Below are 56,430 nucleotides of genomic sequence, written 5' to 3'. Positions count from 1 at the left end.
TTATACAGATTCTGTTGACTTTTGTTCACTTTTCCGCTGAGCAGTCGTGCGTAGCGCCGGGTGCGCGCCCGCTGGCTTTGTTCTTTACTGAGGCGGTCGTCGGCTCGAACTGTGGAGAAACTCATGTCGCATCCCCTCATTGCCGTTGTGGTCGCTGCCCTGTTTGCTTCGGCCCCGGTTATCGCCGCCGAGCCGCAACGGTACCGCAGCGAACTCGGTCAGCTGCGGCTGGAGGAGGTGGCGGCGGGGCTGGAAAACCCCTGGGCACTGGCGTTCCTGCCCGATGGTGAGCACCTGCTGGTGACCGAACGGCCCGGCCGGTTGCGCCTGGTGGGGCTGGACGGCTCGCGCTCGGCGCCGCTGGCTGGCGTGCCGGAGGTGTTCGCCAGTGGCCAGGGCGGATTGCTCGATGTGGCGCTGTCGCCGACGTTCCCGCGTGACCGGCTGGTGTATCTCAGCTATGCGGAGGCTGGCGAAAACGGCCGGGCCGGCACCGCGGTCGGGCGCGGGCGATTGAGTGAAGATCGCACGCGGCTGGAGGATTTCCAGGTGATCTTTCGTCAGCAGCCCAAGCTGTCGACGGGCGTGCACTTCGGTTCGCGGCTGGTGTTCGATCGCGACGGCTATCTGTTCATCGCGCTCGGCGAGAACAACCAGCGGCCCACCGCGCAGGAGCTGGACAAGCTGCAGGGCAAGCTGGTGCGCCTTTATCCCGATGGCCGCGTGCCAGAGGGCAACCCCTTCGTCGATCGCAAGGGCGCGCGGCCGGAGATCTGGTCCTACGGCCACCGCAACCAGCAGGGCGCAGCACTCAATCCCTGGACCGGGCAACTCTGGACCCACGAGCACGGCCCGCGCGGCGGCGACGAGATCAACATCCCCCGGCCGGGGAAAAACTACGGCTGGCCGCTGGCCACGCACGGCATCAACTACAGCCTGCTGCCGATTCCCGAAGCGAAGGGCACGACCGTGGAAGGCACCGAGCCGCCGCTGTACGTCTGGAAGAAATCCCCCGCTATCAGTGGCATGGCCTTCTACGATGCCGAGCGCTTCCCGGCCTGGAAACACAACCTGTTCATCGGCGCACTGTCGGCGCAGGCACTGATCCGCCTGCAGCTCGAGGGCGACCGTATCGTCCACGAGGAGCGCTTGCTGGAATCCATGGGCGAACGTATCCGCGACGTTCGTCTCGGGCCGGATGGCTATCTGTATCTGCTGACCGACGACAGCGATGGCCGGCTGCTGCGGCTGGGGCTGGAAGGGAAGTGAATTTCCTGCCGTCCAGGGAGCGATTGCGACACATGTCGGTCCACTGACCAGGGCCGCCATGGCGGCAGCGTGCGCAATCCACTGGACAGGAGGCAGCGGTGGCGGTCGTTATCAGCGGTGTATTCGGCATTCTTCTCGGGCTCGCACTCATCATCGGCGGGGTACGGCTGTTCGATCTCGGTGGCACCTGGTACTTCGCCGCAGTCGGCGCGGGATTTCTGCTGGTGGGCATTTTGCTGCTCAAGCGCCAGCGCGCGGCGCTCTGGCTGTATGCGCTGTTGATGCTTGCGGCACTCGGTTGGGCGCTTTACGAGGTCGGGCTGGACTGGTGGCAGCTGGCGCCACGCGGCAGCCTCATCGCGCCGTTCGGCCTGTGGTTGCTGATGCCCTGGATCGTTCAGCGCCTGAGCTGGCAGCACTTCGGCCTGCGCGCCTGGGGCGGCGCGGCGCTGCCGCTGCTGCTGGCCGTCGTGCTCTGGGGCGCGACGGCGGTACTGGCGCTCGGGCGCGACGCGAATGACGTCAAGGGCATGCTGCCGCCGCCGCTGGCCGAGGCGACGGCACCCGGAGAGGGTGAGGAACCTGACGGCGACTGGCACGCCTATGGCCGCACCCAGCTGGGGCAGCGTTATTCGCCGCTGGCGCAGATCACGCCGCAGAACGTCGAGCGGCTCGAGCCGGTCTGGCACTACCACACCGGTGACCTGCGCCGGCCCACTGACCCCGACGAGACCACCTACGAAGTCACGCCGCTGAAGATTGACGACGCGCTCTACCTCTGCACGCCGCACAACTTCGTCATCGCGCTCGACGCCGAAACCGGTGAGGAGCGCTGGCGTTTCGATCCGCAGGTGAGCGACTCCAGCAATCGCCAGCATCTGACGTGCCGGGGCCTGTCCTATCACGTCGAGCGGCAGGCGCCGGCCGGGCAGCAATGCCGCCAGCGGCTGTTCATGCCGACTGCCGATGCCCGCCTGCTGGCGCTGGATGCGAAGACCGGCAAGCTCTGTCCCGGGTTCGGTGAGGACGGACAGGTAAACCTCTGGGCCAACATGCCCAACGTCAAGGAAGGCTTCTATTACTCCACCTCGCCGCCGGTGGTGGCGCGTGGGCTGGTCATCATCGGCGGGGCGGTGAACGATAACGTGCGCCGCCACGAGCCGTCCGGGGTGATCCGCGCCTACGATGTGCGCAGCGGCGAGCTGCGCTGGAACTTCGACCCCGGCAACCCGGAACGAACCGAGCCCATCGCCCCGGGCCAGACGTACAGCCAGAGCACGCCGAACAGCTGGAGCATCTCCAGCGCGGACGAGACGCTGGGGCTGGTTTACGTGCCGTTCGGCAATCAGGTGCCCGATCAGTGGGGCGGGCGGCGCAGCGAGAACAGCGAGCGCTTTTCCTCCTCGGTGGTGGCGCTGGAGATCGAGACCGGGCGCCTGCGCTGGGTGTTCCAGACGGTACACCACGACCTCTGGGACATGGACGTACCGGCGCAGCCGAGCCTGGTCGACATCCAGACCGATGCAGGCCCGGTGCCGGCGCTGGTGGCCCCGACCAAGCAGGGCGATATCTATGTACTGGACCGTCGCAGCGGCGAGCCGATCCTGCCGGTGCGCGAGGAGCCAGCCCCGCAGGGCGCGGCCGAAGGCGACTGGACCGCACCGACGCAGCCGGTGTCGGCACTGTCCTACCAGCCGCCGAAGCTGACCGGCAAGGACCTCTGGGGCGCGACACTGATCGACCAGATGCTCTGCCACATCCAGTTCCATTCGCTGCGCTACGAGGGCCGCTACACGCCGCCTTCGACCCAGGGCACGCTGGTCTATCCGGGCAATTTCGGCGTGTTCAACTGGGGCGGGGTGGCGGTCGATCCGGTCCGCCAGATGATCTTCAGCGCGCCCGCCTACCTGGCGTTCACCTCGAAGCTGGTGCCGCGTGAAGACGACAGCAGCACGCTGGTGTCCGACAAGCCGCCTTACCTCAACGAGAATTTCGGCTCGCCCTTCGCCGTCGAGCTCAAGCCGTTCGTCTCGCCGCTCGGCCTGCCTTGCACCGCGCCGCCGTGGGGGTACGTCGCCGGCGCGGACCTGCGCACCGGCAAGACCCACTGGCTGCGCACCAATGGCACCGTACGCGACCGCGCGCCGCTGCCATTGCCGTTCAAGATGGGCGTGCCGAGCCTCGGCGGGCCGATGCTGACCGCCGGCGGTGTGGCCTTTCTCAGCGGCACGCTGGACTATTACCTGCGCGCCTACGACAGCACCTCCGGGCGCGAACTGTGGAAAGCCCGCCTACCGGCCGGTGGACAGGCGACGCCAATGACCTACCGCAGCCCCTCGGGACGGCAGATGGTGGTGGTGGTCGCCGGCGGCCACGGCTCACTGGGGACCGCTGCCGGGGATTCGGTGATCGCCTACGCATTGCCGCGTTAACCGCGCGGCGCTGCTAGAATCGCGCCTTTGTACACACAGGGCAGGATCATGGCCGCTATCGGGCGCTACAACAGCATGCAGGTCGTCAAGCACACCAGTTTCGGCCTCTATCTCGACGGCGGCGCGGACGGCGAAATCCTCCTGCCCAAGCGCTATATCCCGAAGAATGCGCCGACCGAGGTGGACGACTGGCTCAACGTCTTCGTCTACCTCGACAGCGAGGACAAACTGATCGCCACCACCGACAAGCCCAAGGTGCAGGTCGGTGAGTTCGCCAGCCTCAAGGTGGTGGAAATCAACCGCGTCGGCCTGTTCCTCGATTGGGGGCTGCCGAAGGACCTGCTGCTGCCGCACTCGGAGGAGAAGCGCCCGCTGCAGGTTGGCGACTACTGCGTGGTTTATGTCTACGTGGACAAACGCACGCGGCGCATCACCGCCACCGCGCGGCTCGACCGCTATCTGGACCGTACGCCGCCGCACTATGCCGCCGGCGAGGCGGTGGATCTGCTCGTGGTCGAGGCCACCGAGCTGGGCTTCAAGGCCATCATCAACGGCCAGCACTGGGGGCTGATCCACAAGAACGAAGCGTTCAAGTTCCTGCGCCCGGGGATGCGCGAGAGCGGCTTCATCAAGGAGCTGCGCGCCGACGGCAAGATCAGCCTGAGCCTGCAGCCGGTGGGCAGCGAAGCGCTCGACGCGCTGCAGGCGCTGATTCTGCAGAAGCTGGAAGAGGGGCAGGGCGTGCTGGCGCTGAGCGACAAGAGCCCGGCCGAAGAGATCGCGCGCCAGTTCGGCGTCAGCAAGGGCAACTTCAAGAAAGCCATCGGCGGTCTGTACAAGCACGGGCGCATCGTCATCCACCCGGATCGTATCGAGCGCGCCTGAGTGCGTCGCAGCGCGGCGCGCTAGATGTCCAGGCGCGCCTGCCGTCCGCCGTCGGCATCCTGGCGCAGGGGTTCTCCCGCGTCTTGCGCGTAACTCAGCTCGCCATCGACCAACCGCGCCGGTGCGGTGAACGGGTGTGCGATCAGATGCTGTTCGTCCTGAATGTGCAGCACCTCGATGCCGCGCACCTTCAGCACATCGGAAACCAGCGAGCGGTGGCAGCGCCACCACAACACCTCGGCGCACATCATCGCGGTGTGCCGCTTGCCGGCCAGCGCCAGCAGACGTTCCAGGCCGCGGGCAAACTCTGCGCTGGCCAGATGGTCGGCATAGCCGCGAAACGAAGCGTTGCGCCACGCCTGGTTGACCGAGCCGGCCGCGGCGCGACGACGGCCGCCCAGCTCCGGTAACCATTCATAGTTGATGCCGCGGTCAGCGAGCGCTTCGCGCAGGGCGTCCGAGCCGAACTGCGGCAGTCGGCGTGAACCTGGATGGCGGCGCACATCGGCGATCCCCTCGATGCGGTAGTGCTCGAGCAGGGCGATGAACTGTTCGAGCGAGCGTGTCGAGTGGCCGATGGTCCAGACCGTGTCCGGCATGCTCATGCCGGGTCAGTCCAGCTTCGTCAGTGCACCGGGTTTGTGCATGGCGATGTGATCGGTCTTGTCACTCTTGATCTCGTACTGCGGCTCCTGCGCGCTGGCGCGCCGGGTGTGCCCCTTGTACTGCGTATCGGCCGTATGGACCTTGATGATGGTGCCGCTGACCCGCCCCGCCTCGGAATTCCAGCTGACGTGATCGCCCACCTTGAATCGATTCATGGCCTTGCTCCGTGGTGACCTCAGTTCTGTTGGGACAGCGCCTGCCAACGGAAGATTCGCGGCCGGTCTCCCGCCCAGATGCATCGCCGTTTGTCGGAAAAGATTGGACTTTGAATTGAAACAAACTTCGCCTCCAATTCAAAAAAATGACGCCTTTAGACGGTCAAAGGTGTTCTAACAGGCCGGTAATTAATCCCTTAGATTGCTGGCAAGTTGCTATTTTGCAGTGGCGAACTAATAGCAACTATCAAAGCATGTCGATATTTTGGCGACTGCAAATGGTCGTTTGAATTTCCATTATTTTTTGGAACCTATTATAAAGCCGCCACGCAACGATTAATTCGGATTGTTCAGGGTTGGAACAGCGGGTTTTCCGATTGCTGACTGGTTCATTCAGTTGTGACAAAGCGGCTTCCCGACAAGCAGTGCCACCCACGACTCAATTGACCTCCCGCACTTTTTTAAAGGCCGCGAAAGCGCCTTTAGACGTATTAAGTTTCGGAGAGAAAGATGTCTATCAACGTTTTTGCCGGCTCCCGCAAGGCGCTCGTAGCTTCCATCGCCCTGGCCGCCGTACTGGGCAGCGTTACCGCTTCCTCTGCAGTGTTGGCCGCTGATGCGCTCAGCACTGCGTCGACGACTGTGACCCTCAGCGCGAAGATCAACGGCTTCACCAATACCGATTGGCTCAATGGCGTCTGGCGTGCCGCGCCGGCCCTGTCGATTCCGGCCTCCACTGCCAACAATGCCGCGTTCAAGGTCGGCGCCAGCGTGCGTCTGGCCGACGGGCAGGTGCGCAAGGTCACCAAGGTTTACGTAGTTGGCAGCAACCTCAGCGTGTTCCTCGATGGCGCGGTAGTGGATGGCAACAAGGTGGGGGCGCCGAATGTTCTGAGCGCAGTGACCATCGCCACCGCGACCACCAGTCCGACCACCAGCTCGCCTACAACCAGCAGCGGGTCCACGACTACCGTTTCGAGCGGTATCGCTTATGCGTCCGGTATCAACAACTTCACCAATACCGACTGGCTCAACGGTGTCTGGCGCAAGTCCGCCGGTTTTTCCATTCCGGCAACTAGCGCAAGCAAGAGCGCATTCATTGTTGGCGCGACGGTAAAACTGGCCGATGGCCAGCTGCGCAAGGTCAAAACTGTGCAGGTTGTCGGTTCCAACATGAGCGTCTTTCTCGATGGCGCGGCAGTAAACGGCAGCGTGGTTGGCTATCCGAACAAACTGACGGCTGTTTCCGGAAGTACCACCGAAACGGCAATTACCGCACCGACCCAAACCACACTCGCCACCAGCGGCCTCAATAACTTCACCAATACCGACTGGCTCAACGGGGTATGGCGCAAGTCGGCCGGTTTCTCCATTGCTGCCACGGGTGCCAACCAGGCTGCGTTCAAGTTGGGCAATTCGGTGAAACTGGCCGATGGTCAGGTGCGCAAGATCACTGCCGCCTATGTTTCCGGCAGCAACATGAGTGTCTATCTGGATGGCGCGGTTCTGGACGGCAACGCGGTGGGCTATCCGAAGACCATCACTGCCATCAGCGGCACCAGCACCTCCACCGGCACGGTCACCAGCCCCGCACCCTCGGCGCCGGTCGTGAGCGCACCGGCTGAATCCACTGCGCCGGCCGACACCACCAATGGCCAGCCGCGCCTGGTCGGCGTCAACCTGTCCGGCGCCGGCTTCGGCCCGTCGGTGGTGCCGGGTGTGCACGGCACCAACTACACCTATCCGGCAGAGTCGTACTACAAGAAGTACGCCGATCTGGGCATGAAGCTGGTGCGCCTCCCGTTCCTCTGGGAGCGCATCCAGCCCAAGCTTAACACCCCGCTCAACGCCACCGAGCTGGCGCGTCTGAAGCAGTCGCTGGACTTCGCGCACAAGCACGGCGTGAAGGTCATCCTCGATCTGCATAACTACTACCGCTACTTCGGCAAGCTGATCGGCTCCAGCGAAGTACCCATCAGTTCGTTCGCCGGCGTGTGGAAGCAGATTGTTCAAGAAGTCGTCAGCCATCCGGCCGTCGAGGGTTACGGCCTGATGAACGAGCCGTACTCCACCAACGGACTGTGGCCGCAGGCCGCACTGGCCGCTGCCAAGGCGATCCGCACCCTGGACAGCCAGCGCTGGATCTACGTGGCAGGTGATCGCTGGTCGAGCGCCTACCACTGGCCGCACTACAACACCCAGCTGATCAACGATCCGTGGATGCGCGATCGCAAGAACAACCTGGTGTTCGAAGCGCACATGTATGTGGACAAGGACTTCTCCGGCAACTACTTCGACAAGGCCGAAGTATTCGACCCGATGATCGGCGTGAATCGCGTCAAGCCCTTCGTCGAGTGGCTGAAGAGCAACAACCTGCGCGGCTACATCGGTGAGCACGGTGTACCGGACTTCTCGCCCTCGGCCATCGTCGCCACCGACAACCTGCTGGCTTACCTGCGGCAGAACTGCATCCCCAGCACCTACTGGGCGGCAGGTCCCTGGTGGGGTGAGTACGCGCTCTCGCTGGACGTGACCAGTGGCAAGGCCCGCCCGCAACTGCCGGTGCTGCAGAAGCACGCCAAGACCGCCAACAGCTGCAGCAGCATCGGCCCGCTGTAAGCCGACTCCGCAGCGCAAACAGGAACGGGCCTCAGGGCCCGTTTTTGCGTTTCTGGCGGACGCGCCGCATGCAGTTCGTCGGGGCGCGCTGCGCTGAAAATGACTGGGTGGTCAAGCAGAGAGCTGAAGTGTGCCGTTTCGCTTGTTTTCCCGCCCAAGCGCCGCAGGCCGCGGTTGGCGCCGCTTTCGCGTGCTGAGCGGGCGATCCGCGCCGGGAGCGTTGGGCGGACGGGCGCTTTGCCTCGCGCCAATCGCCATCGTCAGCCCGCGGACCGCTGGGCCAGAACCACGGAACTCGAAAAATGGGGTCCGGTCACCTTCTATGTGCACGCCGTGAACCGCGCGGCTCGTGGCGGGATAAGCCCGCAACGCTGTGTTTCAGCGGACACAGTCATTCGGCCAAACTCATAGAAGGTGGATCAACATGACGACACCCGATGAAGACATCACAGGTTATGGCGGCCTGCCGCAATCAGGCTCGACGCCGGACAGCGCCGCTCCCGGCAGCTCGCATGGCGCCGCGGATGCCGATCTGAAGGCCAAGGCGCGAGAAGTAGGCGACGAGGTGAAGCAGCAGGGCAAGGCGCAACTGGACAGCTACCGCGGCACGGCCGCCGACGAGCTGGAAAAGGTCGCACGCAGTGCCCAGGCCGCGGCGGACGAGCTGCAGCACCAGGACAACGGCCTTTCAACGTACGTCTCGGAGATGGCGCAGGGCATGGTCGAACTGGCCGACAACCTACGTGGCAAGAGCGTCGACGAGTTGGTCGGGGAGGTCAATCGCCTCGCCCGCAATAACCCGGCGCTGTTCATCGCCGGCAGCATCGCCGTCGGCTTTGGGCTGACCCGCTTCGCCCGTGCCTCCGGGCAGCGCGCGCAGGCGCATGAGCCAACCGTCGACTACGGCCATTCGGACGCCCTGCGGCCGCATCCAACCTCGCCGCTCGGGCGCGCCAATGCCACGCCGAGTACTCCCGATCTGCCGAGCCAGATGGAGCTCGACGAGCGACTGTCCAGCGGTCAGCCAGCCGCTCCGGTGGGCAGCATCAGCAACGCCGGTGCGACGACTACGCCCGCCGATGCACGCCGGCATGAATCCGGCGCGACCAGCTATCCCACCAATGGCAAAGGCACCGACGGAGGGCTGATTCGATGAACGAACAACGCAACCTCAATACGCCATACGAACCGCTGCACACCGAACAGGACAACTCTGTGGGCGGCCTGCTGCGCCAATTGACCCGTGAGGTGCCCTCGCTGTTCACCAAGGAACTGGCGCTGGCCAAGGCCGAACTCAGCGAATCGCTACGCGCCACCAAAGCCGGCGCCGCCAGTGTGGCGACCGGCGGCGCGGTGCTGCTGGCGGGGTTCATCATTCTGTTGCTGGCGGCGGTGTACTTCCTCGCCACGATGATGGAGCCCTATCTGGCCGCACTGATCGTCGGCGGGGTGGTGGTGGTCATCGGCCTGATCATGGTCTCGGCCGGCAAGAAGAAGTTCGAGGCCTCGTCGTTCAAGCCGGACCGCACCCTCCATTCCATCCAGAAGGATAAAGAAGCCGTCAGGGGGCATGCATGATGAGCACGCACAACCAGATCGACTTAGAAGCGCAGAAGGACCCGGACACCCTCGAACGGGAAATCGACCAGCAGCGCGCCGAGATCGGCAACATCGTCCATGCGCTGGAAAGCAAGCTGTCGCCCGGCCAGATGATCGACACCGCTCTCGGCTACGCCAAAGGTGGCGGCGGCGAATTCCTGCACAACCTCAGCGATACGCTGAAGGCCAATCCGGTACCGACGGTCTTGACCTCGGTCGGCCTGCTCTGGCTGATGGCGGGCCAGAATCGCCGCCCGGATTACCACGGCGCCAGCGGCCCGTCCGCTACCGACAAACTCGCTGCCAAGGCCTCGAACCTGAAGCAGCAGGGCGTCGGCATGAAGGACCGCGCCAGCCAGCTCGGACACAGCGTCTCGCACTCGCTGGGCGATGCACGCAGCCGCGTCGGCGAATCCGGCCGGCATGCCGCCGACAGCCTCAAGCACACGGCGGCGCGCGCTCGCGGCGGTTTTTCGCAACTGCTTGACGAGCAGCCGTTGGCCGTCGGCGCGATGGGCATCGCCCTTGGTGCGCTGCTCGCCGCCACGATGCCGCTGACCCGTCGCGAAGACGAGCTGATGGGCGAGACCAGCGACCGGTTGACCGGCAAACTGCGCGACAAGGCGCGGGCGGGCTACGCCCAGGCAAGCGAAATGGGCAGGGAGGTGGCAGATGAGGTGGTCGGCAAGGTCAAACAGAACATCCACCACGACCCGAGCCGTCCCGCCTCCGGCCCGCATTGAGGTGGCAAAGAAGTTATGCGGTCGGGCTTGAGTCCGACCGCATAACCCCCGATAATCCGCCGCCTGGCGCCGGTGTAGCTCAGTAGGTAGAGCAGCGCATTCGTAATGCGAAGGTCGCAGGTTCGACTCCTGTCTCCGGCACCAATGAAATCAAAGGCTCGCAGCGATGCGGGCCTTTTTCGTTTCTGGGGCGGCTGTGGGGCGGGCAGGCGAGGCAACAGTAGCGGGGGCTGCGTGGCGATGCTCGATGGTACGCGCGCCCGCCGGAACCTTCCTACTCGGGCAACCCTGCGATTCTCAGCCCCGCAACAATCGTCGCGTAGTTCTCCGGGCGGTGGATGGGGAGCCAATCCCTGAGTGTTGACACGCGCAAACCGGGGTCCAGTTGGCGCAGTTTCTCCATTGTCTGGCGCGCTTCGGCCAGCCGTCCGGCGAGCGCGTCGCTGGCGGCGAGTACGGCAACGGCCAGCAGCAGCGTTGGCAGATCCCGAAGCGCTGCCTCTGCCCAGGAAGCGGCCGTATCGAATTCTTCGGCGAAGAGGTGGGCCAGGCCCATGCCGGCTCGCATTCGGTACAGCTCGGGATCGAGCGGGCTTAACCGCATGGCATGTCCCAGATGCTCGATCGCGGCATCGGTTTCGCCGCACCAGATACGCAGGAATGCACCGAGAAACCAGGCCGCCGCGAGGTTGGGATTGAGCAAAAGGGCTCGATCCACCAGCGCAATGCCTTCGCGTAGCTCACCAGCCAGATGGCCCAGCGCATGTCCGCTGCGGGTCAGGGCAACCGCATCGTCCCGGCCAAACTCCACCGCCCGCCGCGCCAGCCGGATGCCTTCCGCTGTTTCGTTCGGGCGATCCTCCATCCAGCCATTCACTTTGCGCCAGCAGTGGCACCAGGCGGCCATCGCGTAGGCCGAGGAGAATTGCGCATCGACGTCGATGGCGCTGTGGAAGTTCGTTAGGGCTTCGCCGATGCTTCGGCGAGAGCCTTGATGCAGCTGCGCCATGCCGCGCAGGTAGTAGTCGTAGGCGTCGAGGCTGGCGGTTGGTGTGCGTCTGGCGCGCTCGATTTCCGCACGTTCGAGCTGAGGCGCTATCGCCCCGACGACGCTTTCGGTGATCTGGTCCTGCAGGTCGAAGATATCGTCCAGGACGCTTTCGAAACGCCCGGCCCAGTGGTGCGCACCGGATGACGCATCGACCAGCTGGCCCGTGAGTCGCACGCGGTTGGCAGCCTTTCGCCAGCTGCCTTCGAGAACGTAGCGGACACCCAGCTCGCGGCCGATCTGCTTCACGTCAACGACGCGCGTCTTGTAGGCGAAGCTCGAATTGCGCGCGACGACGAACAGCCAGCGGTAATGCGACAGCGCCGCGATGATGTCCTCGACCACGCCTTCGACCAGATAGTCCTGCGCGGGGTCGCCGCTCAGGTTCACGAACGGCAGCACGGCGATGGACGGCTTGGCTGGCAGCGCCGGTGAGTCGGCCGTGGCGTCGGCAGGACTGTCCGAGTGCGCGGGCGGTTGGAGATTGTCCGCGGGTTCGCTCCGCAGGGTTGCCACGAACCGAATTCCCTTGCGTGCCACCGTGCGAATCACCCGCTGTTGCCGGCCACTGTCGCCAACGGCATTGCGCACCGCGTTGATGTGACTGGCCAGGGTTGACTCCGAAACGATACGACCGGCCCATACCGCCTCGATCAGCTCATCGCGGCTGACCACCCGCTCACGGTTTTGCAGCAGATAGACGAGCAGATCGAATACCTTGGGCGCCGTGGCGACGATTCGCTCATCGCGCCAGAGTTCGCGTCGCGCCAAATCGAGCCGGCAGTCCTCGAACACCCATTGCATTTATCGCTCCTTGTCCGGTCTGTGCGTCGCGCTACTCCGGGCGTACAGACGCTGCTACCGGCTTTGGTGAGCTGGACGAATACCCCATGGAAAAACAAGGTTTCCGCAAGGTCATTCGCCAGCTCGGGCCGCATGCTGAACCTCAACCGGCGCACGAAAGATAAGCGCCGCAATCGAGGATCAGAACATGAAAATAGTCGTGATTGGCGGAAGCGGCCTTATCGGGGCGAACATTGTAGGCAGGCTGCGTCTCGACGGGCACGAGGTCGTTGCAGCTTCACCCCGTACCGGCGTCGACACGGTCACGGCGGCGGGCCTGGCGCAGGCGCTGGCGGGGGCGCAGGTGGTGGTGGATGTCGCTAATTCGCCGTCGTTTGAGGACCGCGCCGCCCTGGAGTTCTTCGAGACTTCCGGCCGTAACCTGCTCGCCGCCGAAGTCGACGCTGGTGTGGAGCACCACCTCGCGCTCTCCGTGGTCGGTACCGATCGGCTTCCTCAAAGTGGTTATTTCCGGGCAAAGGTCGCTCAGGAGACGCTGATCAAGGCGTCCCGGATTCCCTACACCATCGTGCGGGCCACGCAGTTCTTCGAGTTCATCGGCAGCATCATCGACGCAAATATCGATGGTGAGGTGGCGCGGCTGTCGCCGGCGCTGATGCAGCCTATCGCTGCCGATGATGTCTCGGCCCTGCTGGCCGACCTGGCCGTTGGTGCGCCACTGAACAGCACCCTGGAAATTGCCGGCCCCGACTGTTTTCCGATCGACGAGATCGCGCGCAAGTTCCTGGTGGCACAGGACGACCGCCGCCAGGTCATCGCCGACGTACATGCGCGCTATTTCGGCAGCCAGCTGTCTGACCGCTCGCTGCTGCCCGGCGCACATCCGCGCCTCGGGCCGACACGCTTCCACAACTGGCTTAGCCGCGCGCAGCGCGCCTGACTATCCCAAAAGACCCAACGCAACATCGCCTATCGAGGTTTCAGCCATGACTCAACGCATCGACTACCAGACGCAATCTCCGGAGCTGTTCAAGAAGTTCGTCGAGTTCAGCCTTCTACTCAAACAATCTGCCATCGAGCAATCGATCCGCGAGCTCGTGGACCTGCGCGTGTCGCAGCTCAATGCCTGCGCGTTCTGCGTCGACATGCACGTCAAGGAAGCCACCCAGCATGGCGAGCGGGCGCTGCGACTGCACCATGTCGCGACGTGGCGCGAATCGACGCTGTTCAGCCCGCGCGAGCGTGCGGCGCTGGCTTGGGCGGAAAGTCTCACCCAGCTTTCCGCCCAAGGGGTGCCCGACGACCTCTATGAGCGCGTACGTACGCAATTCTCGGAGAAGGAGCTGTCCGACCTGACCTTCCAGGTCATGGCGATCAATGCCTGGAATCGGGTCAACGTCGGTTTCCGGGTCGTGCCCGGCACCTATGACAAGGCATTTGGCGTGGACAAGTCCGGACTGTTCTGACCCGCCATCGACGCGCGTGTGGGTGCGTTCGGTGCCCACACATTTCCTCTTTTCCAGAACATGAGGCCCGCCATGCAGCATTCCACAATCTTTGCGTCATTGATGTTGGCCGCCTGCTCCGTCAGCGCGCAGCCGTCAGCGCCACCGGTGGAGGTTGACACCCTGATGAGCAAGGCCCTTGCAGAATATCCCGGCAAGGAAACGATGGTTATCGAGGTGACCTACCCGCCGGGTGGCGGCGACCCGGTGCACCGGCACGACGCCCACGGGTTCATCTACGTGCTGGAGGGCTCGATCGTGATGGGCGTGCGCGGTGGCGAGCCGGTCACGCTGAGCGCCGGGCAGGCCTTCTACGAGGGGCCGGACGACATCCACACGGTCGGGCGCAATGCCAGCTCCACCGAGCCCGCCCGGTTCCTGGTGTTTCTGCTCAAGGACGCCGGTGCGCCCATTCTGGAGCCGGCGCATTGAGCCTTTGCGGTGGCAGGTGAGTCGCACAATGGCATGGCGGCTTCGCGGCTGGCGGTCGGGAGAGAACGCCCTGGGCGGCGAGGAAGTTGCGCCGGTCACCTCAGAGATCGAGAACCAGGGGTTGGGGATCGCCCTCCGATTGCGCCGGTACCGCGCAGCAGATCAGCACCTGATCGCTGGCGGGCATCAGTGCCGGTGGGGTGGGGTAATGCACGCTGCCGCTGATCAGCCGGGTGCTGCAGGTACCGCAGGAGCCGCCACGGCAGCTGAACTCGGGGTTCAGGCCGCGGCTTTCCGCCAGTTCCAGCAGGCTGCCGCTGTCGGGTGTCCAGTGTGCTTCGGTGGCTGATGCGCGAAAGTGCACCGGCACCGATGCGCTGGCTGCAAGGGACTGGGCCGGCGGCCGCCCGGTTTCGGCGCGCCGCAAGGCCGATGGGCCGAATGCCTCGGCATGGATGCGCTGGTCCGGGATGTTCACGCTGCGCAGGCCGTCGTACATGTCCTGGAGAAAGCCCGCCGGGCCGCACAGGTAGAAGTCGTAATCATCCAGCGGCAGTCGCGCCTTGACCTGCGCGAAATCCAGGCGGCCCGCCATCTGGTAATCGCGCTCCGGCTGCGCCGAGCCGGGGATGCTCAGCGCGCGGTGGATGTGCAGCAGCCCGTTCGAGCGTTGTTGCAGTTCGGTGAGTTCTGTCTGGAAGGGCAGGTCGGCCAGGGTTCTGGCGCTCTGGAACAGGTGAATCGCATGCGCCTTGCGCCGCTGCCGGTTCTGCGCCACCAGCGCTCGGGCCATCGAGATCAGCGGTGTGATGCCGACACCGGCGCCCAGCAATACCACTGGCCGTTCGCTGTCTTCTTGGAGGGTAAAGCTGCCCAGCGGCGGTCGTACCTCGAGCAGATCGCCCGCCCGCAGCTTGTCATGCAGATGCGCGGAGGCCCGGCCTTGCCGCTTGACGCTGATACGGATGTAGCCGTCCGACGGTGCACTGGAAACGCTGTAGGTTCTGAGCAGGGCATCGCCCTCGGCGGTGTGGATGCGGATCGGCAGGTGCTGGCCCGCGGCGAATGGCACGACAGCGCCGTCCGGCGGCTCGAGGAAGAACGAGCGGATGTCGCGGCTCTCCTGTTGTACATGGGTGACCCGCCATGACTGCCACTGCCGGTGTTGTGCTTGCTGATGCAGGTGCCGGTCGGCTTCCGCCCAGGTGCCGGTTGCCAGGCTGGTGGGGGCGTAGCCGTGAAACTGCCAGCGGATCGTCAGCGCGCCCGGGCGCAGCACTGCCTGCTCGACTTCAAAGGCCCAGAGCCGCTCGGCGCCCTCGAAGGCGTCGAGCGAGGGGCTGTCCAGCAGCAGTTCGGTGCGGCCGGTGAGTTGCAGCAGGTCGCCAGTGGTGAAGTCGATGAACAGCAAGCCCGCGACCGGATTGGTCTGCAGGTTGCCCAAGGTGTTGAAGAACCGGTTGCCGGCGTAATCGGGGATGGTCAGGCGGTTGCCTTCAACCTTGATGAAACCGGCACGGCCGCCGCGATGAGAGACGTCCACGGCGCGCGCCTTGCGGTCACGCGCGACGTAGCTGGCGACGAAGAAGGTGTCGGCGGCACGGATGAGCGCGCGGGTGCGTTCGTCCAGCGTGCTGAAATCCTGGCGCGGCGCGATGCCGTCTGCCGGGGGCGGCACGCGGGCATAGGAGCGCTCCTGAATGTACTTCGGGCAGTTGCCGTAGGACTGCTCGACCATCACCTCAAAGCCATCGGCCGCTACGCGCCGGATCACGCCGTTCATGCGATTGCGCCGGCGCGTATGCAGCTCGATGCCGAGCAGGCCGATCGCCTGGCCTGCCCGCAGCCCGGCAGCTGCCGGGTCTTGCGGGTCGGCGTGCGCCGCCAGAAACAGGTGCTGCGGGTCGGCGGAGGTGACAAAGCCTTCCGGCCCTTCGAGCAGGGTGGCCCAAGGACGATTATCGGCGTCCACCGCGCCGACCACCATGAACGGCAACTGCTGGAAGAACTCGCGGTGCTGCTCAGGCATGTAATCGCGGATGACTTGCCGCCCGAGTACGGCCAACCGTTCGGCTACGTTGAAGCGCTCCTGCAGCGCTCTCTCACCGGCATGCCAGGGCGACGCCGGGTGTCCTGGCAGATGATCCATGACTCACGCTCCTCGAAAACTGCCGGAAGGCCCGGCAGTCCGGTACTTACTCAGGCGGCTTGCAAACCTATGACGGTGCGCTGCATGGGTACGAAGCCGGGCAGGGCCTCGATGCGTTGCAGCCAGGCGCGCACATTGGGGTAGGGCTCGAGCGAGACGTTGCCCTCCGGCGCATGGGCGATGTAGCTGTAGTTGGAGACGTCGGCGATGCTCGGTTTGGCGCCGGCCAGGAAGGGGCTGTGGGCCAGTTCGGCGTCCATAACCTTGAGCAGCGTGTGGGCGCGAGCGATGACCTCTTCGGCATTGAATGACGCACCGAACACGGTGATCAGTCGCGCCGCCGCCGGGCCGTAGGCCACCTGGCCGGCGGCCACCGACAACCAGCGCTGGATGCGCGCTTCGGCGAGCGCGTCCTGCGGCTGCCAGCTGTCGCCGCCGTAGCGCTTGGCGAGGTAGACCAGAATCGCGTTGGAGTCGCTGATGAAGGTGCCGTTGTCGTCGATGACCGGCACTTGGCCGAAGGCGTTGATGGCGAGGAACTCGGCAGATTTGTGTTCGCCGTTGGCCAGGTCGACAGACACCAGCTCATAGGGGAGCTGCAGCAGCGAAAGCATCAGTTCGACGCGGTGGGCATGCCCTGAAAGCGGGTGACGGTAGAGTTTGATCGGCTGAGACATGGTGCTGGCTCCGCAATGGATTCAAGGGGGGGGCGCAGCGGCAATCTGCGCTGGCAGAGCCATGCTGCGCCCTCGCCGGGTTGAGCAGAATCACCATGCGGCGCAATCCATAATTTCGTTTTCTGGAATAACGCCAGGCGCGGCGCGGCGGAAGAACGCTCGATCAGCGCGCTTGGAAGGCGGGATGGGCGCGAAGCTGCGGCGCCGCGAAGTCGATGAAGGTTCGCACGCGCGCCTCGGCGCGGCGGCCATGGCGGTAGATCAGCTGCACCGGTACGTCGGGACCGGCAAACGCGCTCAGTACCGGCTCCAGCAGGCCACGCCGCAGTTCGTCGTGGGCTTCGTAACTCATGCAGCGAATCAACCCCAGCCCCAGGGTGGCCGCATGGATGGCCGCCCGCTGGGTGGTGCAGGTGAGGGCCGGCGTGGGTTTTACCGAGCGGATGGAACGGCCACAGCGGAAATGCCAGTGCGCGTCGTAGCCCGCCGCATTCGTGGCCACCGCGCGATGTGCTTTGAGGTCTTCGGGCGTCGACGGTCGACCCCATTTGCCGAGATAGGCGGGTGAGGCGCAGACAATCGGCCTGACGGCGCCCAGCGGCACGGCGAACTCCGATGAGTTGGGTAACTGGCCGAGAACCAGCGCTATATCGATGCCTTCCTTGAGCAGTTTGGGCACGCCTTCGCAGGCGCGGATATCCAGCCGCACGTCAGGAAAGGCGTTCAGGTAGGCCACGGCGATGGGTGTGAATACCTGCAGATCCATCAGCAGCGGCAAGGCCACCGTCAACTGCCCGTCGGGGCTGGCATGCATGCCGGCGGCGGAGCGCTCGGCCTGCGCCGTTTGCTCCAGGACGAGCCGGCAGCTTTGTGCGAACTGCTCGCCAGCAGGGCTCAGCGCGACGCCGCGCGGTCCGCGCATCAGCAGGCTGGTCTGCAGGCGCGCCTCCAGCGCGGCAATGGTGCGCATGACGGTTGCCGGCGACTGTCCCAGCTGGCGCGCCGCGGCGGCCAGGCTGCCAGCCTGTGCCACGGCCGCGAAGGTCTGTACCTGGCGATATCGACTCACGGTCAGGTTACCGGCATGGCCTGCAGTGCCGGGTCGGCGAGGAATCGGCTGGCGCAGTGATCGACGAAGGTACGCACCTTGGCGGGAACCCGGTTGCCTCCCTGATACAGCACATGCACCGGCAGCGCCGGGGTCTGGAATGCCTCGAGGACGATCTCCAACTCGCCCTTGGCCACCCACTCGGCGGCCTGGTAGGACAGCACCCGCGTGAGTCCCCAGCCCAGGCGCGCCGCATTGATCGCCGCCTGATTGGAGCTGACCGTCAGGCGCGGTTCGGGATGCAGGGCGATGGCACGGTCGCCGACCCTGAACTGCCAGTCGGTGAGCAGGGTGCTGGTCGACGACATCACCGTCGGCAGCGTCAGCACGTCCTCCGGTTGTCGCGGTCGGCCGACGCGTTCGAGAAAGCCTGGCGAGGCGCATATCACCGGCCGGATATGCCCGACCTTGATGGCTTGCAGGCTGCTCTGCGGCAGTTCGCCGATACGGACGGCGACATCCACGCCCTCATCGACAATGTTCACCACGCGATCCACCAGCACGGCGTTGAGCGTCACCTCGGGCTGAGCCGCCAGGTACTCGGTGATCAGCGGTATGAGGAACAGCTCGCCAAACATCACCGGCGCCGTCACCGTCAGGTTGCCGCGGACGCGAACCGCGCTGCCGGCCGCCAGCTCTTCGGCTTCTTCGAGGTCGAGCAGGATGCGCTTGCAGTCCTCGACATAACGCCGGCCCGCTTCGGTCAGGCGCAGGCTGCGCGTACTGCGTGCCAGCAGCAGGGTGCCCAGGCGGTTTTCCAGGCCGGCAATCACCCGCGTCACGCTTGGCGGCGACATGCCCAGCAGCCGGGCGCCGCCGGCGAAGCTGGCCGCCTCCGCAACCGCGACCAACACCTTCATTTCCTGAAACCTGTCCACGTTCACCGCCAGCTTGCAGAGTTGAACCGACCACAGGGTAGCGGCTGACGGGCGCCTCGCACACCGCCTCCTTCAATGATGGCCATTGCGCATTATTTTGTGGCCGGCCGAGGTCGTCGCGCGTCGTAGAGTCACGAGAATGCCTGCCATGTGGGGCGTGGCGCGAGCGGAGCAAAGCGTTGAAAGACAGAGCAGCCGGGTTTCTAGCATCGACCATGCTGCTGCTTGCGCTGGTGCCGATGTGGGCGTTCGTGCTGGGCGAGATCCGGCATGAGCGTGCATTGGCCGGAGCGGCCGCGCGCAAGGATGCGATGAACCTGGCGACTGCCTTCGAGGCGCATGTGCGCAGCACCATCCGCTTGATGGATATCGTGCTGCTGGATATGCGCGAGGACGTGCTCGAACAGCCGGACGACTTTCAGAATCACGTGAAGGAGGAGCTGCAGGCCTATGGCAGCTTCGTCTCGCAGTTGGGCGTGATCGATGCAAGCGGCCAACTGGTGTTTTCCAATCTCGCGCCGATCAGCAAGCCGATCGACCTCAGCGATCGCGAGCACTTTCGCGTACACCGCGACAATCCGCAGACCGATCGGCTGTTCATCAGCAAACCGGTGCTCGGGCGGCTGTCGCATCGGTGGTCGATCCAGTTCACCCGGCCGATCTTCGATGGCGGGAAATTCGCCGGTGTGCTGGTGCTGTCCGTGCCGGCCGATCTGTTTTCCGACTACTTCCAGCAGATCGACGTCGGTGCCAATGGCAGCATCGTGCTGCTGGGCACTGACCGCAGCATCCGCGCCATCGCCTCCGGCGCGCCCATTCCCGGTCGCTACGGGCGCTTCAAACTACCCGAGGACAAGCCCTACTTCGTCGATGGCGCTCGGGTTGGCTACTACGAGGGTGTCAGTTGGCTCGATGGCGAGTACCACCTCGGTGCCTATCGGCGCCTGGAGGACGAGGGCGTCCTGGTGCTCGTACTGCTGTCGCCGAAGGATTTCATGGCGGGGTTCGAGGAACATCGCAAGCTGCTGATCGTTTCGGCAAGCATCATTTCCCTGCTGCTGCTGGCAGTCGCGCTGCTGATATATGCGTTCAGCCGCCGACATTTCCGCAATACCGCCAGGCTGCGCGAGGCCCACGAGCAGATGACGCAGCTGGCCAACACCGACGTGCTCACGGGTGTCAGCAGCCGCCGCTCGTTCTTGGCCGGTTGCGAAGCGGAGCTTTCCCGGGCGCGGCGGCATGGTGAGGATGTCAGCCTGCTGATGCTCGATATCGATCACTTCAAGCGCATCAATGACACCTACGGTCATCCGATAGGTGATGAAGTGCTCACGGCGTTCACGGCGACCTGCTCTCGGGTGCTTCGCGCGCACGACCTGCTCGGCCGGCTCGGCGGTGAGGAGTTCGCCATCGCGTTGCCGAGCACGGATCTCGAGGGCGCGTTGTCCGTAGCGGAGAAAATTCGGCGTGCAGTCGCCGAAGCGCCGATCCCGACCTCGGTCGGCCCGATCGTCCTGACCGTGAGCATCGGCCTGGCGAGTTCGGCGGCTGGCCGCGACGACCTCCAGCCGTTGCTGGCTAGGGCCGACGGTGCGCTCTACGACGCCAAGCAGGATGGACGTAACCGCGTCTGCGCCGCACGTGAAGGCGAGGCTGCCGGCGTCTAGCCGACACCGCTTACATGCGATACGGCGCGCCTGCCGGGTCGCGCCGGAAACTTCCCGTCAGAACGAAGCGCCCATGCGTTCGCTGATCGCGCGTGCCGTTGCGAGCAGGCGCTGTGCCGCAGCGCCATCCACCTCGGCCATGAAGTCCGGCGCCGTACCGACGACGGTGATCACCCCCGCCAGGCGCCGGTCGCCGCTGAACAACGGTGCCGACAGTGCATTGACGCCGGCCATCAACAGGCCGTGTACCGCTTGCACGTGGCGGTGCTGCAGCTCGCTCATCTGTTGCGTCAGAGCCGCGGAGGAGGGTGCCGCTGGCAGCTGCAGTTCCGCTTCGCGTAGCGGCGCTGTTTCCAGGTTCGGCAGGAAGGCATTGAACACCAGGCCGGTGGACGAACCCAGCAGCGGCAGCACCGAACCGATCTGGGTGACCAGTGTGACGGCCCGTACCGCCTGCTCGACGTGCACGACGGTCGGTCCGCAGTTGCCCCAGACGGCGAGGAAGCAGGTTTCGTTGAGATCATCGCGCAGCTGTGCCAGGTGCGGCGTCGCCAGGCGAACCACATCCAGCCGCCCGAGCGCGGCCAGCCCGACGAACAGCGCAGCGCGCCCCAGACCGTAGTGATTGGTCTGGGCATCCTGCTCGGCGAAGCCGCTGGCGATCAACGCCTGCAGATATCGATGGACCTTGCTGGCCGGCATGCCGACGTGTTCGGCCAGGCGCGACAGCGAAGTCGCCGGCGCGAGTTCGGCCAGCGCGGTGAGGATATCGGTGCCGACCTCGGCGGCCTGTACTTTCTGGCGACGGGGCGCGGTGTCGGCGTTGTGGTCTGGCATGCGAGGCGGTCCGGTGGCAAAGGGGCTGTTTATAGCTTGACGTTGTGGGGAGTTCAAATTACGTTTTGCGTAATCTAATTACAAAAAAAACGAGGTTGCCATGCGATCCCATCCACAATCCGCAGCGCCTGCCGGCTATCTGTCCGGTTTCGGCAATCAATTCAGCAGCGAAGCCCTGCCCGGCGCGTTGCCGGTCGGGCAGAACTCGCCGCAGAAGGTGCCCTACCGGCTCTACACGGAGCTGTTGTCTGGCACCGCCTTCACCGTGCCACGCAGCGAAGCGCGCAGGACGTGGCTGTACCGCATGCGTCCATCCGCCGCCCACGGTCCTTACCAACGCCTGGAGCGACAGCTGGATGCCGGGCTGGGGGCGATCACGCCCAATCGCCTGCGCTGGAATCCGCAGCCCATTCCGGCCGTGCCAACCGATTTCCTCGACGGTCTGTCGTGCCTGGCGGCAAACGCCGAGGCCGATCAAACGAGCGGTGCGAGCCTGTATTGCTATGTGGCCAACCGCTCGATGCAGCGCGTGTTCTTCGATGCCGACGGCGAGTTGCTGATGGTCCCGCAGCAGGGGGCGCTGCGGCTGGTCACCGAGCTTGGCGTGCTCGACGTCGCGCCGCTGGAAATCGCCGTGATCCCGCGCGGGATGCGTGTGCGTATCGAATTGCTGGACGCTTCGGCGCGCGGCTATGTCTGCGAGAACCACGGCTGCGCGCTGCGCCTGCCGGAGCTGGGGCCGATCGGCAGCAACGGCCTGGCCAATCCCCGCGACTTCCTCGCGCCCGTGGCGTGCTACGAGGAGCATGACGGGCCGGTTCAGCTGGTGCAGAAGTTTCTCGGCGAACTCTGGGCGACCGAACTGGATCACTCGCCGCTGGACGTGGTCGCCTGGCACGGCAACAACGTGCCTTACAAATACGATCTGCGGCGTTTCAACACGATTGGCACAGTCAGCTTCGATCATCCCGATCCGTCGATCTTCACCGTGCTGACCTCGCCGAGCGCCGTTGCGGGCATGGCCAATATCGACTTCGTGATCTTCCCGCCGCGCTGGATGGTCGCCGAGCACACCTTCCGTCCGCCGTGGTTCCATCGCAACCTGATGAACGAATTCATGGGCCTGATCGACGGCGCCTACGACGCCAAGGCCGATGGTTTCCTGCCCGGCGGCGCCTCGCTGCACAACTGCATGAGCGCGCACGGGCCGGATCGCACCTCCACGGAACAGGCGATCAATGCGGCACTCGAACCCCACAAGATCGATAACACCCTGGCGTTCATGTTCGAGACAGGCCAGGTACTGCGGCCTACGCGCCAGGCGCTGCATAGCCCGCAGCTGCAAGCCGACTACGACAGCTGCTGGGCCGGCCTGGATAAAACTTTCGACATGCAGGGGAAATGACATGAGCGCACAGACAGAGCTACGCAGCTGGGTCGAATCGGCCAACGGCCACCCGGACTTTCCACTTGCCAACCTCCCGCTGGGCGTGTTCAGCCTGGACGGCGACGCGCCGCGCGGTGGCGTGGCCATCGGTGATTATATCTTCGATCTGGCCGCCGCCTGCGATGCCGGGCTGTTCGCTGATGCTGCACTGGAGGCAGCACGGAGCGCGGCTGCCAGCAGCCTCAACGCCTTTTTCGCGCGCGGTGCCTCGGCGCGCCTGGCATTGCGTACCGGCTTGTACGAGCTGCTTGGCGAGCACAGTGCGCAACGCACGCGGCTGCAGGCGATGGGCGAGATGCTGCTCAAGCCGATGAACCAGTGCCAACTGCACCTGCCGGCCAGGGTCGGCGACTACACCGATTTCTACGTGGGCATTCACCACGCCAACAACGTCGGCAAACTGTTCCGTCCGGACAATCCATTGCTGCCGAACTACAAGTACGTGCCCATCGGCTATCACGGTCGCGCGTCGACCATCGACGTATCGGGAGCGCCCGTCCGGCGGCCCAACGGCCAGACCCTGCCGGCGGGTGCGAGCGAGCCGGTCTTCGGGGCGAGCAAGCGGCTCGACTACGAGCTGGAGCTGGGGATCTGGATCGGACCGGGCAATGCGCGCGGCGAGGCGATTCCGATCGGTGAAGCGGCCGCGCACGTGGCGGGCTTCTGCCTGCTGAACGACTGGTCGGCGCGCGATCTGCAGGCCTGGGAATATCAGCCGCTGGGGCCGTTCCTGTCCAAGAGCTTCGCCACCAGCGTGTCGCCGTGGGTGGTGCTGCCGGAGGCGCTGGCGCCGTTCCGCTGCGCACAACCGCCGCGCCCGGCCGGCGACCCGCAACCGCTGCCTTATCTGTTCGATGAGCGGGACCAGCAACTGGGCGCGCTGGACATCGAGCTCGAGGTGTTGCTGCTCACCGAAGCCATGCGCGCGCAGGGCCTGCCCGCCCAGCGCATCGCCCTGAGCAGCACGCAGAACATGTACTGGACCGTGGCGCAGATGGTCGCGCACCACAGCGTCAATGGCTGCAGCCTGCAGCCGGGTGACCTGTTCGGCTCCGGCACGCTGTCGGGGCCGAGCGCCGACAGCTGTGGCAGCCTGCTGGAAGTCACCGAAGGCGGCAAACGTGCGCTGGAGCTGCCCAGTGGCGAGACGCGTACCTTCCTCGAAGATGGCGACGAGATCATCCTCAAGGCGCGCTGCCGCCGCGAGGGATATCCATCGATCGGCTTCGGCGAATGCCGTGGGCGCGTGCTGCCGGCGAGCGCGGCGGCAGCGCGCTAGATCAGCGAGGCAAGGGGCAGGGCGATGAACCTGCCCGAGTCAGCAGCCCGTGCCTCGCATGCGATGAGAGGCGCGGGGCGCTGGTATCAGAACCAGCGGTCGTTGCGTTTACGCCCGCGCGTCATCGCCGGCAGGATCAGGCCCAGCAACAGGCCGGCACCGGCGATGCTGCCGCCGTAGACCATGTAGCGCATCAGCACCTGCTTGTTCTCATCGCCCAGCCGCGCCTGTGCTTCGCGCAGCTCGGACTGGCTCTGGCTCAGCGCGCTGTCGAGTTGCTGGCGGCGCGCCTCCAGCTCATCGATCAGCGTCTTGCGCGCATCCAGCGTCTCCTGCATTCCCTGCACGCGGGCCTTCCAGTTGTCATCGATGGTGCGCAACTGTTCATCCAGCTCGGCTACGCGCTGTTCCAGCTGCGGTACCCGTTCGGCGTGGCCAGGCACGTTTTGCAACTCGCGGGTGGGAATCCACACGGTGTCGCCATTCTCGCTGCGGACCTGGCTGAAATCGCCCTTGCTGGTGATCAACTCCACCGGCTGCCCCGACTGCAGCGTGCCAACGATGCGATACCCCTCGGTCGGACCGCTGCGCACATAGGTGCTCAGCGTGTCGCTCACCCAGCGCTGCGAGTCGCTGGCTTGCTGTGCGTGTGCCGGTGCGCTGGCAAACCAGGCCCCGAAGATGAAAACACCCAGGGTGCGATACAGGGGCAGGCGCGCAGTGCGCGCTCGATGGGATACAGAACGGTAACGAGATATGAGCATGCAGGCGTTCAACATATATATAGGAAGAGAACAAAGGCCCCGATGACCGGGCCGGTGAGCGAGTAGACGGTGCAGCGATTGGCTGCCGGCACGCCGCCGGGGCGGTCCGAGAGCGGGTAGAGGGGCGGCAAAGATGCTTCTGCGCAGATGTAGTTCTGCCGCGCCGTCCGGGTAGTCCGTCAGGGGACAGACAGTTCGCGGCAACCCGAGTTCCCCGGCAGCGGAAGCTGAATCATGCCGTTCGAGAGCGCGTCGACATGTTCCAAAGAACCACTCAATCGCGTACGCGCCATACAAAGAACGCCGCTGCCCGTCAATCCCGTTGGGCTGTTCAAAGTCTGAACAACATGCTACAAACGTCCGCAACCCGAATCATCTAGCCGCTTGAAAACGAAGGGAAAACCATGACCAAGTCGGAGTTGATCGAGCGTATCGTCACCCAGCAGGGGATGCTTTCTTCGAAGGATGTCGAGCTGGCCATCAAGACCATGCTCGAGCAGATGGCACAGGCGCTGGCTACTGGCGACCGCATCGAGATTCGCGGTTTCGGCAGCTTCTCCCTCCACTACCGCGCCCCCCGCGTAGGCCGAAATCCCAAGACCGGCCAGTCCGTCAGCCTGGATGGCAAGTTCGTCCCGCATTTCAAGCCGGGGAAAGAACTGCGGGATCGGGTGAATGAGGAGGAGTGACGTTTCGAAGACGCGGCCCGTAGGTTTTTGTGAGGTGCGTCACGTGCTCCAGAAAAAATGCGCTAATTCTCTATAACGTAAGGAACTTTTTGTCGCTATCCCGTACGAATCCCGCTCCGATTGCTTTACAGCCCATAACAAGGAAACCGGATGATCGTGCAGCCCCAGCCTTTGGCAAATGATGAAATTGATCTGGTTGAGCTATTTCGTGCGCTTTGGCGACAACGCCTCCTTATCGTTGGCGTGACGTTCGCAGTAACCCTGATCGCGGCCGCTTACGCTTTTCTTGCAACTCCGTACTACCAAACCAAAACTTACCTTCGACCTGTTCCGCAGAGCATGCTTGATCAGCTCAACGAGACCGGTATCTACAAGCTCACGCCCGAGGATGCACTCAGCAGGGTGGCGAGTGGGCTTTCATCCTACGACAAGCGTCTGGACTATTTTCTTAGCAACCAGGAGATGTTCCAGGCGATTGAGCCGAAGGGTGATTCAGCGGAGCAAGCCTTCGCTGATTTCAATGAGCAGGCGTTTGAGATGCTTCACCCGGATCCCAAGAAGACCGAGAACCGCAGTGCCTATGTGGGGCTGAAACTTACTTATCCTAAGGGTATGGAGGGTTCGGCGATCGTGAACGGTTTCGTTGACTACGTACTCGAACTTGAGCGTAAGGAAATCGCCGAGGATCTGGAAAGTCTGATCGCCAACCGCCTGGCGAGCCTCGATATGAACATGGAGGCGCAACGAGCGAACTACTCTGCCTCCAAAGAGGCGAAGATTGCTACATTGCTCGAAGACGCAGCTCTGAAGCGCGCTCAACTTCAAGACGAACTCGCAGCATTGCGCGCAGAGCTGAAGACGCGCAGGAACAACCGTATCCAAGAGCTGAACGAGGCGATAACCATTGCCGACTCCCTGGGCATTCGTACTCCAACGAGTCCGTCAGCCATGGCTGCGTCGGCACGTTCTGGTACTCAGGTCATCCGCACCGAAGTGACCAATCAAGAAGCGCCACTTTACTTCCTGGGCACCGAAGCGCTTACGGCGGAACGCGATGCGCTGAAGAATCGCACGTCCGACGACTTTGTTGAGCCGCGCATCGCGGAAATCCAGTCGGAGCTGACGCTGCTGGAGAACAACCGCGAAGTGGAGATTTTGAAGGCGCGCGAAGGAGAGGACCTTTACTTGACCAACCTAGCGCAGCTTAGAGAAGAAGCCTCTCGGCTGAAGGGCATCAAGCTCGACACCGAGCGATTGCGCCTTGTTCGCTTGGATCAGCCTGCCCTGCAATCGCTCAACCCGATCAAGCCGAAAAAGGTGCTGATTTTGGCGCTCGGTCTGGTACTCGGTGCAATGCTGGGTATCTTCGTTGCATTGGTACGCAGCCTGATGAATCGTGATCGTGCGTATTCGATGTAATTGCGTTGAAGTTTGAAGGCGGTTAGGAGCAACTACCGCCTTTGTCTGTTTTCTCTTTTTTGATTGGCTGCGATGGCCTACGTTGCTTAAAGCTGCGCTCAATGGCATTCCTTGCGTTTGGTCAATGCAGCCTTCTACTGTGCGGATTAAGGCCTCTTTGCGACGCCAAGTAGCGCTTGCATTAAATCTGTGTAGTGGCAAAATGCCGTCCGTCAAAGTTGACGTGCTTCTCATTTTTGCTGCTCAGCCGAAGTCCGGTTGGCAGACCTCTCTGCTCAAAATGGAATTTGACGTGAACGCCGTTACGCCTCCGCAACATCTCGCCTCTGTCGTTAACGATGAAATCGACCTGATTCAACTGGCGCACGCTCTTTGGCGTCAGAAAGCATTGATCATAGCGATAGCAGCGCTGGTGGGCCTGATAGGACTTGCATACGCGTTGCTCGCTACGCGTTACTACACGGTCCAAAGCGTTCTACGGCCCGCAGCCATCAAAGACCTCGATGAGCTCAATCACCTGGGTATTTATAAACTCTCACCCAAGCAAGCAATGGCGCAGGTGGGCGCAGCGCTAGATTCCTACGAAAACCGCCTAAGCTTTTTCCGTAAAAATGAACCGCTATTTGCTGTGCTCGCCCAGCCCGGTCGCAGTCTCGAACAGACCTTTGAAAGCTTTAACGATGAAGCATTCAAGCTTCTACAGCCCGACGCCAAAAAGGGCGAAAGCACGACCACACCTTTCGTTGGAATCCAGCTGACCTATCCCGATGGAATCGACGGCGTGAAAGTCGTTAACGAGTTCGTGCAGCACTCCATTAACGGCGTCCGCCAGCAGATCGCTGCGGATCTGGATATTCTCATCGGCAATCGACTCAATCAGCTTGATAGGAAGATCGCCGCTGCTCGCGCCAGCTACGAAGCAGGTAAGGAAATCAAGATCGCCAAACTCAGCGAGGCCGATGCCCTGAAGCGTGCACAGCTCAACGATGAACTGGCAGCCCTGCGCCAACAGCTCAAGACACGTCGCAACAATCGTATCAATCAGTTGAATGAAGCAATTCGTATCGCCAACTCGTTGGGTATCAGCAAACCCACCACCCCTTCATCTCTCGGCGCCGCTGAAGTCGCCACCCAGGGCAGCGTGATCCGCACCGAAGTCAACAATCAGCAGATCCCGCTGTATTTCATGGGCACCGATGCCTTGGAAGCCGAGCGCAAAGCTCTGCTGGCACGTCGCTCGGACGACTTCACCGAGCCGCGCATTGCGCAAATTGCCCGCGAGCTCAAGCTGCTTGAGCACAATCGTCAGATCGAAGTGCTCAACAGTCGGGAAAACGAAGATCTTTTCTTGAAAAACCTAGCCGGCTGGCGCGAAGAGGCCGCGCGCCTGCGTGCCCTGAAGTTCGATACGGCGTCGCTCAAACTGGTGTCCATTGACCAGCAGGCAGTCGAGCCGAGTGCGCCGATCAAGCCCAGGAAGGCGTTGATCGTCGCGCTCGCATTGGTGCTGGGCGGTATGCTCGGATTATTTGTGGCACTGGTGCGTCATATGGCCCAAGGCCATCGCGTAACTGCTTAATATCCGCCGATCAGAATCACCGCTTCGTTGCACCCGCTTTGCTGCAATGTGCATGCCGGGTGCGCGCAGATAGACGTAGCGTGCCCATCCGATGTGCTCGTTCAAGGACTGATCATGCACCGTTATATCCAGTCACCGCAGCGCCCTGTTTCCTTCTCTTTGTCGGTTACCAGTCCCGCGGTACCCCCGGCCACGCCATTGAGCAATACGGTCCCTGGGGCGGCTACGTAGTTCTGGACGGCGAATGCTTCGATACCCGGCCAAAGGTAACCAGCATCGGCGGGTATTCGGCGCATGCCGATCAGAACGGATCGCTGCAATTTGTGACCGGCATGCGGGAGTGGTCGACTGTTATACGGGGGCGCACGGAGAGGTAACGGCCAAGCGAGAGTTGGCAGCTGTGCTGCAACAGCGCTATGTCGTTTCCGGCAAACTATTAACCCTGCATGCCTGAATAGCATGCCAATACACAAGGTACGGAGCCGCCATTCATGGCGCATTTAGCTGCGTTAAGGCCTACGGCATTAGTCATCGCTTCAGTGCGGGGCCAAGGTGCGCTTGATGACAGCATCTAACTCTCAGCGCCTACTCAATGTGGCCTTGCGCGGGATGACCCTGGTTAGCAAGTTCCTGCTGATCTTCTTCCTGGCCCGCTTTCTCGAGCCGGCCGAGCTCGGCATTTATGGTCTGTTGGTAGTTACCATCGGGTATGCTCTCTATCTGCTGGGCTTTGACTTTTATAGCTACACGACGCGTGAGTTGCTCAAGCGTGAGCGTAGCGAGTGGGGAAGCCTGCTCAAGGGGCAGGGTGCACTTTCCTCTGTCCTCTATGCGGTGTTCCTGCCACTGCTGAGCCTGATCTTTCTCGAGGGCCTGCTGCCCTGGAGCCTGGCGGGTTGGTTCTTCGTCCTATTGATACTTGAACACCTGACCCAAGAACTGGGCCGTCTGCTGATTGCCATCTCTGAGCAACTGCTGGCCAGCTTGGTACTGTTCCTGCGCTCGGGAGCCTGGGCGGCTGTAGTGACTGCACTGATGTTCATCGAGCCCGATTCGCGCAGTTTGGATTTCGTATTGGGTGCCTGGGCACTCGGCGGCTTGGCCGCGCTACTGTTGGGCATCTATCGAATTAGCCGACTGGAAATCGGGGGCTGGCGTAGGCAGATTGACTGGCATTGGATTGGCAGCGGGCTGAAAATCGCCATCCCCCTATTGGTCGCTACCTTGGCCATTCGTGGAGTGTTCACTCTCGACCGCTACTGGTTCGAGTGGCTGGCTGGCCTCGAAATACTGGGTGCATACGTGTTGTTCATGGGCTTCAGCAGTGCGTTGATGTCGTTTCTGGATGCTGGGGTATTTGCCTTCAGCTATCCTGGCTTGATCAGCGCGTACAGTCAGCAGAATGTCACAGCCTTTCGCCAAGGCTTGTACAGATTGCTTGTACAAACACTGGTATTAGCCGCAGTCTTTGCTGGGATCGCGTTGCTATTGATCGGCCCACTGCTGCAGTGGCTCGACAAACCGCTTTACATCGAGCATCAAAATCTTTTTCCCTGGCTTCTAGTGGCTACGTTGCTTTATGCCGTCAGTATGGTGCCGCACTATGGGCTATATGCTCAAGGTCATGATCGGCCGATTATTTATAGCCATATCGCCAGCCTATTGTGTTTTATTCCGGTAACTTGGCTGTTTTCTTTACATTGGCCGCTATTGGCCGTGCCGCTCGGTCTATGTACCACCTTTATGCTCATGCTGTTATGGAAGGTTTGGGCTTTTTTCTATATGACACCTGTTCACTATCGCCAACTCGAAACAACCAAGCATCAAGTTTGAATCAAGGAACTCATTGAATGCTCAGTAATAAAACGATTCTTATCACCGGTGGTACCGGCTCCTTCGGCAATACATTTGTGCCGATGACCTTGGCCAAGTACAACCCCAAGAAAATCATCATCTTCTCCCGCGATGAGATGAAGCAATGGGACATGGCCAAGAAGTTCGAGGGTGACAAGCGCGTGCGCTTCTTCATTGGCGACGTACGCGACAAGGAACGTCTGTACCGGGCACTCGATGGGGTCGATTATGTGGTGCACGCCGCCGCCACCAAGATCGTGCCGACCGCCGAGTACAACCCCTTCGAGTGCGTCAAGACCAACGTCATGGGTGCCATGAACCTCATTGATGCCTGTATCGACAAGGGCGTAAAGGGTGTGGTTGCGCTTTCTACCGACAAGGCCAGTAGTCCAATCAACCTCTACGGAGCCACTAAGTTGGCTTCCGACAAGCTGTTCGTGGCCGGCAATTCCTACTCCGGCGAACACGGCACACGTTTCTCGGTGGTGCGCTATGGCAACGTGATGGGCTCACGCGGTTCGGTGATCCCGTTCTTCATGTCCATCAAGGATAAGGGTGTTCTGCCAATCACTGACGAGCGTATGACCCGTTTCATGATTTCGCTGGAAGAAGGCGTAGAGCTGGTTTGGCACGCTTTCGAAGACATGGAAGGCGGAGAAATCTACGTTAAGAAAATCCCGTCGATGAAGGTCACCGACCTCGCTCGCGTAGTCGCGCCTGAAGCTCGCCAAGAAATTGTCGGCATCCGCCCAGGTGAAAAACTGCATGAACAGATGATCAGCGCCGAAGACGCCTACTACACCTATGAGTACCCGGAGCACTTCAAGATTCTGCCCACGATCAACAACTGGGGCAATTGTGAGCAGCGCATCAAGGACGGCAAGAGGGTCCCGGAAGGCTTCATCTACGCCAGTGACAACAACTCCGAGTGGATGAGCGACGCCGAATTGCAAGCCTGGATTGATACCAACCGTGAAAAGATCGGGAGCATCTAATCCATGATCCCTTACGGTCGCCAGGACATCACCCAGGCCGACATCGATGCGGTCGTGGGCGTACTGCAATCCGATTTTCTCACCCAGGGGCCGATGGTGCCGCGCTTCGAACAAGCTGTGGCGCAGCATGTCGGTGCGAACCACGCGCTCGCGGTCAACAGTGCCACCTCGGCACTGCACATCGCCTGCCTGGCACTGGGTCTTGGCCAGGGTGACTGGCTTTGGACCACGCCGGTCACCTTCGTCGCCTCGGCCAACTGCGGGCTATACTGCGGCGCGCAGGTGGACTTCGTGGACATCGACCCGCGTACCTACAACCTCTGCCCGCAAGCATTGGCGCGCAAGCTGGAGCAGGCCGAGCGCGATGGAAACTTGCCCAAGGTCGTGGTGGCGGTGCACCTGTGCGGTCAACCCTGCGACATGCAGGCCATCCATGCTCTCGCTCAGCGCTACGGCTTCAAGGTCATCGAAGATGCCTCCCATGCCATCGGCGGTAAGTACCGTGACGAGTTCATCGGCAACTGCCGCTACAGCGACATCACCGTCTTCAGCTTCCATCCCGTCAAGATCATCACCACTGCAGAAGGCGGCATGGCGCTGACCAACGATGCCGAGCTGGCCAACAAGATGGCGTTGCTGCGCAGTCACGGTATCACCCGCGATCCGGCGCAGATGACTCATGAAAGTGATGGCCCCTGGTATTACCAGCAGATCGATCTCGGCTTCAACTACCGCATGACCGAACTGCAAGCTGCGCTGGGCGTTACCCAGATGGAGCGTCTGGACCAGTACGTCGCGCGGCGCCACCAACTGGCGCGGCGCTATGACGATCTGCTGGCCGGCTTGCCGGTCACCACGCCTTGGCAGCATCCCGACAGCTACTCTGGCCTGCACCTGTACGTGATCCGCCTGCAATTGGACAAGATAGGCAAGACCCACCGCCAAGTATTCGAGGCCCTGCGCGAGCTGGGTATCGGCGTGAACCTGCACTACATCCCGGTACATACCCAGCCCCACTACCAACGCATGGGCTTTGGATCAGGCGATTTCCCCGAGGCGGAGCGCTATTACGCCGAAGCGATCAGCCTGCCGATGTTCCAGGCCATGAGCGAGGCGCAGCAGGACGAAGTCATCGCCGCGCTACGCAAGGCGCTCGCGGCATGAGGCTGGCGGTCATTCCCGCCCGTGGCGGCAGCAAGCGCATACCGCGCAAGAACATCAAGCTGTTCTGCGGCAAGCCCATGATTGCCTGGTCCATCGAGGCGGCGCTGCAGAGCCGATGCTTCGATCAGGTCATCGTCTCCACCGACGATGCGGAGATTGCCGACGTGGCCCGCCAGCATGGCGCTGATGTACCGTTCATGCGCCCGGCCGAACTGTCCGACGACCATACAGGCACCATTCCGGTGATCCGTCACGCCATCGAGTGGTTCACCCAACAAGGGCGCACGGTCGGACAGGTCTGCTGCCTGTATGCCACGGCGCCTTTTGTCACTGCCGAAGATCTGAATCGGGGTATGCAAGTATTGCAAGGCGGCGACTGCGACTATGCCTTCTCGGTGACGAGCTACGCCTTCCCCATCCAGCGCGCCATTCGAATCAATGAACGAGGCCGTGTGGAAATGTTCAACCCAGAACATTTCAATACCCGCTCACAGGATCTGGAAGAGGCCTTCCACGACGCCGGGCAGTTCTATTGGGGGCGTGCCGATGCCTGGCTACAGGGCAAGCAGATCTTCAGCCCCAATGCACTGCCCGTACTGCTGCCCCGTCATCGCGTGCAGGACATCGATACGCCCGAAGACTGGGCGCGTGCCGAATGGCTGTTCAAAGCCATGACGCGGGAAGGCTGAGGTACTGATGAAAGTCGTCTTTCGCGCTGATGCTTCCCTGCAGATGGGTACGGGCCATGTGATGCGTTGTCTGACCCTGGCTGATGCGCTCACAGCAGGCGGGGCCAGCTGTGAATTCATCTGCCGGACCCATCCCGGCAACCTGCTTGGTCTGATTCGCAGCAAGGGCTACACCGTGCATGAGCTAGCTGTCAGTCCGGATCTGTCGGGTGCAGGCGTGTCCAGATGCGACAAGGAGAGTGGCGAGCAGTCTCCTACGCATGGCCATTGGCTCGGTGCCAGCCAGTCCGAAGACGTCGCAGCTTGCGCGCCGATCCTTGCCGAGCTGCAACCCGATTGGTTGATTGTCGATCATTACGCGCTAGACGCTCGCTGGGAGCAGGCCCTCAAGCCGTACTATCGCAAACTCATGGTCATCGATGACCTGGCCGATCGGCCGCATGCGTGCGACCTCCTTCTGGACCAGACGTTCGGTCGCCAGAGCGAGGACTACCGTGTTTGGGTGCCTGGCGACTGTCAGGTGCTGTGCGGCTCGGGATATGCCCTTTTGCGTCCGGAGTTCGCTGCCCTGCGTTCCTACAGCCTGCAGCGCCGCGTGAAGCCGCAGTTGCGTCAGCTGTTGATCACCATGGGCGGCGTCGACAAGGACAACGCTACCGGCCGGGTGCTGGATGCGCTTCGCGAGAGTCCGCTCCCAAGCGATTGCCGAATCACAGTGATCATGGGCCCGACTACCCCTTGGCTTGACGAAGTAAAGCGACAGGCGCTCAGCATGCCCTGGGCTACCGAAGTTCTGGTTGGGGTCAGCGATATGGCGCGCCTGATGGCCGATAGCGACCTGGCGGTCGGTGCGGCGGGCGCAACTTCGTGGGAACGTTGTTGCCTGGGACTCCCGACTGCAATGATGGTGCTTGCTGAGAACCAGCGTTACGCAGCTGCGCTGCTTGAGCGTGCGGGGGCGGTTCGGATGTTCCTACCGGACTCGCCCTTGAATATGCAGATCAATCATCTCATTAACGAGCTGGTTGGTGTCGAAGGGAGCTTAAGACGTCTCGTAGAGAGTGCCAGCAGAATAACTGATGGTCAGGGCTGTGCGCTTGTAAGTGATTTTGTACTTGGAAAAGGCCGAAGGAAATGACGAGTGAAATGTCTGTATTTGGCAGGCTGAGAACAATAGATTCAAGCGAGCTTGAATTAATGCTTTCCTGGCGCAACGCACCAAGTGTTAGGCAAAACATGTATACCCGTCATGAAATCAGCCTCAGCGAACATCTGGCGTGGTGGGCGCGAATCCAAGGGCGTAGCGATCAACAGTATTTCATGTATGAATTGCAAGGCACTCCCTTGGGCGTCGTTGCATTTACTGGAATCGACCACAGCAATCAGAACTCCTCATGGGCATTCTATGCTTCCCCAGAGTCGCCCAAGGGAACCGGCAGTAGGATGGAGTTTCTGGCGCTCGAATATGCATTCACGAATCTGAATCTGCACAAACTCTGCTGCGAAGTACTGGCTTTTAACTCTCCTGTGATCAAGTTACATCAGAAGTTCGGCTTCAAGGCCGAAGGAATATTGCGCGAGCAGCACATGCACGACGGCTCCTTCGTTGATGTTTACCGATTGGGTATTTTTTCGTCCGAGTGGAAAGAGCAGCGCGAATCCATGTATCAAAAGCTCATGAAACTGAGCGGAAATTGAGATAAAGCTAATGAACCAGAAAATTTCGATTGCTGACCGAAATGTCGGTCTCGACTACCCACCCTACATCATTGCCGAGCTCTCCGCCAACCATAACGGCCGATTGGAAACCGCTCTGAAGATCATCGAAGAGGCGAAGAAAGCCGGCGCTGATGCGGTAAAATTGCAAACCTATACTGCCGATACGATTACGTTGGACTGCGACTCTGAAGAGTTCCGGATCCACGGAGGCCTCTGGGACGGAAAGACCCTCTATCAGCTGTATAAGGAAGCTCATCTGCCTTGGGAATGGCACAAGCCACTTTTCGAGCATGCCCGTAAGCACGGCATCACCATCTTCAGCTCGCCCTTCGATAACACGGCGGTGGACCTGCTGGAAGATCTCAATGCCCCGGCCTATAAGATCGCGTCCTTCGAAGCCGTCGATCTGCCGCTGATCAAGTACGTGGCCAGCACCGGCAAGCCGATGATCATCTCCACTGGCATGGCCGATGCGGAAGAAATTCAGGAAGCCATCGACGCGGCCCGTGAAGGCGGTTGCAAGGAGCTGGCCATCCTGCACTGCGTCAGCGGCTACCCGGCTCCGGCCGAGGATTACAACTTACGCACTATCCCCGACATGATGCAGCGGTTCGGCTTGGTGACCGGCCTGTCCGATCACACCTTGGACAACACCACCGCCATCGCCAGCGTGGTGCTCGGTGCGTCGATCATCGAGAAGCACTTTACTCTCGACCGCAACGGCGGTGGCCCGGACGATAGCTTCTCACTGGAGCCGGCGGAGCTTGCTGCTCTGTGCCGCGACAGCAAGACTGCTTGGTCTGCTCTGGGCAATGTGGACTATGGGCGTAAGTCAAGTGAACAGGATAATGTGAAGTTTCGGCGGTCAATTTATTTTGTCAAAAATCTCGAGAAAGGAGAGAGTATTGGGCCCGATAGCATTAAAAGCGTAAGGCCTGGTTTTGGATTGGCCCCTAAACTATTCGATCAGCTTCTCCAGAAAAAGGTCGTTTGTAAAATTGAAAAAAATACGCCTGTGACATTAGACGTATTAGTTGATTAACAATTTTCTGAAGCTATTGGTGGGTTGTTATGATTTATGTAGTGGCTGTCACAAGCTTGCATAGAGAATTAGGCAAGCTTGTCGCCGCGCGTAGCAATAATGCGGTGTTGATAGATGTCCGTCGGGCTGGTGATCTTCCGGGAGTTAAGTTTGCCGTAAAATTGTATTTATTGGGGATCGTCGCTCTATTTAGGGTTTTGTTGGATAGACGCTCGCATGTTGTGGTTGCTCACCCCTTTAATCCTTGGTGTGCATTATTTATACGTTTTGCGCAGACTGTTTCAGTCCTAGATGACGGTATAGCCTATTACAACAATACTGCAACGCCTGTGTCTTGGCGTGCCAGGCTGTATTTCTTTATTTCCGGGCCGGTCTTCAGGCGCGAAGGGAGGAAGCTAGGTGTTATTGGTTACTATGATATGCTGAAAGAAGCCAGCATTTATTCTTATTACTGCATTTGTCCAGAATTTTTCCCTCCAGATAATGGGTTAACTAATATAGTGCAGTTGCGCCTTCCTAAGACTACCGCGCGCGCCGCTAGCCGTAACACCTTTGTTTTTTTGGATAGTACTTCGGAAGCTGTCAGGGGGTACGATTGCGAGTCCGTGTTCGGCTATCTCGCTTCGCGATTTTCGGCAGGTAATGATGATTTCTATTTTAAGCCGCATCCTGCTGGAAGCGGTGCTATTTCCAAAAAGCTGGAGGGCTGCGCTTGGGCTAAACGTATATCAGGTTCATTTGAGGAATTTTCTGAAAAGCACGAGCTTGTCGGGTTGTATTCTTTTTTTTCGTCCGCGTCTATGTATGTAAAAATGAGGTCAGACGGCGTTAAAATTTATTGCTTCGATAACGGTGCGCCGGAGTTTAACTGCGTGCGAAAACTAATGAGCTTGCTGGGTGCGCATGTAATCGATGTTTAAGGTTGATCGCGGGCTAGTTTTTACGGTTTTTTTGTCGTGGCTCATATTTTTGGTGTGCTTGTTTTCGCCGTTGATTTCTCCGGTGTGGGATTTATTTGATTATTATTTTTTGCTGTATTTTCTTTGCTCTTATTGTGCGGTTTACGCGTTTTTGCTTGCTACCGCCGCTTATTTGGATGTAAGGGCGGTCATGATAAGTCGCGAGGTTTTGAGTCGGCGCCTTTACTATGTGGCTGTCGTTGCTATGTTGGTTGCCATTTCTTGTAGAGGGATCGATAGGTTTTATTTGCGTCCGGTTGAGAGTGTTTTTTCGATAAAAAGTTATCGAGAGGCTCGGGAGGTAGGTACAAATTTTGTTTCATTTTTAGGATCCCTGGCTTTGCCGTTCTTTTTGGTATCTTGCTCTGCATGCTTTTCTACGTTGAAAAGCTTAAAGGAAAGGGTGCTTTTGGGTGGGGGGGTTCTGTTAATATTGTTGGATATACTGGCTTCCGGATCCCGAGGAGGAGTTCTTCTTGCCTTGATGGTGCTTTTTGGTGGCTTTCTTAATTTCAAGCGCAGTTTGATTTTGGGGATATTATTCGTCATCGCTTCAGGTCTTTTTTTTGTATATCGGCTGGGTTCATTGAGCGATACGTCTGACTTGGCGTCGGCTCTGCGTGTTTCAAGTGAGGCGGGATATGCTCTGTTTGTTCCGTACTCTCCAGTCGTTTCTAGCTTTATGAAACAACCTGAGGCGCTAATGTATTTGTTTCCTTTTTTACAGGCGAATCAGTACTTGTCGCATGGTGTCTTCGAATTTGCCAAGATTTTTTCTGAGTTGCGCGGTTTTTTCTTTGAGCCGGTTCATGTGCTACCCCATCTAAGTAAAATTTTTGGGGGGCCAAGCGCAGATATTCGATATGGTATGTATTACACAATGGCGGGCACAAGTTATCTCGCATTTGGTTATTTCTCCATTGTTTTTATGATGCTACTGGGGGTGGGTTACGGGGTTGTGTATAGCCTGTCCAGCTATTTGGGGGAAGGGGTGCGACGACTTGTTCTATTTTCAATACTTTTATTTCCTTTTGTGAACTCCTTTGGTGGGTTCGATTTCTATTTATATTTTCTAGCCGTTATTGTTGTTCGCGCTATAACCAGTCGGCGCTTTGTGCTTCGATTGAGATAAAATGGATTCTACGTGAGGTATATATGTGTGTTTTAATTACGGGGGGCGGGGGCTACATTGGGTCTCATGTTGTGCTTGCGTTGGCAGAGACGCAAAAGCAGATCGTAATTGTCGATAGCCTAGAAAATAGTTCCAGTAGTGTTATAAGTCGTCTGCGTGAATTGGTTGGCGATGGGGTTAAAATAGATTTTGTTAGGGCTGACATATGTGATGGGCCAGCTTTGGATCGACTTTTTAAAGAATATGACATAAAGTCTGTTATTCATTTGGCTGGCTATAAGTCGGTGGCAGAGAGCGTGGAAGATCCGGTTAAGTATTATAGGAATAATTTTTCTGGTACTTTATCATTGCTCTCGGCCATGAGGCGAGCTTCGATTTTTAATCTTGTATTCAGTAGCTCGGCTACTGTCTATGGCGATACTGCGATTTCGCCAATATCTGAAGCGGCTCCCCTTAATCCAGTGAATCCGTACGGACGAAGCAAGGCTTTCGTTGAGTTTATGTTGCAGGACGTTTCTGTATCAGATCCGCGCTGGGCTATTGGCGTTTTGCGTTACTTTAATCCGGTGGGTGCTCATTTCAGTGGGCGAATTGGCGAGGATCCGCTTGGAGTACCGAATAATTTAGTTCCTTTTATAAGTAGGGTTGCGGTTGGGCGTTTAGAAGAGTTATCTATCTGGGGTGCTGATTATCCGACGCCGGACGGGACTGGTGTTCGTGACTATGTACATGTGATGGATTTGGCTGAGGGGCATCTGGCGGCACTTGAATATATCTATGGCAGACCAGGATTTCATACGTGGAATCTGGGCGCTGGAATTGGGTATTCCGTGCTTGAGGTCATACGTGCATTTGAGCAGGCGTCTGGTTGTGAGATAAGGTATCGAGTATGTGCTCGCCGGCCAGGAGATATTGCTCAATCTTGGGCCGACACAACAAAGGCGAATTCGGAGCTTCAATGGAAGGCGCGTGCCGGACTATACCAGATGATGAAAGATACTTGGAATTGGCAGGGCCGAAATCCCGACGGGTATGAGCAGTCGCGATGAAAATTGTCTATGTGCTAACTCGCTCCGACGTAATAGGTGGGGCGAGTGTTCATCTCCTCGATTTGGCCGAGGGAATGTTGGGGCTAGGGCATCAGGTCACCATCCTTGTGGGTGGGTCCGGAGTGTTTTTTAACTATGCATCAGACCGGGGAATTGATTGTGTTGCGGTTAAACACATGGTTCGTGAGGTGAGCCCGATGAAAGATGTACAATGTTTCTTTGAGTTGGCCTCACTGATACGTCAGCTTCGTCCGGATCTTATTCATGCTCATTCTTCAAAGGCTGGCGTGCTTGCGCGCCTTGTCGCAAAAAGGTTGTCGGTTCCCGTTATCTTTACTGCGCATGGTTGGTCCTTCACGGACGGCGTTTCCAAAAGAAGTCGAACAACCTATCGCTGCGTTGAGCGGTTAATGGCGGCTTACTCTGATAAGATTATCACGGTGTCAGAGTTTGATCGGCAGTTGGCCTTGGTGAATAAGGTTGGCGGTGCTGGCTCGGTTGTTGCGATTCATAATGGGGTGCGGTTATCCGCCATTAGAAGGATTCGAAAGCCACTTTGTCTGGCGCCCAAGTTGGCAATGGTTGCGCGTTTTGATGAGCAGAAAGACCAGTTGCTGCTAGTATCGGCTCTGGCGCGACTGAAGCATCTGAGTTGGCAATGCGACCTAATTGGCGATGGGCCGCTGCTAGCGATAGTAAAGCAAGAGTCATATAAAAAGGGTATTAGTGATCGTGTTCGATTCACAGGGGCTAGGAAGGATGTTCCTGATCTTCTCGCAAAGGCAGACATTTTTGTTTTGGTTTCCAAGTGGGAAGGGCTGCCGCTGACCATTTTAGAGGCTATGAGGGCTGGCCTGCCAGTCATTGCTTCTGACGTGGGAGGGGTCGCTGAGTCTGTGGATCACGGGAAAACTGGTATTTTGGTCCCGCGGGGAAATGAAGATAAATTAGTTGATGCGTTGAGTAAGCTGATCCTCTCGCATGAGCTCCGAGATAATTATGGAAGGGCAGGATTAAATAGGTTCTTTGACCTGTTTGGATTTGAAGCAATGCTACGAAAAACAATTGCCGTCTATGATGATGTTGTTCGGAAGTAAGATGAATATCCTGGTTACTGGTGCTTCGGGTTTCGTGGGGCGGGCCTTGATTGGTAAGATTTTAAGCTCGCCTTCAATGCAATTGTCAGTCGCCGTCCGGTCTTGCGGTGCTGTAGAAGATTTTCCTGTCCATGTGGTTGGCGAACTTTCAGAGGGTAACGACTGGTCAATGGCATTGGCGGGGCAGCAATTAGTTATCCATGTAGCGGCTGCTGTACACCTGCCTGACTCGGACTTGGCACAGCATGGCTACAAGGTTGTTAATATTCTGGGCACGCTTAATTTGGCGAGGCAAGCTGCCGCTGCTGGTGTTAAGCGCTTTATTTTTATCAGTTCCATTGGCGTTAATGGCAATGCCAGTGATCATCCGTTTAGAGCGGAACTCCAACCAAATCCCGCCGGGCCTTACGCTCAGTCCAAATGGGAGGCCGAAAAAGGACTCTGGCAGCTACATCAAGAGACCGGAATGGAAATTGTGATTATTCGCCCTCCGTTGGTTTATGGCCCCGGTGCTCCCGGAAACTTTGGCAGTCTGGTTCGCTGGATCGAAAAAGGCGTTCCTCTGCCTCTCGGCGCCATCCACAACAAGCGCTCTCTGGTCGGCATCGACAATCTCATCGATCTGATCATCCGTTGCATCGACCATCCCGCTGCCGCCAACCAGGTATTTCTTGCGGGCGATGGCGAGGATTTGTCGACGACGGAGCTGTTGCGTGGAGTAGGTAAAGCAATGGGCAAGCCTGCTCGGCTGATACCGGTGCCGGCGGGCCTGCTGCAGCTTGGTGCTACGGTGTTGGGCAAGAAGGCCATGGCGCAGCGTTTGCTGGGTTCGTTGCAGGTGGATATCAGCAAGACCTGCGAGCTGTTGGACTGGAAGCCACCTTATACGGTGGAAGAGGGGCTCAGGCGTTGCTTCGAGCCCACAGATTGATTGAAAGATCAGGTGAATCCGTGATTCGAGTGTTCGATTTTGTTTTTTCCCTACTGGGCCTGGTGATCGGGCTGCCGGTGCTGTTGCTGCTCATCGTGATCGGACTGTTCGATACGGGCTCGCCGATTTTCCGGCAGGTTCGCGTAGGTCGCCACCAGAAGCCCTTCACATTGGTCAAGTTCCGGACCATGAAAGTGGATACCGCATCGGTTGCCACTCATCTGGCGAGCAGTGCGTCGATTACCCGATTCGGTCATTTTCTACGCAAGACCAAGCTGGACGAACTGCCACAGCTTTGGAATGTGCTCAAGGGCGAGATGAGTCTGGTGGGGCCTCGGCCCGGGTTGTTCAATCAGGAAGAGCTGACTGCAGAGCGCGCCAGGCGGGGTGTGTATGCAGTACGCCCCGGAATTACCGGCTTGGCTCAGGTGAGCGAGATCGATATGTCCACGCCCGCGCTCTTGGCCGAAACGGATCAAAAAATGATCCAGAGCCTGACTGTCGCGGACTATTTCAAGTACATCTTCATGACCGTGGCGGGTAAGGGTGCCGGCGATCGGATTGTGCACAAGGGCTGATTCATTCGCTCTACGTGGGTGTATGTGTTGCCTGCAGAATGCTGCTCGCCTGGTTGGCCGCTCGAGCATGTTCGGCGCTAAGGAAGGGGAAGGTTTGTGTTGAGGTTTGCTGAGAAACTTCGTGCCCGTCTGGTGCGGCTGCCGAGGCGGCAGAAGCGGCTGATTCAGGTGGGGACCGATGTGGTGCTGGTCTGGTCGGCTCTTTGGCTGGCGTTTTTCGTGCGGGTTGGCGAGGCCGGGTTTGTCGAGCCATTGAGTGGTCACGCTTGGATATTCGGTATAGCGCCGCTTCTCTCCATCCCTTTCTTTGTGCGCTTTGGCATGTACCGTGCGGTGATGCGCTATTTCGGCAACGATGCGCTGATGGCCATCGTCAAGGCCGTCACGCTGTCGGCGCTGACGCTGTCGCTGGCGATCTACTGGCGGAGCGACGTGCCCAAGGTCATCCCGCGTTCGATGGTGTTCAACTACTGGTGGCTCAGCCTGGTACTGATCGGTGGATTGCGCCTGGTGATGCGGCAGTACTTCATGGGCGACTGGTTCTCGCCGGCATCGCCGAGCAAGTTCAAGGGCAGGGATGCGGGGCTGCCCAAGGTGGCCGTGTATGGAGCGGGGGCGGCGGGTAACCAGCTGGTTGCGGCGTTGCGCATGGGGCGGGCGATGCGGCCGGTGGCGTTCATCGATGACGATCCCAACCTGCATGCGCGCTCCATCGCGGGGCTGCGTGTGTATTCGGCCCGGCACATTGAACGGATGGTCGAAGAGACGGGTGCCGGTGAGATTCTCTTGGCCATCCCTTCCGCGTCACGTGCTCGTCGGCGCGAGATTCTCGAAAAGCTCGAGCATTACCCGCTGCATGTGCGCAGCGTGCCCGGCTTTATGGACCTGGCCAGTGGCAAGGTGCAGGTCGAGGACATCCAGGAAGTCGATATCGCCGACCTCTTGGGCCGGGATGCGGTACCACCGCAGCAGGCGCTGTTCGAGCGCTGCATCCGTGGCCAGGTGGTGATGGTGACTGGCGCGGGCGGTTCGATCGGCTCGGAGTTGTGCCGGCAGATCCTGGCGAACGAGCCGGATACCCTGCTGCTGTTCGAGCACAGCGAATTCAACCTCTACAGCATTCATCTGGAGCTTGAGCGGCGTATCGAGCGTGAAGCGCTGGCGACGCGCTTGGTGCCGATCCTGGGTTCGATCCGCAATGGCGAGCGGCTGCTGGACGTGTTGCAGACCTGGGGCGTGCAGACGGTTTATCACGCGGCGGCCTACAAGCATGTGCCGATGGTCGAGCACAACGTGGCCGAGGGCGTGCTGAACAATGTGATCGGCACCTTGAATACGGCCCAGGCCGCGGTGCAGGCGGGGGTGGCCAACTTCGTGCTGATCTCCACCGACAAGGCGGTGCGCCCCACCAATGTGATGGGCAGCACCAAGCGCATGGCTGAACTGGTGTTGCAGGCGTTGAGCCGGGAGCCGGCGCCGGTGCTGTTCGGCAGCCGCGACGGCGTGCATCACGTCAACAAGACGCGCTTTACCATGGTGCGCTTCGGCAATGTGCTGGGCTCGTCGGGCTCGGTGATTCCGCGCTTCTACCAGCAGATCCGCGCCGGTGGACCGGTGACGGTGACCCACCCGAAGATCACCCGCTATTTCATGACCATTCCCGAGGCCGCGCAGCTGGTGATCCAGGCCGGTTCCATGGGGCAGGGTGGCGATGTGTTCGTGCTGGATATGGGCCAGCCGGTGCGCATTGCCGAACTGGCCGAGAAGCTTATTCACCTGTCCGGCCTGAGCATCCGTTCGGAGAAGTGCCCGCACGGCGATATCGCCATCGAATTCACCGGCCTGCGGCCCGGCGAGAAGCTCTACGAGGAGCTGCTGATCGGCGACAACGTCAGCCCTACCGAGCACCCGATGATCATGACGGCAAGCGAGGAATACCTGCCGTGGGATCAGCTGAAGGCTTTGCTGAACCGCTTGGTCGCGGCGGTCGATGAGGATGATTACCCGCAGGTGCGCCAGTTGCTGCGCGAGGGGGTGAGTGGCTACAAGCCGGAAGGGGAGATCGTCGACTGGATCTACCAGCAGCGCAGGGCTGAGCCGGGGGAGTGAGGATTGCGGGGGCCATCAGCGTGTCAATGGGAGTAGGGTGCGCCATGCGCACCAATCCTGAGTTTCAGCCCGCAGCATAAGGTGAGCGCGGCGCGCTCTACGAGGGTTGTAGGGTGGAAAACCGCGCAGCGTTTTCCACCGCCAGCCGTGGCAAGAGGGCAGCCCTGTGCCGGATGCACACGGCGCGCCCTGTCCATGATCAATGCCGCGGGCTTTCGTCCGGCATGCTCAGCAGCTGTTTTTCCTGGTTCCAGTCGAACGGTTCGCCGCTTTGTTCGGCGTCGTAGCGGCGTTCTTCGAGTTGCTGGAAGACGGCGATTTCCTCGTCGGGCATGAAGTGCAGGCAGTCGCCGCCGAAGAACCACAGCAGGTCGCGCGGGACGAGATGGGCGATCTGCGGGTAGCGGTGGAAGACTTGGCAGATCAGATCCTGGCCCAGGTGACGCTCTTCCGGCACGTTCTGCAGGTTCATGATCAGTTCATCGAAGCGTTCGAGGAACAGCGCGTGGCTTTCTTCCGAAACCTGCTCGGCTTCGCCCATCGCGAGCAGGATGCCGCGCAGATGGGCCAGCAGGGCAAGGTTGTGATCGTGATAAGGGTTGGCCATGTGTGCACCTGTGTCGGGTTGGGGGCGCGATTATAGACAGGCGCGCCGTCGGGCGGGCCTGTTCGATTGACTCGCGGGCGTGCCGAGGGTTCGGCACGCGGCGTCAGCCGAGATGCTGCGTCGTCAGGTGCCGCTAACGCACGCATCCGGGCGGCAGCCGCAGTTCCTCCTGGCTGAAGTCGTCCACATCGATAACACGTCGGCGGGCGGCTTCGGCGGCGTACAGGCGGTTTGCCTCGTTCTCGTCGAGAATTCCCGCCTCCTGCGCGGCCGCGAGCGGATCGCTGCCGGGTGCCGGTTTGAGCGAGCCGCTCTTGAGCGCCTGATGCAGTTTCTTCGCCGCCGGCTGGCTGGCCGTCAGGTTATGCAGGGCATGGTGCAGGCCGCCCAGTGGTTCGTCCGCGCTTTGCGGTCGATAGAAACCATCGAGCACGCGTGCCAGCGCGGGATCGCCTTCGGGGCGACCGAGGATGGCGGCGACCTCGGCATCCAACGCATCCGACGGGCCCGGATGGCGCGCGCCGAAGGGGAACACCAGTGCGCCCAACAGGCAGCCCAGAATGCGATTGGGGAAGTTGCGCAGGATGTCGCGCAGAGCGGTTTCGCATGTGTGTAGGCAGTCTTCCAGCGCCCATTGCAGCAGCGCCTCCTGATCGGCGGGCTGGCCCAGATCGTGGTAGCGCTTGAGCGCCGCCGAGGCGAGGTAGAGGTGGCTGAGTACATCGCCCAGGCGCGCCGACAGGCGTTCGCGACGCTTGAGTTCGCCGCCCAGCAGCAACATCGAGAGGTCGGCGAGCAGCGCGAAGGCGGCGGCGATACGATTCAGCGCCAGGAAGTACGGGCGGCTCAGGTCGTTGCCTGGCGCCTTGCCGAAACGCCCGAACGTCAGGCCGAGCACCAGGGTGCTGGCGGCGTTGCCGACGGCGAAGCCGATGTGTTGCATCAGCAGTCCGTCGAACTTGCTGACGGCGGCATCGCGATCCGGTTCGTGGACCAGCGCCATTTCCTTGAGCACGAACGGATGGCAGCGAATCGCACCCTGACCGAAGATCATCAGATTGCGCGAGAGGATGTTGGCGCCCTCGACGGTGATGGAGATCGGTGCGGCCTGCCACAGGCGGCCGAGGTAGTTGTTCGGCCCGAGGATGATGCCCTTGCCGCCGTGGATGTCCATCGCATCGCGCACGCACTGGCGGCCGCGCTCGGTGAGGTGGTACTTGAGGATGGCCGAGAGCACCGAGGGCTTCTCGCCCAGGTCCACCGCGCTGGCGGTCAGCGTGCGTGCGGCATCCATCAGCCAGGCGTTGCCACCGATGCGCGCCAGCGGCTCCTGGATGCCTTCGAAGGCCGCCAGTGGCACGCCGAACTGCTCGCGGATCTGCGCGTAGCGACCGCTGGCATAGCTGCACACCTTCGCCGCGCTGACGCCGGTGGCCGGCAGCGAGATCGAGCGACCGACCGACAGGCAGTTCATCAGCATCATCCAGCCCTTGCCGATCATGTCGCGTCCGCCGATCAGCGCATCGAGCGGGACGAAGACGTCCTTGCCCCGGTTCGGGCCGTTCATGAATGCCGCGCCGAGCGGCAGGTGGCGACGTCCGATCTCGACCCCGGGGGTGTCGGTGGGGATCAGCGCCAGGCTGATACCCAGCTCGTCCGCCTCGCCGAGCAGATGCTCCGGGTCGTAGGCCTTGAAGGCGACACCGAGCAGGGTGGCGACCGGGCCGAGGGTGATGTAGCGCTTCTCCCAGTTCAGCCGCAGGCCGAGCACTTCCTCACCCTGCCACTGGCCGCGGCAGATCACGCCGCTGTCGGGCATCGCGCCGGCGTCGGAGCCGGCATAGGGGCCGGTGAGCGCGAAGCAGGGCACGTCGGTGCCGCTGGCCAGGCGCGGCAGGTAATGGCTGCGCTGCTCGTCGGTGCCGTAGTGCAGCAGCAGTTCGGCCGGGCCGAGCGAGTTGGGCACCATCACGGTGCTGGCCAGATCGCCGCTGCGCGTGGCGAGCTTCATCACGATCTGCGAATGGGCGTAGGCGGAAAACCCCTTGCCGCCATATTCCTTGGGGATGATCAGGCCGAAGAAGCCTTGCGTCTTGATGTAGTCCCAGGCTTCGGGCGGCAGGTCGAGGCGCTGGGCGATGTCCCAGTCGCTGACCATCGCGCAGAGCGTTTCGGTTGGGCCATCGAGGAACGCCTGTTCCTCGTCCGTCAGGCGGGCCGGCGGATAACCGAGCAGGACGTTCCAGTCCGGCCGGCCGCTGAACAGTTCGCCATCCCACCACACCGTGCCGGCCTCGATGGCGTCGCGCTCGGTATCGGAGATCGGCGGCAGTACGCGCTTGAACCAGTCGAACAGCGGTTCGCTCACGTAGCGACGGCGGATATCGGTAATCAACAGCGGCACTGCGACGGCGGCCAGCAGCAGCCAGAGCAGAGCGACCAGCCAGCCGGACACTTCATCGGCGGCGCTCATCGCCAGCAGATAGAGCGTAACCAGGGCCAGGCTCGGGACGAGCGCCAGGCGCAGATGTGCGATGACGACTAGGCCAAGCAACAGGACCAGTAACCAGATCAACGTCATGGAGAGCGTTCCTTTATCGACGTGGGTGTGCTGACAGCATAGGCGTCCTCGCGGCATGCCGGCGCGACGCGTGCCCGGCGGTGATCTCGCCCGAACTCTTGCGCGGGGCTATCGTCCCAGTTCAGACAGGTCAGTTGGCGGGGAGCGGTATGGCATTTCTGGATACGCGTGGCATCGGTTTCGGCACCTTGCTCAAGCGCACGATCAAGGAGTTCAGCAACGACGACATGTCCACCTACGCCTCGGCGCTGGCGTACCGGGCGTTGTTCTCGCTGTTTCCGTTCCTGCTGTTTCTCATGGCCCTGCTGGGCTTTCTCAACCTCTCGGAGTTCTTCGCCTGGCTGCGTGAACAGGCGGCGCTGGCGCTACCCGCGGTGGCGATGGAACAGGTCAATCCGGTGATCGACCAGCTGCAGCAACAGAAAAGCGGGCTGTTGTCAGTCGGTATCCTCGTGGCGCTGTGGACGGCGTCGGCGGGCTTCCGTTCGCTGATGAATGCAATGAACCGGGCCTACGACGTCGACGAGGGGCGGCCCAGCTGGAAGCTCATGCTGTTGTCGCTGCTCTACACGATCGGCACCGCCGTGATTCTGCTTGCCAGCGCCGGGCTGATGATCGTCGGTCCGCAGGTGATGGAGTGGCTGGCCGATCTCGTCGGCCTGAAGGAGACGATCGTGCTGCTCTGGGCGTGGCTGCGCTGGCCGGTGGTGGTGTTCCTGATGATGCTGCTGGTGGCCGTGCTGTACTACGTCACGCCGGATGTGAAGCAGGAGTTCCGCTTCATCACGCCCGGCTCGGTGCTCGCGGTGATCGTCTGGATCGCCGCATCGGTAGGTTTCGGCATCTACGTGCAGAACTTCGCCGACTACAACGCCACCTACGGCAGCATCGGCGCGATCATCGTGCTGCTGCTGTACTTCTACATTTCCGCGGCGGTGCTGCTGCTGGGCGCCGAGCTGAATGCGGTGATCGAGCACCACTCGGTCGAGGGCAAGGACCCGGGCGAGAAGGCCGCCGATTCCTGACCGGTCCGCCCGGCGAGCGGTACGGCGAACGTCTATTCTGCAGAAGGGTCCATACCGTTCATTACAGAATTCCTGCGAGCTGCAGCGGCATGGCGGGGCGGCCGACCAGCGGCGCCGAGGCAATTCCGGGGTTCTGGGCCGAAACCGGATGGAGACGTTGCATCTTGCACATCGCCGATATGACCATGTTTTACGCGCCGGCCAGTGGCGGCGTGCGTACCTACCTCGAGGCCAAGCACCGCCGCCTGCAGCTTTATTCCGGCGTTCGCCACAGCATTCTTGTCCCTGGCAGCAGCTATCAGCAGCATGCTGGCATCTACGAGGTGCCAGCCCCGGCCCTGCCGTTCGGCAAGGGCTATCGCTTTCCGATCCGTCGCGGTCCCTGGCGTAATCTGCTGCGTTCACTGCGCCCCGATCTGATCGAAGTGGGCGATCCGTACATGACCGCCTGGGCGGCGCTGGATGCCGGGCGCCGGCTGGATATTCCGGTGATCGGCTTCTACCACTCCGATCTGCCGTTGCTGGTCAGCAACCGCATTGGTGGCTGGCTGGGCACCAACATGAACGGCTATGTCTCGCGGCTGTACGGCAGTTTCGATCGCGTGCTGGCGCCCAGCCAGGTCATGGCGGACAAGCTGACGGCGCTGCGGGTGCGCAACGTGTATGTGCAGCCGCTGGGTGTCGATCTGGAAACGTTCAGCCCGACGCGTCGCGACGTGCATCTGCGACGTGAGCTGGGGCTGGAGGACGATTGCCGCCTGCTGATCTTCGCCGGGCGTGGCTCGCGCGAGAAGAATCTGCATGTCCTGCTGGAAACCGCGCGCATCCTCGGCCGGCCGTATCACCTGTTGCTGGTAGGGTCGAGCATGCCGCACCGGGTGCCGGACAACGTCACGGTGATCGACCAGTTCTGTCCGGCCAGCGAGGTCGCGCGGTTGCTCGCCAGTAGCGACATGCTGCTGCATGCCGGCAATCAGGAGACGTTCGGCCTGGTGGCTTTGGAGGCGATGGCCAGCGGCATTCCGGTGGTGGCCGCGCGCGCCGGTGCGTTGCCGGAGCTGGTGCCGCCACACACCGGCCGTCTGTGCCGGCCGCTGGATGCGCGCTCGATGGCGCTGACCGTGCAGGAGCTGTTCGAGGACGATCCGCAGCGGCTCGGCAGGCAGGCGCGCCAGCACGTCGAAGCCCATCACGCGTGGGATGCGGTGGTCGCCGGCCTGCTCGCGCACTACCACGCCGTGCTCGGTACGGCCGATCTGCCGGTGGCGGTACATGGCTGAACCGGTGCTGATGCTGGTGCTGCACGATGTGGCGCCGCAAACCTGGCCGGATTACCGGCCATTCGTCGAGGCCGTCGATGCACTCGGCACGATCCCCATTACCTGGCTGGTGGTGCCGGACTTCCACCGGCGCAATCCGCTGCAGGCGCACCCGTGGTTTCTCGACCTGCTCGGTGAGCGCCTGGCGCGCGGCGACGAGCTGGTGCTGCACGGCTACTACCATGCCGACGACGCGCCGGCACCGCGCACGCCGCGCGACTGGTTCATGCGCCGCATCTACACCCATGAAGGGGAGTTCTACGCGTTGGCCGAAGCCGAGGCGCGCCGACGGCTGGAGCAGGGCATGCAGCTGTTTGCCGAGCAGGGCTGGCCGCTGCATGGCTTTGTCGCGCCGGCCTGGCTAATGAGCGTCGGTACCCGGCAGGCCCTGCGGGGCAGTGGCCTGAGCTATACCAGCGATCCGCAACGGTTCTACCGCCTGCCGGACTTTGCGCCGATCACCGCGCCAGGGCTGGTTTGGAGCGCGCGCAGCGCCTGGCGTCGCGGGCTGTCGCGACTGGTCTGCGAGCGCCAGCTGCGCAAGCACAAAGCGGCGACGCTGCTGCGTCTGGGCCTGCACCCGGTGGATATGCGTCACGAGTTCTCCCGCCACTACTGGCTGCAGCTGCTGCAACGCCTGCTCGCGGAGGGGCGGCGCCCGGTCAGCAAGATCGAATGGCTGCGCCAGCAGTCGCTGGTGAGTCAACCGGCATGAACCGCAGCGCCTGGCTGTTGCTCGGTGCGTTGCTCGCCGCGGCACTGGTGCCACTGCTGCTGGGTGGTACCGGCTTGTTCGAGCGACTGTTGCGCTTTCCACCCGGGTTGCTGCTGGGCATGCTCGGCATGGTGCTCGCCGGCTGGTATCTGAATGCCTGGCGCCTGCGCTTGTTGGTCGGCCGGCGCACGCTCGGCCAGCGGCGTGCGCTGGGCATCGTGGTAGCTACCGAGTTCGCCATCTGCGCGACGCCCGGCGGTGCTGGCGGGCCGCTGACCGCGATGGCTCTGCTGATGCGCCAGGGCGTGACACCGGCAAGAGGCACGGCGACCTATGCGGTGGAGCAGCTCAGCGACCTGCTGTTCTTCGCCTGTGCGCTGGTCGGCGTGCTGATCTATGCCATGACCCATGCCTTCAATGCCTATGTTGGCAGTCTGCTGGGCTTCAGCGCGGCGCTGCTGCTCGGCGTGCTCATACTGCTGGGGCTGCTCGGGCGTTTCCATCGCCAGGTGTTTCGCTTCAACGGTTGGCTGGTCAGGCACCTGGGAATGCGGGCGAAGCGGCGGCGACGCTGGGCGCGCAAGATATTGGGGTTTCGCAATGCGCTGCTCGATTGCTTCCGCTTGCCGCGCCGGGTGCTGCTCGGTGTATTCGTGCTGACCACGCTGCACTGGCTGCTGCGCTTCAGTGTGCTGTATCTGACGCTGCGCGGATTGCAGAGCGAGATCGCCTGGGCCTGGACCTTCGTGGTGCAGATTCTGGCGCTGACGGCTGGTCAGCTCAGCCTGCTGCCTGGCGGCGCCGGCAGCGCCGAGCTGGCTTCGGCCGCGCTGCTGACGCCGATGGTGGGTAAATCCAGCACGGCGGCGGCGATCCTGATCTGGCGCTTCGTCACCTATTACTTCTACCTGATCGTGGGTGCCCCGGTGTTCCTGCAACTGGCCGGGCGACCACTGCTCAATCGACTGATGCGCAGCCGGCGAGCGACGACCTGACGCGCCGTTCCGATGGCCGGGAGGAAACTATCGGCGCGCGCACCCGGTCCACCCTTTGTAACCGATCACTCAGCAGCAAAGGGGAGCCGCCATGAGCAGCACCGAAGACAAGATCAAGGGCAACACCAACGAAGCTGTCGGCAAGATCAAGCAGGGTATTGGCGAGGCCACCGACAATCCGCGGCTGAAGGAGGAAGGGCAGCGTCAGGAGATCAAGGGTGACGCCCAGCAGGTCAAGGGTGACGTCAAGGATACGCTGAAGAAGGGCATCGACCGGGCCTGATCGGTGCGCTGCACACATGAAAATGCCCGCGAATGCGGGCATTTTTCGTCGCAACGGGCGATCAGCGCTCGAGGTACTGCAGCTTGTCCTTGACGCCGTCCCACTCTTCGGCATCCGGCAGCGAGTCCTTCTTCTCGGTGATGTTCGGCCAGACTTCGGCCAGATCGGCGTTCAGCGCGATGTATTCCTGCTGATCGTCCGGCACTTCGTCTTCGGAGAAGATCGCCTGGGCCGGGCACTCCGGCTCGCACAGGGCACAATCGATACACTCGTCCGGGTGAATCACCAGGAAGTTCGGGCCTTCGTAGAAGCAGTCCACCGGGCAGACTTCCACGCAATCGGTGTATTTGCACTTGATGCAGTTGTCGGTGACGACGAAGGTCATTTCTAGCTATCTCCTCAGGCGGGTCAGGCAGCGTTGGCAGACGCTCCTGTGTGGCAGCAGACAGGGTGGCACCAGGCAAACGCCACCGTATCCAAAAAATTGCGCGCGATTCTACCAGTTTATTGGCGCATCAGGCTTGCGATTTAAGGCTGTATAGCAGGTCCAGCGCCTGTCGCGGAGACAGATCATCGGGATTGATTCGACGCAATTGCTCGATCACAGGATGCGGCAAACTGGCGAAAAGATCGCTCTGCACCGGAGGCGCGGACTGGCCAGCTGCCATTCTCGGCGCTTCGTGGGGCAGGCTGGTGGTTTCCAGCCGCGACAGATGGTCGCGGGCGCGCTGTATGACCTCGCCCGGCACGCCCGCCAGCTGCGCCACCGCCAGGCCGTAGCTCTGGCTCGCCGGCCCCGGCAGCACATGATGGAGGAAGACGATGCGCTCGTTGTGCTCGGTGGCCGACAGGTGCACGTTGGCCACCACGGGCTCGCTTTCTGGCAGCACGGTCAACTCGAAGTAGTGGGTGGCGAACAGCGTGAAGGCGCGCAGCTTCGCCAGCTGCTCGGCGGCTGCCCAGGCCAGCGACAAGCCATCGAAGGTGCTGGTGCCGCGACCTACTTCGTCCATCAGCACCAGGCTCTTGTCACTGGCGTTGTGCAGGATGTTGGCGGTTTCGCTCATCTCCACCATGAAGGTTGAGCGCCCGCCGGCGAGGTCGTCCGAAGAGCCGATGCGGGTGAAGATGCGGTCCACCAGTGACAGCTCACACGCCGCCGCCGGTACGAAGCTGCCAATCTGCGCCAGCAGCACGATCAGCGCGGTCTGGCGCATGTAGGTGGACTTACCGCCCATGTTCGGCCCGGTGATGACCAGCATGCGGGTGGCGTCGTCGAGGGCGAGATCGTTGGCGACGAAGGGCGTCTCCAGCACCTGCTCGACCACCGGGTGTCGACCCTGCTCGATGCGCAGGCAGGGCTGTTCGACGAAGCGCGGACGATTCAGATCGAGGTTAAGTGCGCGCTCGGCGAGGTTGCTCAGCACGTCCAGTTCGGCCAGCGCCGCGGCGCTTTCCTGCAGGGGTGGCAGATGGCCGATCAGCAGTTCCAGCAGCTCGTCGTAGAGCAGTTTTTCGCGGGCGAGGGCGCGGCTCTTGGCCGACAGCGCCTTGTCCTCGAACTCCTTCAGCTCAGGGGTAATGAAGCGCTCGGCGCCCTTGAGGGTTTGCCGCCGGATGTAGTCGGCCGGCGCCGATTCGGCCTGCTTGCTCGGCAGCTCGATGAAGTAGCCGTGCACGCGGTTGTAGCCGACCTTGAGGTTGGCGAGGCCAGTACGGGCCTTCTCGCGGGTTTCCAGATCCATCAGGTACTGACCGGCGTTCTCGGAGAGCGACTGCAGCTCGTCCAGCTCGGCGTCGTAGCCGGTCTTCAGCACACCACCGTCGCGGATCACCGCCGGCGGGTTGTCGATGATGGCGCGGGCCAGCAGCTCGGCCAGCTCCGGGTAGGTGCTGATGCTGGTCGCCAGTTGGAGCAGATGCGGCGCCACCAGCGCCTGCATGCCGGCCTGCAGCTGCGGCAGCGCAGCGAGGGCGTCGCGCAGGCGCGCCAGATCGCGCGGACGGGCGTTGCGCAGGCCGATGCGGGCGAGGATGCGTTCCAGGTCACCGATGTCCTTGAGCTGCGGCTGCAGCTGCTCGAAGCGGTAATGCTCGAGCAGGCAGGTGATCGAGTCCTGGCGCGCTTCGAGAATCTCGCGGTTGCGCAGCGGGCGGTTCAGCCAGCGGGTCAGCAGGCGCGAGCCCATGGCGGTCTGGCAGCGGTCCATGACCGACTGCAGGGTGTTGTCGCGACCGCCGGCCAGGTTCACGTCCAGCTCCAGGTTGCGCCGGCTGGCACCGTCGAGGATCACCGTGTCGTCGAGGCGCTCGTGGCGCAGGCTGCGCAGGTGGGGCAGGGCGGTGCGCTGGGTTTCCTTGGCGTAGGTGAGCAGGCAGCCGGCGGCACCGATGGCCAGCGTCAGGTCCTCGCAACCGAAGCCCTTGAGGTCCTGAGTGGAGAACTGCTGGCAGAGGCTCTTGAAGGCCGAATCGCGATCGAAATCCCAGGGCGCGCGACGGCGCACACCGCGGCGTTTCTCCAGCGGCAGGCCCTGCGGCCAGTCGTCGGGGATCAGCAGCTCGGCCGGGCTCAGGCGCTCCAGTTCCGCGAGCAGGGTTTCCCAGCCCTTGAGTTCCTGCACGCTGAAGCGGCCGCTGGCGATGTCCAGCACCGACAGGCCGAACAGCTTCTCGTCACCGACCACCGCCGCCAGCAGGTTGTCGCGGCGCTCGTCGAGCAGCGCCTCGTCGCTCACCGTACCGGGGGTGATGATGCGCACCACCTGGCGCTCCACCGGCCCCTTGCTGGTGGCCGGGTCGCCGATCTGCTCGCAGATCACCACCGATTCGCCCAGCTTGACCAGTCGCGCCAGGTAGCCCTCGGCGGAGTGGAACGGAATGCCGGCCATGGGGATCGCCGTTCCCGCCGACTGACCGCGCGCGGTGAGGGTGATGTCGAGCAGCGCCGCGGCCTTCTTGGCATCGTCGTAGAACAGCTCGTAGAAGTCGCCCATGCGGTAGAACATCAGCTGATCCGGATGCTCGCGCTTGAGCTTCCAGTATTGCTGCATCATCGGGGTGTGCTGCGAAAGATCGGAGATTGCCTTGTTCATCAGGTGCTTAGAAATGGGTGCTGGACTGGGTGGAGCAGAGTTGGGGCGAATCACGCGGCGGACTGCGTGCCTGACCCGATGTATCGCAGCTCGTTGGCGGACTCGTCGCCCAGCCATTTGGCGTACATCTGGGCCAGCCTCGTGAAGTCCTCGTGCTTCATCTGCTTGGCGATGAACGCAAGGTTACCACGCGCTACCGGGCACTCGCAGGCGCACCAGACGTGCGCGTTTGGGCTCGTTCTAAGGTTCGCGTTCCACGCAAACCAGGCGCAGCTACGGCTGCCGGGTGTCGACCAGATCGCTGTGCTGGCGCCACTGGCGGGGACTTACGCCGAACCAGCGGCGGAATGCACGGGAAAAGGCACTGGTCTCGGAATAGCCCAGCAAGGGTGCCAGCTCCGAAATGGGCAGCTGCTGCTGGCGCAAGTAGTAGGTCGCCAGCTCCTGGCGCTGCTTGTCCACCAGCGCGGAGAAACTCAGCCCTTCCTCGCGCAGGCGACGCTGTAGCGACCAGCTGCTCATGCCCATCTGCTCGGCGATATCTTCCAACCCCGGCTCGCCCAGCATCAGACGCTGGCGGATCTGGGCGCGCGCGTCGTCGACGACGTCCGGCTCTTCGCCGCCCGCCAGGCTGAGCTGGCGCAGGGAATCCTGCATGACCATCAGCAGGATCGGGTCGCTGCCCGGCATGGGACGGTTCAGGCCGGCCTTGGGGATCAGCAGCGAGTTGTACGGCTGCTCGAAGTACACCGGCGCATCGAAGACCTTGCTGTGCTCGTGCCAATCCGCCGGGCGCGGGTGTTCGAAGTGCACCGCGCGCGGCGCCCATTGGCTGCCGAGCACGTGACGAATCAGGTTGCGGGCCATGCCCAGGGTCAGCTCCGCGTCCTGCCGCCGGCAGAGGATGGCGCCGTGGCGGACCTGATAGTCGAAGCGATAGCACTCCCCATCATCGACCAGACGAATCAGGCTGTTGCGTTGGTGCAGTGGGAAGGCGCGGGCGAAATTGATCAGCGCCTGCTCGACCGTTGCCGAGCACAAGCCGATATAACCCAGCAGTCCCAACGCCTGTGGCTTGAACTGCTGGCCATAGTACAGACCGAAGTTGTCACAGCCCGATTGCCGCGCCGCTTCTTCCAGCACCTGGCAGTAGTTCGGCAGCGCGAGGCTCAGGGTCGGATGCTGCAGCAATTGCGCATCGATGCCCGACACGCCGAGCACCCGCTCGGCGTCGCCTCCCTGCCGCTCGATGAAGGTGCACAAGCCGCTGGCCGCTGCGGCCAGCACGCCGGCATGTTTTTGCCCGCTGGTGACAAGCGCCAGGCCGGCCGACGCATCCGTCTGCTCGAATAAGGAACTCATCGAAGTCTCCACAACGTAACGTTCCGCGACATGAAGCCAGAGCAACCGGGCGCGCCAGAGCACTCGTGCTCTTAAGGCGCGCGCTTGCGAGCGTCACGCCAAAACGCGCAGCAAACAAAACGCTCGTCCAAGGCCTGCGACATTTCGTCACGAAGTTGACTGTAGGCGACAGCAGAGCTTTGTTCGGGTCAAGTCGCACGCATGAATCTGACTCAAGATCAATATGAGCCGTGCTGAGATTCGGCCAGTGCATCAATTATTACAAGAGTCATCCTTCGGAGAATTCCCATGATCTACGCCCAACCCGGTACTCCAGGCGCCGTCATTTCCTTCAAGCCGCGCTACGGCAACTACATCGGCGGCGAATTCGTGCCGCCGGTCAAGGGGGAGTATTTCGTCAACACCTCGCCGGTAAACGGTGAGGTGATCGCCGAGTTCCCGCGTTCGGGCGCCGAAGACGTGGAGCGTGCGCTGGACGCT

Annotated in this window: 49 protein-coding genes, 1 tRNA gene and 1 pseudogene; 37 read left to right on the top strand and 14 right to left on the bottom strand. The window is 61.6% G+C overall.

Annotated elements, in window-relative coordinates; translation table 11 throughout:
- Nucleotides 1-123: 123 nt before the first annotated feature.
- From NAV27_RS17320 to NAV27_RS17310, 3 genes are all read left to right on the top strand, one after another.
- Entirely contained in the window at nucleotides 124-1,269 is a 1,146-nt protein-coding gene (locus NAV27_RS17320; protein WP_102829402.1) for a PQQ-dependent sugar dehydrogenase, read from the top strand.
- Nucleotides 1,270-1,367: 98 nt separating this feature from the next.
- Nucleotides 1,368-3,701, top strand: coding sequence for a membrane-bound PQQ-dependent dehydrogenase, glucose/quinate/shikimate family (locus NAV27_RS17315; RefSeq protein WP_102829403.1), 2,334 nt, complete (start codon nucleotides 1,368-1,370; stop codon nucleotides 3,699-3,701).
- A 48-nt stretch (nucleotides 3,702-3,749) separates the two neighbouring features.
- The gene (locus tag NAV27_RS17310; RefSeq protein ID WP_102829404.1) at nucleotides 3,750-4,586 is read left to right on the top strand and encodes a CvfB family protein; all 837 of its coding nucleotides are present in this window, start codon (nucleotides 3,750-3,752) and stop codon (nucleotides 4,584-4,586) included.
- Between the two features lie 20 nt (nucleotides 4,587-4,606).
- Here NAV27_RS17310 and NAV27_RS17305 read toward each other — a convergent pair whose 3' ends face one another.
- Entirely contained in the window at nucleotides 4,607-5,191 is a 585-nt protein-coding gene (locus NAV27_RS17305) for a DUF488 domain-containing protein (RefSeq protein WP_102829405.1), read from the bottom strand.
- Nucleotides 5,192-5,197: 6 nt separating this feature from the next.
- Entirely contained in the window at nucleotides 5,198-5,407 is a 210-nt protein-coding gene (locus NAV27_RS17300) for a hypervirulence associated TUDOR domain-containing protein (protein WP_102829406.1), read from the bottom strand.
- A gap of 510 nt (nucleotides 5,408-5,917) precedes the next feature.
- Here NAV27_RS17300 and NAV27_RS17295 point away from each other — a divergent pair.
- From NAV27_RS17295 to NAV27_RS17275, 5 genes are all read left to right on the top strand, one after another.
- Nucleotides 5,918-8,026, top strand: coding sequence for a glycoside hydrolase family 5 protein (locus tag NAV27_RS17295; protein WP_102829407.1), 2,109 nt, complete (start codon nucleotides 5,918-5,920; stop codon nucleotides 8,024-8,026).
- 424 nt (nucleotides 8,027-8,450) lie between these two features.
- The gene (locus NAV27_RS17290) at nucleotides 8,451-9,182 is read left to right on the top strand and encodes a hypothetical protein (RefSeq protein WP_102829408.1); all 732 of its coding nucleotides are present in this window, start codon (nucleotides 8,451-8,453) and stop codon (nucleotides 9,180-9,182) included.
- The gene (locus NAV27_RS17285) at nucleotides 9,179-9,604 is read left to right on the top strand and encodes a phage holin family protein (protein ID WP_003289497.1); all 426 of its coding nucleotides are present in this window, start codon (nucleotides 9,179-9,181) and stop codon (nucleotides 9,602-9,604) included. The genes NAV27_RS17290 and NAV27_RS17285 overlap by 4 nt, the downstream gene beginning before the upstream one ends.
- Entirely contained in the window at nucleotides 9,604-10,368 is a 765-nt protein-coding gene (locus NAV27_RS17280) for a DUF3618 domain-containing protein (protein WP_102829409.1), read from the top strand. Before NAV27_RS17285 ends, NAV27_RS17280 begins: the two co-directional genes overlap by 1 nt.
- Nucleotides 10,369-10,436: 68 nt before the next feature.
- Nucleotides 10,437-10,512 (top strand) — tRNA-Thr (locus NAV27_RS17275).
- Nucleotides 10,513-10,642: 130 nt separating this feature from the next.
- Here NAV27_RS17275 and NAV27_RS17270 read toward each other — a convergent pair.
- Nucleotides 10,643-12,220 carry a winged helix-turn-helix domain-containing protein gene (locus NAV27_RS17270; RefSeq protein ID WP_102829410.1) on the bottom strand — a complete coding sequence of 526 codons (1,578 nt, stop codon included), beginning with the start codon at nucleotides 12,218-12,220 and terminating at the stop codon, nucleotides 10,643-10,645.
- Between the two features lie 187 nt (nucleotides 12,221-12,407).
- Between NAV27_RS17270 and NAV27_RS17265 the strand changes: the two genes are divergently transcribed.
- From NAV27_RS17265 to NAV27_RS17255, 3 genes are all read left to right on the top strand, one after another.
- A complete protein-coding gene (locus NAV27_RS17265; RefSeq protein ID WP_102829411.1) occupies nucleotides 12,408-13,160 on the top strand; it encodes an SDR family oxidoreductase in 753 nt (250 codons plus the stop codon).
- A gap of 46 nt (nucleotides 13,161-13,206) precedes the next feature.
- Nucleotides 13,207-13,686: a carboxymuconolactone decarboxylase family protein gene (locus NAV27_RS17260; RefSeq protein ID WP_102829412.1), complete on the top strand. Its 480-nt coding sequence runs from the start codon at nucleotides 13,207-13,209 to the stop codon at nucleotides 13,684-13,686.
- Nucleotides 13,687-13,758: 72 nt separating this feature from the next.
- Nucleotides 13,759-14,157, top strand: coding sequence for a cupin domain-containing protein (locus tag NAV27_RS17255; protein WP_102829413.1), 399 nt, complete (start codon nucleotides 13,759-13,761; stop codon nucleotides 14,155-14,157).
- Between the two features lie 100 nt (nucleotides 14,158-14,257).
- On the opposite strand, the gene NAV27_RS17250 is transcribed toward NAV27_RS17255, so the two are convergent.
- The 4 genes from NAV27_RS17250 to NAV27_RS17235 form a co-directional block, all read right to left on the bottom strand.
- Nucleotides 14,258-16,306: a pyridoxamine 5'-phosphate oxidase family protein gene (locus NAV27_RS17250; protein WP_102829414.1), complete on the bottom strand. Its 2,049-nt coding sequence runs from the start codon at nucleotides 16,304-16,306 to the stop codon at nucleotides 14,258-14,260.
- Nucleotides 16,307-16,356: 50 nt separating this feature from the next.
- Nucleotides 16,357-16,983 carry a glutathione S-transferase family protein gene (locus tag NAV27_RS17245; RefSeq protein ID WP_102829415.1) on the bottom strand — a complete coding sequence of 209 codons (627 nt, stop codon included), beginning with the start codon at nucleotides 16,981-16,983 and terminating at the stop codon, nucleotides 16,357-16,359.
- Nucleotides 16,984-17,146: 163 nt separating this feature from the next.
- Nucleotides 17,147-18,052: a LysR family transcriptional regulator gene (locus tag NAV27_RS17240; protein ID WP_102829416.1), complete on the bottom strand. Its 906-nt coding sequence runs from the start codon at nucleotides 18,050-18,052 to the stop codon at nucleotides 17,147-17,149.
- A gap of 2 nt (nucleotides 18,053-18,054) precedes the next feature.
- The gene (locus tag NAV27_RS17235) at nucleotides 18,055-18,951 is read right to left on the bottom strand and encodes a LysR family transcriptional regulator (protein ID WP_180981457.1); all 897 of its coding nucleotides are present in this window, start codon (nucleotides 18,949-18,951) and stop codon (nucleotides 18,055-18,057) included.
- A 257-nt stretch (nucleotides 18,952-19,208) separates the two neighbouring features.
- On the opposite strand from NAV27_RS17235, the gene NAV27_RS17230 reads away from it, so the two are divergent.
- Complete coding sequence (locus tag NAV27_RS17230) at nucleotides 19,209-20,636, top strand: sensor domain-containing diguanylate cyclase (protein ID WP_102829495.1); 1,428 nt, start codon at nucleotides 19,209-19,211, stop codon at nucleotides 20,634-20,636.
- A gap of 57 nt (nucleotides 20,637-20,693) precedes the next feature.
- Here NAV27_RS17230 and NAV27_RS17225 read toward each other — a convergent pair whose 3' ends face one another.
- Nucleotides 20,694-21,473, bottom strand: a complete 780-nt coding sequence (locus tag NAV27_RS17225; RefSeq protein WP_102829417.1) for an IclR family transcriptional regulator — start codon at nucleotides 21,471-21,473, stop codon at nucleotides 20,694-20,696.
- 100 nt (nucleotides 21,474-21,573) lie between these two features.
- Between NAV27_RS17225 and hmgA the strand changes: the two genes are divergently transcribed.
- Nucleotides 21,574-22,878, top strand: a complete 1,305-nt coding sequence (gene hmgA / locus NAV27_RS17220) for a homogentisate 1,2-dioxygenase (protein ID WP_102829418.1) — start codon at nucleotides 21,574-21,576, stop codon at nucleotides 22,876-22,878.
- 1 nt (nucleotide 22,879) lies between these two features.
- Nucleotides 22,880-24,199, top strand: a complete 1,320-nt coding sequence (gene fahA, locus NAV27_RS17215; protein WP_102829419.1) for a fumarylacetoacetase — start codon at nucleotides 22,880-22,882, stop codon at nucleotides 24,197-24,199.
- Nucleotides 24,200-24,285: 86 nt separating this feature from the next.
- On the opposite strand, the gene NAV27_RS17210 is transcribed toward fahA, so the two are convergent.
- A complete protein-coding gene (locus NAV27_RS17210; protein ID WP_232249105.1) occupies nucleotides 24,286-24,963 on the bottom strand; it encodes a TIGR04211 family SH3 domain-containing protein in 678 nt (225 codons plus the stop codon).
- A 404-nt stretch (nucleotides 24,964-25,367) separates the two neighbouring features.
- On the opposite strand from NAV27_RS17210, the gene ihfB reads away from it, so the two are divergent.
- The 17 genes from ihfB (at nucleotide 25,368) to NAV27_RS17125 (ending at nucleotide 43,968) form a co-directional block, all read left to right on the top strand.
- Entirely contained in the window at nucleotides 25,368-25,652 is a 285-nt protein-coding gene (gene ihfB, locus NAV27_RS17205; RefSeq protein WP_003291410.1) for an integration host factor subunit beta, read from the top strand.
- 150 nt (nucleotides 25,653-25,802) lie between these two features.
- Complete coding sequence (locus tag NAV27_RS17200) at nucleotides 25,803-27,071, top strand: LPS O-antigen chain length determinant protein WzzB (protein WP_102829420.1); 1,269 nt, start codon at nucleotides 25,803-25,805, stop codon at nucleotides 27,069-27,071.
- Between the two features lie 292 nt (nucleotides 27,072-27,363).
- Nucleotides 27,364-28,650 carry a GNVR domain-containing protein gene (locus tag NAV27_RS17195; protein WP_102829421.1) on the top strand — a complete coding sequence of 429 codons (1,287 nt, stop codon included), beginning with the start codon at nucleotides 27,364-27,366 and terminating at the stop codon, nucleotides 28,648-28,650.
- 561 nt (nucleotides 28,651-29,211) lie between these two features.
- The gene (locus NAV27_RS17190; protein WP_102829422.1) at nucleotides 29,212-30,483 is read left to right on the top strand and encodes a lipopolysaccharide biosynthesis protein; all 1,272 of its coding nucleotides are present in this window, start codon (nucleotides 29,212-29,214) and stop codon (nucleotides 30,481-30,483) included.
- A 17-nt stretch (nucleotides 30,484-30,500) separates the two neighbouring features.
- Nucleotides 30,501-31,499, top strand: a complete 999-nt coding sequence (gene pseB, locus NAV27_RS17185) for a UDP-N-acetylglucosamine 4,6-dehydratase (inverting) (protein ID WP_102829423.1) — start codon at nucleotides 30,501-30,503, stop codon at nucleotides 31,497-31,499.
- Between the two features lie 3 nt (nucleotides 31,500-31,502).
- Entirely contained in the window at nucleotides 31,503-32,663 is a 1,161-nt protein-coding gene (gene pseC / locus NAV27_RS17180) for a UDP-4-amino-4,6-dideoxy-N-acetyl-beta-L-altrosamine transaminase (RefSeq protein ID WP_102829424.1), read from the top strand.
- Nucleotides 32,660-33,352: a pseudaminic acid cytidylyltransferase gene (gene pseF, locus NAV27_RS17175; protein WP_102829425.1), complete on the top strand. Its 693-nt coding sequence runs from the start codon at nucleotides 32,660-32,662 to the stop codon at nucleotides 33,350-33,352. Before pseC ends, pseF begins: the two co-directional genes overlap by 4 nt.
- A 7-nt stretch (nucleotides 33,353-33,359) precedes the next feature.
- The gene (pseG, locus tag NAV27_RS17170; RefSeq protein WP_102829426.1) at nucleotides 33,360-34,490 is read left to right on the top strand and encodes a UDP-2,4-diacetamido-2,4,6-trideoxy-beta-L-altropyranose hydrolase; all 1,131 of its coding nucleotides are present in this window, start codon (nucleotides 33,360-33,362) and stop codon (nucleotides 34,488-34,490) included.
- Nucleotides 34,487-35,050: a UDP-4-amino-4,6-dideoxy-N-acetyl-beta-L-altrosamine N-acetyltransferase gene (pseH, locus tag NAV27_RS17165; RefSeq protein ID WP_102829427.1), complete on the top strand. Its 564-nt coding sequence runs from the start codon at nucleotides 34,487-34,489 to the stop codon at nucleotides 35,048-35,050. Before pseG ends, pseH begins: the two co-directional genes overlap by 4 nt.
- A 10-nt stretch (nucleotides 35,051-35,060) precedes the next feature.
- Complete coding sequence (pseI, locus tag NAV27_RS17160) at nucleotides 35,061-36,113, top strand: pseudaminic acid synthase (RefSeq protein ID WP_102829428.1); 1,053 nt, start codon at nucleotides 35,061-35,063, stop codon at nucleotides 36,111-36,113.
- Between the two features lie 29 nt (nucleotides 36,114-36,142).
- Nucleotides 36,143-37,033, top strand: a complete 891-nt coding sequence (locus NAV27_RS17155) for a hypothetical protein (RefSeq protein WP_146029402.1) — start codon at nucleotides 36,143-36,145, stop codon at nucleotides 37,031-37,033.
- On the top strand, nucleotides 37,026-38,204 hold the full coding sequence (locus tag NAV27_RS17150) for a hypothetical protein (RefSeq protein ID WP_146029403.1): 1,179 nt from the start codon (nucleotides 37,026-37,028) through the stop codon (nucleotides 38,202-38,204). The genes NAV27_RS17155 and NAV27_RS17150 overlap by 8 nt, the downstream gene beginning before the upstream one ends.
- A gap of 23 nt (nucleotides 38,205-38,227) precedes the next feature.
- Entirely contained in the window at nucleotides 38,228-39,253 is a 1,026-nt protein-coding gene (gene galE / locus NAV27_RS17145; RefSeq protein WP_102829429.1) for a UDP-glucose 4-epimerase GalE, read from the top strand.
- Nucleotides 39,250-40,350, top strand: a complete 1,101-nt coding sequence (locus NAV27_RS17140; RefSeq protein WP_102829430.1) for a glycosyltransferase family 4 protein — start codon at nucleotides 39,250-39,252, stop codon at nucleotides 40,348-40,350. The genes galE and NAV27_RS17140 overlap by 4 nt, the downstream gene beginning before the upstream one ends.
- Nucleotide 40,351: 1 nt before the next feature.
- A complete protein-coding gene (locus NAV27_RS17135; RefSeq protein WP_102829431.1) occupies nucleotides 40,352-41,281 on the top strand; it encodes a UDP-glucose 4-epimerase family protein in 930 nt (309 codons plus the stop codon).
- 20 nt (nucleotides 41,282-41,301) lie between these two features.
- Nucleotides 41,302-41,859 (top strand): sugar transferase, encoded by a 558-nt coding sequence (locus NAV27_RS17130; protein WP_102829432.1) that lies wholly within the window; start codon nucleotides 41,302-41,304, stop codon nucleotides 41,857-41,859.
- 96 nt (nucleotides 41,860-41,955) lie between these two features.
- A complete protein-coding gene (locus tag NAV27_RS17125; protein ID WP_102829433.1) occupies nucleotides 41,956-43,968 on the top strand; it encodes a polysaccharide biosynthesis protein in 2,013 nt (670 codons plus the stop codon).
- A gap of 199 nt (nucleotides 43,969-44,167) precedes the next feature.
- Here the strand turns inward: NAV27_RS17125 and NAV27_RS17120 are convergent, their stop codons facing one another.
- Together NAV27_RS17120 and NAV27_RS17115 are read right to left on the bottom strand one after the other, a co-directional pair.
- Nucleotides 44,168-44,575 (bottom strand): PA2817 family protein, encoded by a 408-nt coding sequence (locus NAV27_RS17120; RefSeq protein WP_102829434.1) that lies wholly within the window; start codon nucleotides 44,573-44,575, stop codon nucleotides 44,168-44,170.
- Between the two features lie 133 nt (nucleotides 44,576-44,708).
- Nucleotides 44,709-47,156 carry an acyl-CoA dehydrogenase gene (locus NAV27_RS17115; RefSeq protein WP_102829435.1) on the bottom strand — a complete coding sequence of 816 codons (2,448 nt, stop codon included), beginning with the start codon at nucleotides 47,154-47,156 and terminating at the stop codon, nucleotides 44,709-44,711.
- 149 nt (nucleotides 47,157-47,305) lie between these two features.
- Here NAV27_RS17115 and NAV27_RS17110 point away from each other — a divergent pair, with 149 nt between their 5' ends.
- From NAV27_RS17110 to NAV27_RS17090, 5 genes are all read left to right on the top strand, one after another.
- Nucleotides 47,306-48,181: a YihY/virulence factor BrkB family protein gene (locus tag NAV27_RS17110; protein WP_102829436.1), complete on the top strand. Its 876-nt coding sequence runs from the start codon at nucleotides 47,306-47,308 to the stop codon at nucleotides 48,179-48,181.
- A gap of 164 nt (nucleotides 48,182-48,345) precedes the next feature.
- On the top strand, nucleotides 48,346-49,461 hold the full coding sequence (gene gpgS, locus NAV27_RS17105) for an N-acetylglucosaminyl phosphatidylglycerol synthase (RefSeq protein WP_102829437.1): 1,116 nt from the start codon (nucleotides 48,346-48,348) through the stop codon (nucleotides 49,459-49,461).
- Nucleotides 49,454-50,215, top strand: coding sequence for an N-acetylglucosaminyl phosphatidylglycerol deacetylase (gene gpgD / locus NAV27_RS17100; protein WP_102829438.1), 762 nt, complete (start codon nucleotides 49,454-49,456; stop codon nucleotides 50,213-50,215). Before gpgS ends, gpgD begins: the two co-directional genes overlap by 8 nt.
- Entirely contained in the window at nucleotides 50,212-51,210 is a 999-nt protein-coding gene (gene gpgF, locus NAV27_RS17095; RefSeq protein WP_102829439.1) for a glucosaminyl phosphatidylglycerol flippase, read from the top strand. Before gpgD ends, gpgF begins: the two co-directional genes overlap by 4 nt.
- A 91-nt stretch (nucleotides 51,211-51,301) precedes the next feature.
- On the top strand, nucleotides 51,302-51,493 hold the full coding sequence (locus NAV27_RS17090; protein ID WP_003290440.1) for a CsbD family protein: 192 nt from the start codon (nucleotides 51,302-51,304) through the stop codon (nucleotides 51,491-51,493).
- Between the two features lie 61 nt (nucleotides 51,494-51,554).
- Here the strand turns inward: NAV27_RS17090 and fdxA are convergent, their stop codons facing one another.
- From fdxA to qhpR, 3 genes are all read right to left on the bottom strand, one after another.
- The gene (gene fdxA, locus NAV27_RS17085) at nucleotides 51,555-51,878 is read right to left on the bottom strand and encodes a ferredoxin FdxA (RefSeq protein WP_008570000.1); all 324 of its coding nucleotides are present in this window, start codon (nucleotides 51,876-51,878) and stop codon (nucleotides 51,555-51,557) included.
- A gap of 130 nt (nucleotides 51,879-52,008) precedes the next feature.
- Nucleotides 52,009-54,588 (bottom strand): DNA mismatch repair protein MutS, encoded by a 2,580-nt coding sequence (gene mutS / locus NAV27_RS17080; RefSeq protein ID WP_102829440.1) that lies wholly within the window; start codon nucleotides 54,586-54,588, stop codon nucleotides 52,009-52,011.
- Between the two features lie 273 nt (nucleotides 54,589-54,861).
- Nucleotides 54,862-55,950 carry an AraC-like transcriptional regulator QhpR gene (gene qhpR / locus NAV27_RS17075; protein ID WP_043296624.1) on the bottom strand — a complete coding sequence of 363 codons (1,089 nt, stop codon included), beginning with the start codon at nucleotides 55,948-55,950 and terminating at the stop codon, nucleotides 54,862-54,864.
- Between the two features lie 288 nt (nucleotides 55,951-56,238).
- On the opposite strand from qhpR, the pseudogene NAV27_RS17070 reads away from it, so the two are divergent.
- A pseudogene (locus NAV27_RS17070) lies at nucleotides 56,239-56,430 on the top strand (aldehyde dehydrogenase family protein); the annotation flags it as partial.

Source organism: Stutzerimonas degradans, assembly GCF_024448505.1.
GTDB lineage: Bacteria > Pseudomonadota > Gammaproteobacteria > Pseudomonadales > Pseudomonadaceae > Stutzerimonas > Stutzerimonas degradans.
This window is presented reverse-complemented; position numbering and strand designations above follow the sequence as displayed.

Excerpts from the sequence above, each read along its gene's own strand:
- NAV27_RS17320 (WP_102829402.1), top strand. The coding sequence starts at position 124 with ATGTCGCATCCCCTCATTGCCGTTGTGGTCGCTGCCCTGTTTGCTTCG.
- NAV27_RS17310 (WP_102829404.1), top strand. The coding sequence starts at position 3,750 with ATGGCCGCTATCGGGCGCTACAACAGCATGCAGGTCGTCAAGCACACC.
- NAV27_RS17305 (WP_102829405.1), bottom strand. The coding sequence starts at position 5,191 with ATGAGCATGCCGGACACGGTCTGGACCATCGGCCACTCGACACGCTCG.
- NAV27_RS17300 (WP_102829406.1), bottom strand. The coding sequence starts at position 5,407 with ATGAATCGATTCAAGGTGGGCGATCACGTCAGCTGGAATTCCGAGGCG.
- NAV27_RS17295 (WP_102829407.1), top strand. The coding sequence starts at position 5,918 with ATGTCTATCAACGTTTTTGCCGGCTCCCGCAAGGCGCTCGTAGCTTCC.
- NAV27_RS17290 (WP_102829408.1), top strand. The coding sequence starts at position 8,451 with ATGACGACACCCGATGAAGACATCACAGGTTATGGCGGCCTGCCGCAA.
- NAV27_RS17285 (WP_003289497.1), top strand. The coding sequence starts at position 9,179 with ATGAACGAACAACGCAACCTCAATACGCCATACGAACCGCTGCACACC.
- NAV27_RS17280 (WP_102829409.1), top strand. The coding sequence starts at position 9,604 with ATGAGCACGCACAACCAGATCGACTTAGAAGCGCAGAAGGACCCGGAC.
- NAV27_RS17270 (WP_102829410.1), bottom strand. The coding sequence starts at position 12,220 with ATGCAATGGGTGTTCGAGGACTGCCGGCTCGATTTGGCGCGACGCGAA.
- NAV27_RS17265 (WP_102829411.1), top strand. The coding sequence starts at position 12,408 with ATGAAAATAGTCGTGATTGGCGGAAGCGGCCTTATCGGGGCGAACATT.
- NAV27_RS17260 (WP_102829412.1), top strand. The coding sequence starts at position 13,207 with ATGACTCAACGCATCGACTACCAGACGCAATCTCCGGAGCTGTTCAAG.
- NAV27_RS17255 (WP_102829413.1), top strand. The coding sequence starts at position 13,759 with ATGCAGCATTCCACAATCTTTGCGTCATTGATGTTGGCCGCCTGCTCC.
- NAV27_RS17250 (WP_102829414.1), bottom strand. The coding sequence starts at position 16,306 with ATGGATCATCTGCCAGGACACCCGGCGTCGCCCTGGCATGCCGGTGAG.
- NAV27_RS17245 (WP_102829415.1), bottom strand. The coding sequence starts at position 16,983 with ATGTCTCAGCCGATCAAACTCTACCGTCACCCGCTTTCAGGGCATGCC.
- NAV27_RS17235 (WP_180981457.1), bottom strand. The coding sequence starts at position 18,951 with ATGAAGGTGTTGGTCGCGGTTGCGGAGGCGGCCAGCTTCGCCGGCGGC.
- NAV27_RS17230 (WP_102829495.1), top strand. The coding sequence starts at position 19,209 with ATGTGGGCGTTCGTGCTGGGCGAGATCCGGCATGAGCGTGCATTGGCC.
- NAV27_RS17225 (WP_102829417.1), bottom strand. The coding sequence starts at position 21,473 with ATGCCAGACCACAACGCCGACACCGCGCCCCGTCGCCAGAAAGTACAG.
- hmgA (WP_102829418.1), top strand. The coding sequence starts at position 21,574 with ATGCGATCCCATCCACAATCCGCAGCGCCTGCCGGCTATCTGTCCGGT.
- fahA (WP_102829419.1), top strand. The coding sequence starts at position 22,880 with ATGAGCGCACAGACAGAGCTACGCAGCTGGGTCGAATCGGCCAACGGC.
- NAV27_RS17210 (WP_232249105.1), bottom strand. The coding sequence starts at position 24,963 with ATGCTCATATCTCGTTACCGTTCTGTATCCCATCGAGCGCGCACTGCG.
- ihfB (WP_003291410.1), top strand. The coding sequence starts at position 25,368 with ATGACCAAGTCGGAGTTGATCGAGCGTATCGTCACCCAGCAGGGGATG.
- NAV27_RS17200 (WP_102829420.1), top strand. The coding sequence starts at position 25,803 with ATGATCGTGCAGCCCCAGCCTTTGGCAAATGATGAAATTGATCTGGTT.
- NAV27_RS17190 (WP_102829422.1), top strand. The coding sequence starts at position 29,212 with ATGACAGCATCTAACTCTCAGCGCCTACTCAATGTGGCCTTGCGCGGG.
- pseB (WP_102829423.1), top strand. The coding sequence starts at position 30,501 with ATGCTCAGTAATAAAACGATTCTTATCACCGGTGGTACCGGCTCCTTC.
- pseC (WP_102829424.1), top strand. The coding sequence starts at position 31,503 with ATGATCCCTTACGGTCGCCAGGACATCACCCAGGCCGACATCGATGCG.
- pseF (WP_102829425.1), top strand. The coding sequence starts at position 32,660 with ATGAGGCTGGCGGTCATTCCCGCCCGTGGCGGCAGCAAGCGCATACCG.
- pseG (WP_102829426.1), top strand. The coding sequence starts at position 33,360 with ATGAAAGTCGTCTTTCGCGCTGATGCTTCCCTGCAGATGGGTACGGGC.
- pseH (WP_102829427.1), top strand. The coding sequence starts at position 34,487 with ATGACGAGTGAAATGTCTGTATTTGGCAGGCTGAGAACAATAGATTCA.
- pseI (WP_102829428.1), top strand. The coding sequence starts at position 35,061 with ATGAACCAGAAAATTTCGATTGCTGACCGAAATGTCGGTCTCGACTAC.
- NAV27_RS17155 (WP_146029402.1), top strand. The coding sequence starts at position 36,143 with ATGATTTATGTAGTGGCTGTCACAAGCTTGCATAGAGAATTAGGCAAG.
- NAV27_RS17150 (WP_146029403.1), top strand. The coding sequence starts at position 37,026 with ATGTTTAAGGTTGATCGCGGGCTAGTTTTTACGGTTTTTTTGTCGTGG.
- galE (WP_102829429.1), top strand. The coding sequence starts at position 38,228 with ATGTGTGTTTTAATTACGGGGGGCGGGGGCTACATTGGGTCTCATGTT.
- NAV27_RS17140 (WP_102829430.1), top strand. The coding sequence starts at position 39,250 with ATGAAAATTGTCTATGTGCTAACTCGCTCCGACGTAATAGGTGGGGCG.
- NAV27_RS17135 (WP_102829431.1), top strand. The coding sequence starts at position 40,352 with ATGAATATCCTGGTTACTGGTGCTTCGGGTTTCGTGGGGCGGGCCTTG.
- NAV27_RS17120 (WP_102829434.1), bottom strand. The coding sequence starts at position 44,575 with ATGGCCAACCCTTATCACGATCACAACCTTGCCCTGCTGGCCCATCTG.
- NAV27_RS17115 (WP_102829435.1), bottom strand. The coding sequence starts at position 47,156 with ATGACGTTGATCTGGTTACTGGTCCTGTTGCTTGGCCTAGTCGTCATC.
- NAV27_RS17110 (WP_102829436.1), top strand. The coding sequence starts at position 47,306 with ATGGCATTTCTGGATACGCGTGGCATCGGTTTCGGCACCTTGCTCAAG.
- gpgD (WP_102829438.1), top strand. The coding sequence starts at position 49,454 with ATGGCTGAACCGGTGCTGATGCTGGTGCTGCACGATGTGGCGCCGCAA.
- gpgF (WP_102829439.1), top strand. The coding sequence starts at position 50,212 with ATGAACCGCAGCGCCTGGCTGTTGCTCGGTGCGTTGCTCGCCGCGGCA.
- NAV27_RS17090 (WP_003290440.1), top strand. The coding sequence starts at position 51,302 with ATGAGCAGCACCGAAGACAAGATCAAGGGCAACACCAACGAAGCTGTC.
- fdxA (WP_008570000.1), bottom strand. The coding sequence starts at position 51,878 with ATGACCTTCGTCGTCACCGACAACTGCATCAAGTGCAAATACACCGAT.
- mutS (WP_102829440.1), bottom strand. The coding sequence starts at position 54,588 with ATGAACAAGGCAATCTCCGATCTTTCGCAGCACACCCCGATGATGCAG.
- qhpR (WP_043296624.1), bottom strand. The coding sequence starts at position 55,950 with ATGAGTTCCTTATTCGAGCAGACGGATGCGTCGGCCGGCCTGGCGCTT.